The organism is Bacillus sp. AFS029637 (assembly GCF_002584985.1).
Taxonomy (GTDB): Bacteria; Bacillota; Bacilli; order Bacillales; family Bacillaceae_G; genus Bacillus_A.
In genome coordinates this window covers 57672-115342 of sequence record NZ_NUPZ01000001.1, presented here as the reverse complement: position 1 = coordinate 115342, position 57671 = coordinate 57672, and the positions used below count along the sequence as shown (strand labels likewise).

Annotated in this window: 52 protein-coding genes and 2 pseudogenes (1 of these 54 only partly in view); 36 read left to right on the top strand and 18 right to left on the bottom strand. The window is 35.1% G+C overall.

What is annotated here, in order from left to right; genetic code table 11:
- Positions 1-284 precede the first annotated feature (284 nt).
- Entirely contained in the window at positions 285-803 is a 519-nt protein-coding gene (locus tag COE49_RS00545; protein WP_098945645.1) for an RNase A-like domain-containing lipoprotein, read from the top strand.
- A gap of 15 nt (positions 804-818) precedes the next feature.
- On the top strand, positions 819-1091 hold the full coding sequence (locus tag COE49_RS00540) for a hypothetical protein (RefSeq protein ID WP_088232496.1): 273 nt from the start codon (positions 819-821) through the stop codon (positions 1089-1091).
- 54 nt (positions 1092-1145) lie between these two features.
- Here COE49_RS00540 and COE49_RS00535 read toward each other — a convergent pair whose 3' ends face one another.
- The 3 genes from COE49_RS00535 to COE49_RS00525 all read right to left on the bottom strand — a co-directional run bounded on the left by COE49_RS00535 (position 1146) and on the right by COE49_RS00525 (position 5024).
- Positions 1146-2408 carry a VanW family protein gene (locus COE49_RS00535; protein ID WP_088232497.1) on the bottom strand — a complete coding sequence of 421 codons (1263 nt, stop codon included), beginning with the start codon at positions 2406-2408 and terminating at the stop codon, positions 1146-1148.
- A gap of 234 nt (positions 2409-2642) precedes the next feature.
- The gene (locus COE49_RS00530) at positions 2643-3659 is read right to left on the bottom strand and encodes an LCP family protein (RefSeq protein WP_141552070.1); all 1017 of its coding nucleotides are present in this window, start codon (positions 3657-3659) and stop codon (positions 2643-2645) included.
- 186 nt (positions 3660-3845) lie between these two features.
- Entirely contained in the window at positions 3846-5024 is a 1179-nt protein-coding gene (locus COE49_RS00525) for a NupC/NupG family nucleoside CNT transporter (protein WP_088232499.1), read from the bottom strand.
- Between the two features lie 91 nt (positions 5025-5115).
- On the opposite strand from COE49_RS00525, the gene gloA2 reads away from it, so the two are divergent.
- The 3 genes from gloA2 to aspA all read left to right on the top strand — a co-directional run bounded on the left by gloA2 (position 5116) and on the right by aspA (position 8514).
- The gene (gloA2, locus tag COE49_RS00520) at positions 5116-5502 is read left to right on the top strand and encodes an SMU1112c/YaeR family gloxylase I-like metalloprotein (protein WP_088232500.1); all 387 of its coding nucleotides are present in this window, start codon (positions 5116-5118) and stop codon (positions 5500-5502) included.
- A gap of 108 nt (positions 5503-5610) precedes the next feature.
- Positions 5611-6909 carry a hemolysin family protein gene (locus COE49_RS00515; RefSeq protein ID WP_088232501.1) on the top strand — a complete coding sequence of 433 codons (1299 nt, stop codon included), beginning with the start codon at positions 5611-5613 and terminating at the stop codon, positions 6907-6909.
- A 171-nt stretch (positions 6910-7080) separates the two neighbouring features.
- Positions 7081-8514: an aspartate ammonia-lyase gene (gene aspA, locus COE49_RS00510; protein WP_088232502.1), complete on the top strand. Its 1434-nt coding sequence runs from the start codon at positions 7081-7083 to the stop codon at positions 8512-8514.
- A gap of 39 nt (positions 8515-8553) precedes the next feature.
- Here the strand turns inward: aspA and COE49_RS00505 are convergent, their stop codons facing one another.
- The gene (locus tag COE49_RS00505) at positions 8554-10173 is read right to left on the bottom strand and encodes an L-lactate permease (RefSeq protein WP_088232503.1); all 1620 of its coding nucleotides are present in this window, start codon (positions 10171-10173) and stop codon (positions 8554-8556) included.
- Between the two features lie 782 nt (positions 10174-10955).
- Between COE49_RS00505 and COE49_RS00500 the strand changes: the two genes are divergently transcribed.
- A complete protein-coding gene (locus COE49_RS00500) occupies positions 10956-11243 on the top strand; it encodes an ArsR/SmtB family transcription factor (protein WP_000081427.1) in 288 nt (95 codons plus the stop codon).
- A 151-nt stretch (positions 11244-11394) separates the two neighbouring features.
- Positions 11395-11574 carry an acid-soluble spore protein H gene (locus tag COE49_RS00495; RefSeq protein WP_088232504.1) on the top strand — a complete coding sequence of 60 codons (180 nt, stop codon included), beginning with the start codon at positions 11395-11397 and terminating at the stop codon, positions 11572-11574.
- Between the two features lie 43 nt (positions 11575-11617).
- Here COE49_RS00495 and COE49_RS00490 read toward each other — a convergent pair whose 3' ends face one another.
- Both COE49_RS00490 and COE49_RS00485 read right to left on the bottom strand, forming a co-directional pair.
- Positions 11618-12967 carry a peptide MFS transporter gene (locus COE49_RS00490; RefSeq protein WP_088232505.1) on the bottom strand — a complete coding sequence of 450 codons (1350 nt, stop codon included), beginning with the start codon at positions 12965-12967 and terminating at the stop codon, positions 11618-11620.
- A gap of 380 nt (positions 12968-13347) precedes the next feature.
- On the bottom strand, positions 13348-14313 hold the full coding sequence (locus COE49_RS00485; RefSeq protein WP_088232506.1) for an ABC transporter substrate-binding protein: 966 nt from the start codon (positions 14311-14313) through the stop codon (positions 13348-13350).
- Positions 14314-14474: 161 nt separating this feature from the next.
- Here COE49_RS00485 and COE49_RS00480 point away from each other — a divergent pair, with 161 nt between their 5' ends.
- From COE49_RS00480 to COE49_RS00470, 3 genes are read left to right on the top strand one after another with little or no spacing between them, the layout of a single operon-like run.
- Positions 14475-15479, top strand: coding sequence for a FecCD family ABC transporter permease (locus COE49_RS00480; RefSeq protein ID WP_088232507.1), 1005 nt, complete (start codon positions 14475-14477; stop codon positions 15477-15479).
- The gene (locus COE49_RS00475) at positions 15476-16534 is read left to right on the top strand and encodes a FecCD family ABC transporter permease (protein WP_088232508.1); all 1059 of its coding nucleotides are present in this window, start codon (positions 15476-15478) and stop codon (positions 16532-16534) included. The genes COE49_RS00480 and COE49_RS00475 overlap by 4 nt, the downstream gene beginning before the upstream one ends.
- Positions 16535-16546: 12 nt before the next feature.
- Positions 16547-17368 carry an ABC transporter ATP-binding protein gene (locus tag COE49_RS00470; RefSeq protein WP_088232509.1) on the top strand — a complete coding sequence of 274 codons (822 nt, stop codon included), beginning with the start codon at positions 16547-16549 and terminating at the stop codon, positions 17366-17368.
- Positions 17369-17395: 27 nt separating this feature from the next.
- On the opposite strand, the gene COE49_RS00465 is transcribed toward COE49_RS00470, so the two are convergent.
- On the bottom strand, positions 17396-18127 hold the full coding sequence (locus COE49_RS00465; protein ID WP_098357369.1) for a class I SAM-dependent DNA methyltransferase: 732 nt from the start codon (positions 18125-18127) through the stop codon (positions 17396-17398).
- A 212-nt stretch (positions 18128-18339) separates the two neighbouring features.
- On the opposite strand from COE49_RS00465, the gene COE49_RS00460 reads away from it, so the two are divergent.
- Genes COE49_RS00460 through COE49_RS00450 form a run of 3 tightly spaced genes read left to right on the top strand, consistent with a single transcriptional unit; the run spans position 18340 to position 21023 of the window.
- On the top strand, positions 18340-19530 hold the full coding sequence (locus COE49_RS00460) for a glycine C-acetyltransferase (protein WP_088232511.1): 1191 nt from the start codon (positions 18340-18342) through the stop codon (positions 19528-19530).
- A gap of 44 nt (positions 19531-19574) precedes the next feature.
- Positions 19575-20540: an L-threonine 3-dehydrogenase gene (locus COE49_RS00455; protein WP_098253294.1), complete on the top strand. Its 966-nt coding sequence runs from the start codon at positions 19575-19577 to the stop codon at positions 20538-20540.
- A 60-nt stretch (positions 20541-20600) separates the two neighbouring features.
- On the top strand, positions 20601-21023 hold the full coding sequence (locus tag COE49_RS00450; protein ID WP_088232513.1) for an NUDIX hydrolase: 423 nt from the start codon (positions 20601-20603) through the stop codon (positions 21021-21023).
- A gap of 39 nt (positions 21024-21062) precedes the next feature.
- Here the strand turns inward: COE49_RS00450 and COE49_RS00445 are convergent, their stop codons facing one another.
- The 3 genes from COE49_RS00445 to COE49_RS00435 all read right to left on the bottom strand — a co-directional run bounded on the left by COE49_RS00445 (position 21063) and on the right by COE49_RS00435 (position 25499).
- Positions 21063-22946 (bottom strand): vWA domain-containing protein, encoded by a 1884-nt coding sequence (locus tag COE49_RS00445; protein WP_098841338.1) that lies wholly within the window; start codon positions 22944-22946, stop codon positions 21063-21065.
- Between the two features lie 3 nt (positions 22947-22949).
- Positions 22950-23843 carry an ATP-binding protein gene (locus COE49_RS00440; RefSeq protein ID WP_088232515.1) on the bottom strand — a complete coding sequence of 298 codons (894 nt, stop codon included), beginning with the start codon at positions 23841-23843 and terminating at the stop codon, positions 22950-22952.
- 126 nt (positions 23844-23969) lie between these two features.
- A complete protein-coding gene (locus COE49_RS00435; protein ID WP_088232516.1) occupies positions 23970-25499 on the bottom strand; it encodes a cardiolipin synthase in 1530 nt (509 codons plus the stop codon).
- 333 nt (positions 25500-25832) lie between these two features.
- Between COE49_RS00435 and COE49_RS00430 the strand changes: the two genes are divergently transcribed.
- Positions 25833-26156, top strand: coding sequence for a cobalt transporter (locus tag COE49_RS00430; protein ID WP_088232517.1), 324 nt, complete (start codon positions 25833-25835; stop codon positions 26154-26156).
- A gap of 481 nt (positions 26157-26637) precedes the next feature.
- Positions 26638-28341, top strand: a complete 1704-nt coding sequence (locus COE49_RS00425; RefSeq protein ID WP_088232518.1) for a putative bifunctional diguanylate cyclase/phosphodiesterase — start codon at positions 26638-26640, stop codon at positions 28339-28341.
- Positions 28342-28372: 31 nt separating this feature from the next.
- On the opposite strand, the gene COE49_RS00420 is transcribed toward COE49_RS00425, so the two are convergent.
- Positions 28373-29770: an amino acid permease gene (locus COE49_RS00420; RefSeq protein ID WP_088232519.1), complete on the bottom strand. Its 1398-nt coding sequence runs from the start codon at positions 29768-29770 to the stop codon at positions 28373-28375.
- A 451-nt stretch (positions 29771-30221) separates the two neighbouring features.
- On the opposite strand from COE49_RS00420, the gene treR reads away from it, so the two are divergent.
- From treR to treC, 3 genes are all read left to right on the top strand, one after another.
- Positions 30222-30932, top strand: a complete 711-nt coding sequence (gene treR, locus COE49_RS00415) for a trehalose operon repressor (RefSeq protein ID WP_088232520.1) — start codon at positions 30222-30224, stop codon at positions 30930-30932.
- A gap of 243 nt (positions 30933-31175) precedes the next feature.
- A complete protein-coding gene (gene treP, locus COE49_RS00410; RefSeq protein ID WP_098945644.1) occupies positions 31176-32603 on the top strand; it encodes a PTS system trehalose-specific EIIBC component in 1428 nt (475 codons plus the stop codon).
- A 13-nt stretch (positions 32604-32616) separates the two neighbouring features.
- Positions 32617-34278: an alpha,alpha-phosphotrehalase gene (treC, locus tag COE49_RS00405; RefSeq protein WP_088232522.1), complete on the top strand. Its 1662-nt coding sequence runs from the start codon at positions 32617-32619 to the stop codon at positions 34276-34278.
- A gap of 31 nt (positions 34279-34309) precedes the next feature.
- Here the strand turns inward: treC and COE49_RS00400 are convergent, their stop codons facing one another.
- The 3 genes from COE49_RS00400 to gerKA are packed head-to-tail and all read right to left on the bottom strand — an operon-like array spanning position 34310 to position 38004.
- Positions 34310-35434: a Ger(x)C family spore germination protein gene (locus COE49_RS00400; RefSeq protein WP_088232523.1), complete on the bottom strand. Its 1125-nt coding sequence runs from the start codon at positions 35432-35434 to the stop codon at positions 34310-34312.
- The gene (locus COE49_RS00395) at positions 35415-36521 is read right to left on the bottom strand and encodes a GerAB/ArcD/ProY family transporter (protein WP_088232524.1); all 1107 of its coding nucleotides are present in this window, start codon (positions 36519-36521) and stop codon (positions 35415-35417) included. Before COE49_RS00395 ends, COE49_RS00400 begins: the two co-directional genes overlap by 20 nt.
- A complete protein-coding gene (gene gerKA, locus COE49_RS00390) occupies positions 36502-38004 on the bottom strand; it encodes a spore germination protein GerKA (protein ID WP_098253297.1) in 1503 nt (500 codons plus the stop codon). Before gerKA ends, COE49_RS00395 begins: the two co-directional genes overlap by 20 nt.
- Positions 38005-38144: 140 nt before the next feature.
- Here gerKA and COE49_RS00385 point away from each other — a divergent pair, with 140 nt between their 5' ends.
- The 11 genes and pseudogenes from COE49_RS00385 (at position 38145) to COE49_RS00330 (ending at position 48418) form a co-directional block, all read left to right on the top strand.
- Entirely contained in the window at positions 38145-39116 is a 972-nt protein-coding gene (locus COE49_RS00385; protein WP_088232526.1) for a phosphotransferase enzyme family protein, read from the top strand.
- 159 nt (positions 39117-39275) lie between these two features.
- Complete coding sequence (locus COE49_RS00380; RefSeq protein ID WP_088232527.1) at positions 39276-40736, top strand: alanine/glycine:cation symporter family protein; 1461 nt, start codon at positions 39276-39278, stop codon at positions 40734-40736.
- Between the two features lie 41 nt (positions 40737-40777).
- Positions 40778-41597: pseudogene (locus COE49_RS00370) on the top strand (amino acid ABC transporter ATP-binding protein).
- A gap of 12 nt (positions 41598-41609) precedes the next feature.
- On the top strand, positions 41610-42440 hold the full coding sequence (gene glnH / locus COE49_RS00365; protein ID WP_088232530.1) for a glutamine ABC transporter substrate-binding protein GlnH: 831 nt from the start codon (positions 41610-41612) through the stop codon (positions 42438-42440).
- Positions 42441-42523: 83 nt separating this feature from the next.
- Complete coding sequence (locus tag COE49_RS00360; RefSeq protein ID WP_098253299.1) at positions 42524-43180, top strand: amino acid ABC transporter permease; 657 nt, start codon at positions 42524-42526, stop codon at positions 43178-43180.
- Positions 43181-43825 carry an amino acid ABC transporter permease gene (locus COE49_RS00355; RefSeq protein ID WP_098253300.1) on the top strand — a complete coding sequence of 215 codons (645 nt, stop codon included), beginning with the start codon at positions 43181-43183 and terminating at the stop codon, positions 43823-43825.
- Between the two features lie 203 nt (positions 43826-44028).
- Positions 44029-45456, top strand: a complete 1428-nt coding sequence (locus tag COE49_RS00350; protein WP_088232533.1) for an amino acid permease — start codon at positions 44029-44031, stop codon at positions 45454-45456.
- Positions 45431-45808 carry an OsmC family protein gene (locus COE49_RS00345; RefSeq protein ID WP_088232534.1) on the top strand — a complete coding sequence of 126 codons (378 nt, stop codon included), beginning with the start codon at positions 45431-45433 and terminating at the stop codon, positions 45806-45808. The genes COE49_RS00350 and COE49_RS00345 overlap by 26 nt, the downstream gene beginning before the upstream one ends.
- Positions 45809-45870: 62 nt before the next feature.
- Positions 45871-46305, top strand: coding sequence for an HIT family protein (locus COE49_RS00340; RefSeq protein ID WP_088232535.1), 435 nt, complete (start codon positions 45871-45873; stop codon positions 46303-46305).
- A gap of 165 nt (positions 46306-46470) precedes the next feature.
- Positions 46471-47028, top strand: coding sequence for an RNA polymerase sigma factor (locus COE49_RS00335; RefSeq protein WP_088232536.1), 558 nt, complete (start codon positions 46471-46473; stop codon positions 47026-47028).
- On the top strand, positions 46994-48418 hold the full coding sequence (locus tag COE49_RS00330) for an anti-sigma factor (RefSeq protein ID WP_088232537.1): 1425 nt from the start codon (positions 46994-46996) through the stop codon (positions 48416-48418). Before COE49_RS00335 ends, COE49_RS00330 begins: the two co-directional genes overlap by 35 nt.
- Positions 48419-48459: 41 nt before the next feature.
- Here the strand turns inward: COE49_RS00330 and COE49_RS00325 are convergent, their stop codons facing one another.
- The gene (locus tag COE49_RS00325) at positions 48460-49413 is read right to left on the bottom strand and encodes a helix-turn-helix transcriptional regulator (RefSeq protein ID WP_098945643.1); all 954 of its coding nucleotides are present in this window, start codon (positions 49411-49413) and stop codon (positions 48460-48462) included.
- Positions 49414-49522: 109 nt separating this feature from the next.
- On the opposite strand from COE49_RS00325, the gene COE49_RS00320 reads away from it, so the two are divergent.
- Positions 49523-50044 (top strand): dihydrofolate reductase family protein, encoded by a 522-nt coding sequence (locus tag COE49_RS00320; protein ID WP_088232539.1) that lies wholly within the window; start codon positions 49523-49525, stop codon positions 50042-50044.
- A 32-nt stretch (positions 50045-50076) separates the two neighbouring features.
- Here COE49_RS00320 and COE49_RS00315 read toward each other — a convergent pair whose 3' ends face one another.
- Both COE49_RS00315 and COE49_RS00310 read right to left on the bottom strand, forming a co-directional pair.
- Positions 50077-51447, bottom strand: coding sequence for a sensor histidine kinase (locus COE49_RS00315; protein WP_098945642.1), 1371 nt, complete (start codon positions 51445-51447; stop codon positions 50077-50079).
- Positions 51444-52136 carry a response regulator transcription factor gene (locus COE49_RS00310; protein WP_088232541.1) on the bottom strand — a complete coding sequence of 231 codons (693 nt, stop codon included), beginning with the start codon at positions 52134-52136 and terminating at the stop codon, positions 51444-51446. Before COE49_RS00310 ends, COE49_RS00315 begins: the two co-directional genes overlap by 4 nt.
- 170 nt (positions 52137-52306) lie before the next feature.
- On the opposite strand from COE49_RS00310, the gene COE49_RS00305 reads away from it, so the two are divergent.
- From COE49_RS00305 to COE49_RS00290, 4 genes are all read left to right on the top strand, one after another.
- A complete protein-coding gene (locus COE49_RS00305) occupies positions 52307-53557 on the top strand; it encodes an ArsR family transcriptional regulator (RefSeq protein WP_098945641.1) in 1251 nt (416 codons plus the stop codon).
- A gap of 156 nt (positions 53558-53713) precedes the next feature.
- On the top strand, positions 53714-55165 hold the full coding sequence (locus tag COE49_RS00300) for a SulP family inorganic anion transporter (RefSeq protein ID WP_098945640.1): 1452 nt from the start codon (positions 53714-53716) through the stop codon (positions 55163-55165).
- A gap of 113 nt (positions 55166-55278) precedes the next feature.
- Complete coding sequence (locus COE49_RS00295) at positions 55279-55701, top strand: universal stress protein (RefSeq protein ID WP_088232544.1); 423 nt, start codon at positions 55279-55281, stop codon at positions 55699-55701.
- A 217-nt stretch (positions 55702-55918) separates the two neighbouring features.
- Complete coding sequence (locus tag COE49_RS00290; RefSeq protein WP_088232594.1) at positions 55919-56035, top strand: DUF4027 family protein; 117 nt, start codon at positions 55919-55921, stop codon at positions 56033-56035.
- A 148-nt stretch (positions 56036-56183) separates the two neighbouring features.
- Here the strand turns inward: COE49_RS00290 and glpT are convergent.
- Positions 56184-56354, bottom strand: a pseudogene (glpT, locus tag COE49_RS00285) (glycerol-3-phosphate transporter); the annotation flags it as partial.
- A 272-nt stretch (positions 56355-56626) separates the two neighbouring features.
- On the opposite strand from glpT, the gene COE49_RS00280 reads away from it, so the two are divergent.
- The gene (locus tag COE49_RS00280) at positions 56627-57085 is read left to right on the top strand and encodes a MarR family winged helix-turn-helix transcriptional regulator (RefSeq protein WP_088232546.1); all 459 of its coding nucleotides are present in this window, start codon (positions 56627-56629) and stop codon (positions 57083-57085) included.
- A gap of 19 nt (positions 57086-57104) precedes the next feature.
- A protein-coding gene (locus COE49_RS00275; RefSeq protein WP_098253304.1) for an MDR family MFS transporter crosses the window boundary here: on the top strand, positions 57105-57671 show its 5' end (the start). The gene runs 1047 nt beyond the window's last position; the window shows 567 of its 1614 coding nt (coding positions 1-567); the start codon lies at positions 57105-57107; its stop codon lies off the right edge, out of view.

The window sequence follows — 57671 nt, the reverse complement described above, 5'->3', positions numbered from 1 at the left end:
GGGTATTAGGTATATAAAATTAGGGGTATATTTAATTTCCGTGAAAAACACCTGATAAACCTTTATTTAAGGCATTTGTTAATTGTTTTGATTGGCATTTAAGTTCGGGAAATAATTTAGAAAACATAGGGGTATATTTTGTCAGGGGTCGAAAATAGTGGTTTGATGAAACTAGGGTGAGAATAGGGCAAAATAGATGAGGAATTTAAAAAATGTGTATGTTTTTTCGGTGTGAAATTGACTTTTAGTGAAGTTACGATAATAATCATGAAAGAGGTGATACGATGAAACGAATAAGTAGTCTTTTCTTGAGTAGTTTATTGGCACTAATGCTGACCTTAAGTGGATGTGCAGGAAAAGAACAAAAAACAGAGAAACAAACAGGAAATCAAGCTACATCAGTAGAAAAAATTAGTGATAATATTTTAGATGAAATGGAAGGGCCACCTAAAAATGGCCATACGATTGAAAGACATGTAGGTAAATCAGAAGAAGATTTGAAGAATCGCTTGAAGACAGATAAAGTATCAGCAGCAAGTACATACTATGACAAGGAAACAGCGACGAAAGCTGTAAAAGATAGTTTGAAGCAACATGATAAGGAAATTCAAGAGTGGTTGAAAAATTCTAAAGAGGCTCGTCTCGTATTAAATACAACTCATTCATTCCCAGTTGGAAAAACGGTAATCAAGAAAAATATGAATGTAAAAGACAAGTTAGTAAAAACAGTTACTGTTTTAGCGAGAGATAATTCAGGGGAATTAGGATATAAGATTATTACTTCTTATCCAACTGACAAATAAGAAGGGGGAGTACATATGTATACGACATTACAATACTTTCTTAAATCGTACTGTACGTTAAGTATTCATGAGGATGAAATAGCGAGCGTGATGGAAGAATTTATAGAGCAAGAAGATGAAGAGATTGTTTTGAAATTGCGCGATGAATTAGTAACTATGAAAAAAAAGAACGCGTGGGAAGAAGCGTGCGTATTAGCTGCGAAGCAAGGAAATCGTATGTGGTCTTTAGAAGAAACGAAAGATCATCTGGAAACCTTTATACTATTATTGCAAAAGAAAAAGGCGTGATCTACTCACGCCTTTTTCTTTATGCTTTTTGAAACTTGTCCGTTGGATAGTATATCAGTGTTTTGGGGCACTTTTATATACGCTTTTTGAAATTTGTCCATTGGATATTACTTCACCGTTTTGTGTTACTTTTTTATACGTAACCGCTGTGATTTTATCACCAGTATTACTAATTACTTGAGAAGAAACTTCAACATTTTTACCAGTAGGTGTACCGAAAATGCGTGTAGTAATACTGCCTCCATTTGAAAATGCTTGAATATAAATATGATTGCCTGTATTGTTTTTAAATTTTAAATCCGGACCATAATCTGCCACTGCTGCATCTTGCCCAAGTGGTAAATAATTTACGGGCATAGAATGATTGCTTCGAGAAACAATTCCTAAATCTGCCCTTAAAGCTGCGCTATATAAAGTGCTACTGACTTGGCAAACGCCTCCGCCTGCACTTTGTATAACTTTACCTTGTGAATATACTGCTGCGGATTTATAACCATGTGCAGCATCAGTGACGCCAACACGGCCATTAAAACTAAATGTTTCATCAGGCGCTACAATAACCCCGCTTAAAGTATTAGCTGACTTATTTACGTTAAAGGACTGATTGCCATTACGGCCAGCCATTGGAGTCGAGTATTCAGCGATCACTTCTTTAATCCCCATTTTCTGTATATCTTCTGTAGAGCGCTCAGGTTTTATGAGTGTAACTGGTAAAGTAACGTCTGATGTGCCAGCAGTAATAGCCTTTTTCGTTAAATCAGTTAGTTTTTCTTTATCAATTTTTTCTCCATTTTGACTTTGGCTAATATTTACGGTAGAACCTTCAACATTTAATTCTGCATTAACAGGATTTTTTAATGTTTCATTATATTTGTCCTTTATAAAACTTTCGTAAGTTGTTGTATTTAATTTCGATGTTAGTTTATAATCGCGTTTTAATTCGCCATCCTCAGCTTCTTTACGCATTTTATAACGATTAATCATATTGCCTTCTTGTTCTTTAAAAATAGTGTCGACAATTTCCTTTTCGTTATATTCCACACCTAAATCTTTCCATACATATGTTTGTTTAGCATCTTGGGATACATAGTTAAGAGATTTTTGATCTAATTCATTCACCTTTTGACTGATAATGGCTTGAATATCTGTTTTATTTTTTCCATCAAGAGAAATGCCTTCAAATGTAGTGTTTGGTAATGCGGTAGTATTTAATTGATTATTTAATGTGGATACATATTGATATCCACCAATACCACCTACACAAAGTAATATGCCACCAGCAATAGCGGAACCGATTAGTATTTTACTACTCTTCATTTGTTTCCCCCCAGAAAAATTTGTATAAATATATGTATTACATTTTTTGTATAAAAATGATGAAAATAACAGTATTTATGTCCTAGTATACTATTATTTTCACTATGTGTGTAATGTTTTTATAAAAAACGTTACATTGCTGTAACATTTGTCTTTTTTTGTCACAATATGTGTGAAAAATATGTTGAAAATTATAATAAAAAGGCTGTCTAGAAAGATCTAGCAGCCTTTTTATTATAATTTTTTATGCTCATTTTTATTCGTAACACCGAGATGTTCTTGAAGGGTTGTCGATATATCATTGACGCTTTTTTCGTCTGGAACGTAATAATAAATACCATCTATATATTTGTCAGTACCTTCTACTTGCAGTTTGTCCATGTTTAAATCTGAACCCATTGAATTTTTTGCAATTGCCATCATATCATCAAAAGTTAAATTTGTTTTTAAGTCGTTGTCGACAGCATCTAGTAGGCCACTGATTTTATTAATGGAATTAAGAGATAGTGCTTTTTCAGCGATAGCTTCTAAAACAAGTTGTTGTCGTTGACCTCGCATATAATCACTGTCGATATGGCGAGTTCTCGCTAGTGCAAGGGCTTCTTCCCCATTTAAATGTTGACGTCCTTTTTCAAGATGAATTGCATCTGCTTCGTCTTTACTATTTTGTTCTGTGAATTCAACTGGAACGTCGACAGTAATACCGCCAAGGGAATCAACAATTTTAATAAATGATTTAAAGTTGAATTTTACATAATAGTCAACTGGAACATCTAAAAAGTTCTCTACTGTATCAATCGTGCTATCTACACCACCGAATACGTGTGCATGTGTAATTTTATCGTATTTATCACGTGATTTAATGTAGACACGTGAGTCACGTGGAATGCTGACAAGCTTAACGGATTTATCATTTTTATTAATTGTTGCTAGTAATAGCGCATCCGTACGAGTTGCTGTTCCGTAATTCTTGTCCCTAATATCACTTTCGTCAACACCCATAATAAGTACGGAAATGTTATCAGTCATAGGTTTAACAGCTTTTTCACGTTTGCTGGACTTATCTCCTCGTCCTAGTTCAGCATAAGCGTTGCTTAAAACAGATTTTGCTTTACTGTATATATGGAAGGAGTAGCCTCCTGCTCCAAGTGTTACAATTAGTAATGGAATAAGAAGGAGCCAAAGTAGGCGTTTTTTCTTTGAGCGTCCTTTTTTGGCTCGTGTATCTTTGTTCATGTCGGATTTCATCATTTTTTCTCCTTTAAAACTATCAAAGTGTATACATCTAGAAGCGTGTTCAAACACATAAAAAATATTGTACGCTAAATAAAAGAGATTGTACATGTATAAAAAATAGACGTCTTGATTATGTATAAGACATCTATTCGTTATTGTATACAAAAGATAGGGATAAGAAAATGATAAAATTTTACCTAATTACAACATAATGCTTACGATAATCGCAGATAAAATACTAACGAGAGTAGCTCCGTATAGTAATTTTAAACCAAATCGTGCAACGACGTTTCCTTGCTCTTCGTTTAAGCCTTTTACCGCACCTGAAATAATCCCAATGGAAGAGAAATTGGCAAAAGAAACGAGGAAGACGGAGATTATACCAACTGTACGGGGAGAAAGGCTATTGGAAATTTTACTAAGGTCGATCATGGCTACAAACTCATTTGTTACAAGTTTCGTGGCCATAATGCTACCGGCTGTGACAATTTCAGAACTTGGTACACCGATTAGGAATGCAACAGGAGCAAATACATAGCCGATTAATTGTTGGAAAGTAATGCCGAATATAATGAGGAATAGGTCATTAATACAACTCATTAATGCGACGAATCCGATGAGCATAGCACCGACGACAATAGCTACACGAAAACCATCAAGAATGTATTCTCCAAGCATTTCAAAAAAACTTTGCTTTTCTCCTTTTATTTCCAAAATATCCTCGTCATCTTTTACGTCGTACGGATTAATGATGAGTATGATAATAAAGCCACTAAATAAATTAAGAACGAGTGCGGTTACTACATATTTAGGTTCAATCATTGTCATATAGGCACCTACGATGGACATAGATACTGTTGACATAGCAGAGGCACAAAGTGTATAAAGACGGTGTTTTGGGATTTGAGCTAATTGCTTCTTTACCGTAATAAAAACTTCTGATTGGCCGACAATGGCAGAGGCAATCGCGTTATAAGATTCTAATTTCCCAAGGCCGTTTATTTTACTAAGGAAATAACCAATCCAACGAATAAAAAACGGTAGTATTTTAAAATGTTGTAATATACCAATTAAGACGGAAATAAAGACAATTGGTAATAATACAGTAAGGAAAAATGGCATTTCGCCTTTATTTGCAAGACCGCCAAATACAAAGTTTATACCATCAGCAGCATACGCGAGTAGCTTTGTAAATAGGCTGGAAATGATTGTGATAAGCACAAGTCCGATTTCTGTATTTAATAATAAATAAGTTAAAATTAATTGTATAATAAGCATGATAAAAATCGGCTTAAATTTAATATGTTTTTTATTATTGCTAGCAATGTAGGCAAGGAAAAAAACAACGATAAGTCCGACAAAAAAAGTGATGAATTTCATAGCAAGCCCCCTAAAAAAGATATTCTGCTATATATGTTTGTCATTTCAAGGGAGAATATGCATCTTTGGTAAAGAAAGGAATAGAGAGACCATGAATATATGTAGAGTACATCACGTTGCAATTATTTGTTCGAATTATGAGGTGTCAAAGGATTTTTACACTAGAATATTAGGATTTAAAACATTAAATGAAGTATATAGAAAGGAACGAGACTCTTATAAATTAGATTTATGCGTGGGAGAGGAGTATCAAATCGAATTATTTTCCTTTCCGAGTCCGCCTGAGCGGCCAAGTTTTCCAGAAGCAGCTGGACTTAGACATTTAGCATTCGCTGTTACAAATATAGAAGAAGCTGTAAAGCATTTAAAGCAATGCGGCGTAGAGACTGAAGCGATACGTATTGATGAAATCACGGATAAAAAATTCGTCTTTTTCCAAGATCCTGATGGCTTGCCTTTAGAATTGTATGAGAGCTGAAAATTGGTGAATTTTATATAGGGTTGCTTTCAAGTAAATGAAGAAACTAAAGTGAAACTTCTTTTTAAAAGGAGGTGTAACTTTAGCTAAGAAAGCTAAAGAACATATGTGGATATTTTAAAATTATTGATGGTAGCCATTCTTATTGGATTAACAGCCTTTTTTGTGGCTGTTGAATTTGCAATTATTAAAGTACGTAGTAGTCGCATTGATCAACTCGTCAGTGAAAAAAAACGAGGAGCATTGGCAGCGAAAAAAGTAACTTCAAATTTAGATGAGTATTTATCAGCATGTCAGTTAGGGATTACGATTACTGCTTTAGGGCTCGGGTGGTTAGGGGAGCCAACCATTAAACATTTACTTGAGCCGTTATTTTTAAAATTACATTTATCTCCTGCAGTTTCCAGTACAGTCTCATTTATTATTGCCTTTGCAGTAATTACATTTTTACATGTTGTCATTGGTGAACTTGCTCCGAAGACGTTCGCTATACAAAAGGCAGAGCAAGTTAGCTTATTATTATCAAAGCCGCTTATTTATTTTTACCGGGTTATGTATCCTTTTATTTGGGCTTTAAATGGTTCAGCAAGGCTTGTAACAGGTTTATTTGGTTTGCCTCCTGCTTCTGAACATGAAGTAGCTCATTCAGAGGAAGAACTCAGATTAATTTTATCTGAAAGCTATGAGAGTGGTGAGATTAATCAACGAGAATTTAAATACGTAAATAACATTTTTGAATTTGATAATAGGGTTGCAAAAGAAATTATGGTACCTCGTACGGAGGTTGTAGGCTTATATGAAGATGAACCATTTGAAACACATATTAAAGTAATCGCACAAGAAAAGTACACGAGATATCCTGTATTTGGCGAAGATAAAGATGAAATTGTTGGAATGGTTAATGTAAAGGATTTATTTATTCGTTATATGGATGGAAATCAAGATGAGGAATGCTCGATTACACCATATACCCGTCCAGTTATTGAAGTGTTAGAAAATATCCCTATTCATGATTTATTATTACAAATGCAAAGAAGACACATTCCATTAGCTGTATTATATGATGAATATGGTGGTACAGCAGGGATTGTTACGCTAGAAGATATTTTAGAAGAAATTGTTGGAGAAATCCGAGATGAATATGATGAAGATGAACACCCACCGATAGAACATATAAGTGAAGGTTGTAAAATCGTAGAGGGGAAAGTGCTTATTAGTGAAGTGAATGATTTATTTGGCATACACTTAATCGCTGATGATGTAGATACAATTGGTGGCTGGATTATGGTACAAAAACAAATCGTTGCTGAAGGGGATGTTATTGAGAAACACGGTTTTTATTTTAAAGTCCTTGAAAAGGATATGCATCAAATTAAGCGAGTGGAAATAAAGAAAGTAGAAGAATGATTTTCTATAAACTTTAATAAAAAGGATATATAGAAAAATAAATGTTTGCGCTTTCAAAAAAGGTGCTATATAGTGAAGGTGGATACTGAAAAATTCTTCTGGATGATACTCGTTATTTAGAGGGCGAATTTTTTAGATAAGGATTTAGAATGAAAAGTATAGGTGATGAAAATGATAGCAACGAAGGATATACGTATAGAAAAAGACTTTTTAGGTGAAAAGGAAGTACCGAGTGCAGCTTATTATGGTGTACAAACATTACGCGCCGTAGAAAACTTTCCAATTACAGGATATCGCATTCATCCGTCACTCATTACAGCAATGGCAATTGTGAAAAAAGCGGCGGCACTTGCGAATATGGATACTGGTTACTTATCTAAAGATATTGGACACGAAATTGCAGAAGCAGCACAAGAAATTGTTGATGGAAAGTTCCACGATCAATTTATTGTAGACCCAATTCAGGGCGGTGCTGGAACTTCTATTAATATGAATACGAATGAAGTAATTGCTAATAGAGCACTAGAACGTATAGGATACGAAAAAGGTGAGTATGCGAAAATTAGCCCAAACACTCACGTGAACATGGCTCAATCAACAAATGATGCGTTTCCAACGGGGATTCATATTGCAACTCTTATGATGTTAGAAGAACTTCTTATTACAATGGAAGGACTTCATACTGCTTTTCGTGATAAGGCAAAAGAGTTTGATCATGTTATTAAAATGGGGCGTACGCATTTACAAGATGCAGTTCCGATTCGCCTTGGACAAGAATTTGAAGCATATAGCCGCGTGCTTGAGCGTGATATAAAAAGAATTAAGCAGTCTCGTCAACATTTATATGAAGTGAATATGGGTGCGACAGCTGTTGGTACGGGACTAAATGCAAACCCTATGTATATTGAAAAAGTGGTTAAACACTTGCGAACATTTAGCGGATTCCCACTTGTTGGTGCAGAGCATTTAGTTGATGCAACGCAAAACACAGATGCATACACAGAAGTGTCTGCAGCATTAAAAGTATGTATGATGAACATGTCTAAAATTGCAAATGATCTTCGTATTATGGCGTCTGGACCACGTGTTGGATTAGCGGAGATTCAATTGCCAGCTCGTCAGCCAGGTTCATCTATTATGCCAGGTAAAGTAAATCCAGTAATGGCAGAAGTAATTAATCAAGTTGCTTTCCAAGTAATCGGAAACGATCATACAATTTGCTTAGCTTCAGAAGCAGGGCAATTAGAGTTAAACGTAATGGAGCCTGTACTCGTATTTAATTTAATTCAATCTATCAGTATTATGAATAACGGATTCCGTGTATTCCGTGAATATTGTATTAAAGGAATTACAGCGAATGAAGAATTGCTGAAGCAATATGTTGAGAAAAGTGTTGGAATTATTACAGCGGTTAACCCTCATATCGGTTATGAAGCAGCATCTCGTATTGCGCGTGAAGCGATTGAAACAGGAAAATCTGTTAGAGAGCTATGTTTAGAACATGGTGTCCTGACAGAAGAAGAATTGGATATTATTTTAGATCCATTCGAAATGACGCATCCCGAAATTGCGGGAGCTTCGTTATTAAAGAATAAAAAAATGTAATGTGAAAAACACCGATCCATTTGGATCGGTGTTTTATTTTTAAAAGATATTAAATACAGCGTTTAATTGAAGTAAGCTAATAACTGCTAAGAAGATTAAGCTATATTTCATTGCTGTTTTAAATAAAGCAGATTCTTTACCAACTAGTCCAACTGCTGCACAAGCAACTGCTACAGATTGTGGTGAAACCATTTTTGCCATTGTACCACCTACTACGTTTAAGGCAACGAGTGTAGAAGGAACGATGTTTAACTGGTCTGCTGTTACTGCTTGAAGTGGTGCGAATAATGAACCACTTGATACTACTGAACCTGTAATGAATACGCCGATCCATCCTAAGATTGGAGAAAGAACTGGGAATGCATTACCAGTAGAAGAGAATGCAAGTCCAAGTGTAGATGACATACCAGAGTAGTTCTCTACGTAAGCTAAAGCGATAACGCTACAAATTGTATATACTGGAGCTTTTAATTCTTTCATTGTTTCAATCATTAATTCTTTAACCATTTTACCTTTTACGCGGTAAACGATAAGTGAAACGATAATTGCTAGTACGATCGCAGTAGTTGTAGAAGAGAATACATCGAATTTGAAAATCGCTGCGAACGGTGTATCTGCTTTTGTAATTGGTGTAGTTTTCATAACCACATTATGAAGACCAGGGAACTGAATGTTAAATACTAAGTTTGCTAATGCGCCATCCGGAGCAAATAAAGCTTTAATTGGTTTTAAATTAAAGACTGTTACGAATGCAGTTAAGAATACGAATGGAGACCAAGCATATAAAATTTGATTGAATGTATGAGATTCTGTTGCTTCTTGTTTTTCTTCTTTAGCAGAAGATTTTGGCTGCCAAACACGTAAGAATAATGCAAGAGAGACCATACTTACAACGGCTGCGAAAATATTAGTAAGTTCTGCTCCTAAGAAGTAAGTTACAAGGAACTGAGTAATTGCGAATGAAACACCACTTACAAGAATACCTTGCCAAGTTTCTTTAATACCTTTCATTCCATCGACCATTGAAACAAGTAAGAAAGGTAAAATAATGCTAATGAAAGGTAAAATCATAACAGTTTGACGACCAATAGTTAATGCATCAAGTTCAGTTAATTGTGCAGGTACTGTAACTGGGATACCCATAGCACCCATAGCACCACCAGCGATGTTAGCCACTAAACAAATACCTGCTGCTTTTAATGGATTAAAGCCCATACCTACAAGTAGTGCAGCTGTAATAGCAACTGGAACCCCTAGACCAGCTGCGCCTTCTAAGAAAGCACCGAAAGAATAAGCGATTAATAATACTTGTAGACGTTGATCATTTGTAATGCTTGAAATACTATCACGAATGATATTGAATTGCTCTGTTTTAACAGTTAATTTATAAAGGAAAATTGCTGCGATAACGATAGTACAAATTGGATAAAATCCAGATAAAACACCGAATCCGGCAGATGCTACAGCTACTGTTGCTGGCATTTTATAAACAAATATAGCAAGAATAATAGCGACAATCACACTGTAAAGACCAGCCATGTAACTTTTCATTTTGAGTCCCATTAAACAAATGATGAAGCAGAAAATTGGAAGTGCTGCGATTAGTGCAGATAACCAAATATTGTTTAATGGGTCATAAATTTGTGTCCAAGTACTCATAATAATGACAACTCCTATCTATTTGTATGTGAAGAAATTCACATTATTTGTGAAACTATTCACAATCAACTTACATGCTTAGTATATTCTCCTTCAACACTATTGTCAACGTAAAAAAGTATAATTATTCCATAATAGTATTAAAAGTAACATTTTGTTCATAAAGTAGACAAAAAGCGCACTCGAGTTTATTTGAGTGCGCTGTATAAATTATTTGTATATTCTTTTATCCAATAAACGCTTGATTGGTGAGGGCTAATAATCAGTGGAGGATGGGACAAACTTTATAATTGGATAGGCGGCACTGATCTGTTTGATCTAGTAAAACAGGAAAGGTGTATATATTTAATAGGAAGTTTTGAATAACAGTCAAATGATAACATGATAAAAANNTTTTTATCATGTTATCATTTTTTACTGAAAATTCCTTTTTGCGTAACAAAAAGGTTAAGTATGGTTCAATCACTTTACGAAAAGTTATCAATTATAGATGGTATTTTACAATATCGTTACTATACGTTTCGATGAGGTGAAAATATAACAAAAAGCTTGATAAAACAACATTTGTAAGCAATGTATTCCTAATCCTTTGTTTTGCTTTTTCGTTATATCATATAGTATAATATTCAAAATCAGCAGGGGTTTTTCCTGAACTCTTTGTTGATGAAAGTGGAAAAATTTTTCAGCGTTCTAGGTTGATAAAGTTATGTCGTAACAGGAAATATAAGAACAGATATATAAATAAATAAAAAGAAAATAAAAACGAAAACGAGGGGAACTTTATGAGCCAAAATCAATTCGAATGTCATATTTCAGAAGAAGATGTACAAATGTTAAGAGCGTTAGCGCATCCATTGCGTCTACGCCTAGTAATGGAATTAATGCAACGTGGAACGTGTAATGTAACGCAATTACAGGAAGTATTAGAAATTCCACAATCAACGGTTTCACAACATTTAACGAAATTAAAGCAAAATAAAGTAGTACGCTTTGAAAGACGAGGATTAGAAGTGTATTATCAAATTCATAATGATAAAGTAAGTGAAGTAGTGAAAACATTATTTTCTTAAAATTTGAATATTATGGGAAGAGACGTGTGAAATATACGTCTTTTTTATTTGGAAGAAAAGATTATTTATCAACATGTTGCTTTACCGAATATATTCTAAAGGGAAAAGAAAAAATAGAAAGGAATGCAGTAAGTAAAGGAGGAATAATAGTATGGATATAAAACGCGTGCAACAAATCTTATCTTCTTCAAGTAGAGTTGATGTTACATATGAGGGTGTACCAGTATGGATTGAGAGCTGTGATGAGCAGAGAGGGATTGCTCAAGTGTATGATGTATCTAATCCTGGAGAAAGCGTTCACGTGGACGTGACGGCTTTAGAGGAGAAGTAATAGAAAAGACGCTTCTAAATTTTAGAAGCGTCTTTTTTGTGTGTTATTCCATCATATGTGCAATTTTCTTAGAGAACATAAGAAGTACTAATCCAAGTACGATTACGATAATACCGATGCTTGCGAATACTTCTAAGTATCCTAAAGATTGAGTGAAAGCAGCTAATTGTCCTGCTAACAAGTTAGCGCATCCAGTACCAGCTAACCATACACCCATTAATAATGATGCTAATTTAACAGGAGCGATTGCACTTACCATAGATAATCCGATTGGTGATAAGAATAACTCACCGATTGTGTGGAACATGTAAGTGAATACAATGAATAATAAGTTTGCTTTTATTGTAATGTTACTTTCATCACTACCAGTTTTTAAAACAGCTAAAGTTAGAACTAAGTATCCGATCCCTAGTAAAATCATACCTAATGCCATTTTTGTTGGGATTTTTAAATCACCATTTTTTGTTTTTGAAAGTTTAATCCATAATGCAGAAACAGGTAATGCCAATATGATAATGAACAATGGGTTTACAGATTGGAACCAAGGTGTTGGAATTGTAAATCCACCAATTGTACGATCCACGAACTTATCTGTGTAAAGTGTTAAAGAACTACCTGCTTGCTCGAATCCTGCCCAGAAGAATACAACGAAACAAGTTAAAATTAAAATTGCAACTGTACGTTTTTTCTCTTGTGATGTTAAAGGTTTTTTCTCAATTACTTTTGCATTGTTTTCTTTAGATTGTTTTCCAACAACAGTTGTTCCGATAGATCCTAAGTAACGAGGAGCTAATAAATTAAATGCAATCTGACCGATAATCATACCGATACATGCTGTTAAGAATCCGTATTTATAATCTGCGAAATAACCGCAAATGAATGGAGCAACAAAAGCTCCTAAGTTAATTCCCATGTAGAAGATAGTAAAGGCACTATCACGACGAGAATCGTTTTCGCTATATAGTTGACCTAATAAAGTCGAAATATTTGGTTTGAAGAATCCGTTACCAATAACTAATAATCCTAATCCTAAAAATAGTCCAGTTTTCGTGTTCATTGAAAATAGTACAAAGTTACCAAGTGCCATAATGATACCACCGATGGTAATGGCATGTCGCTTCGTAATGAAATGGTCAGTTAACCAACCACCGATAATCGGTGTGAAATATACGAACATTGTGAAAAGACCGTATATTTGTACTGCAACTGCTTTATCAAATCCTAAACCGCCGCTTACTAAGCTCGTTGTTAAATAAAGAACTAATAAGCCACGCATTCCGTAATAACTAAATCTTTCCCATGCCTCTGTAAAGAACAACAAGTATAACCCTGGTGGATGTTTTTTTGGTGATTGTTGTTCTCCAGCTTTTTCTAATTTTAAAGCTGCATCCATTTTTGTTTCCCCCTAATCCTGTATAACGGATATTTATGTAATTATTTTAATTCACAAAATATTTAGAAGTCAATAGAATTATATGGAAATAGAAAGAAAATTTCTAAAAAAATTCTATTTTTCTTCAACCGTTATTGTATTTTTCCCTGAAAACGATATAATAAGCGTTTTCAAATGTAATAATTGAATTCTAAAAGAAAATAAAATAGTGATTAATCAGAAAATTTAGATTAGAGAATCTATTCTGGTATAAAGAAAATATATTTTATTTACTTTTATAATATAACATATTGGGAATAAAAATACAAAATGAAATAATGTGACAGTTCACTGAAATAAAAATAACCAACTCCATAGAAAAGGGAGTTGGTTATTTTTTATTATTTAATAAAGCGTTTTTCAATGTCGTCTAGCATTAAGTTCGCAGCTAGTACACCACCAGCTGTATTCCAAATTACATCATCAACTTTATACACTTTATTGTTTTTAGAAGCATTTAAATTTTTGAATAGAGGATCGTTTATATAATCTTTCTCTAATTCAGAACCTTTTTTCTCATTACCTTTATCGTATGTGAAGTAGAAAATGATATCTCCATCCATTGCAGGGATACGCTCTTTAGACACATTACGTTCTGCAAAGTCATTTTTATTTTGATCACCAGGACGTTTGAAACCAAGCTCTTTTAGAATAACGCCAGAGAATGTATCGCCATGATAAATACGAACATCACCAGGCATGAAGCGGACCATAGAGATTTCCTGATTTACTTGATCTCCAAGTTTGCCTTGTAAGTCTTTTATACGTTTGTCGTAATTAGCTAAAACCTTTTGCCCTTCTTTTTCTTTATTTACAGTTTTTGCATAAAGTTTGAAATTATCTTTCCATTCTCCGCGTAGTGTTTCTGAAAAAACAGTAGGAGCAATACCTTTTAATTGCTCATATACTTTTTCGTGGCGAAGTTTGTTACCAATGATTAAGTCTGGTTTTAGAGAAGCGATTGTTTCCACATTTACTTGAAGTTCCGTACCGACAGTTTTTACATTTTTCAGTTTATCTTTTGTATGTGGATACCATGGGTTCCCAGTAGGTGCTTCAGCAGCACCTACTGGTGTTACACCAAGGGCAAGTAAAGCTTCTGTTCCTTCATTTGTTAAGACAACGATGCGTTTTGGGTTAGCAGGGACTTCTGTTTTACCCATCGCATGCTCTACAGTGATCATTTCCTTTTTAGTATCTTTCGTTGCTTCTTCTTTGCTATCTGTATTTCCACAAGCACTCAAAAGAAGTGAAAATGCTAGTAAAAATACAAATAATGTAAACGATTTCTTTCTCATGAAATTCATTATGTACCCCCTACATATTGAGAATTTTTTTAATAGCAAGCATGATATTAATACTTCATGGTCCAATTGTCAATGAAAATAATTCTCATTATCGTTGACAATGAGAATTAAGTTGAAATACACTAACAACGTATCATTATACATTGAAGGGGAAACGCTGCATGTTATTAAAAACAAATCAAGCAAAATGGATTGGGTTACTTGTTGGAATCATTGTAGTCGTTATTTGTATTTGGGGAAGTATTATTTTTGGATATACAAATACGAGCTGGAAATTAGCGCTAGATGCATTTTTCCATTTTAATGGTTCAAATGAGCATATTATTATTCAAAATGTACGTCTACCAAGGGCACTAATTGCGGCCAGTGTTGGTGCTAGTTTAGCCATCGCGGGTTGTTTGATGCAAACTTTAACTAAGAACCCACTTGCTTCTCCAGATTTTATTGGATTAAATTCAGGTGCTGCTTTCTTTATAGTTGTAGCAATTGTACTTTTTTCTGTTACGTCTTTATCAGCTTTCACTTGGATTGCCTTTTTAGGAGCGGCAGTTGCAGCAGTACTTGTATTTGCTTCTAGTTCTTTAGGGAAAGAAGGGACAACCCCTCTTAAGTTAACATTAGCAGGTGTCGCGATAAGTGCTTTATTCTCATCATTAACACAAGGGTTACTTGTTTTAAATGAAAAGGCGATGGAAGAGGTATTATTTTGGCTTGCTGGATCTGTACAAGGAAGAAAGTTAGAAATATTACAATCTGTATTCCCGTACCTATTAGTAGGTTGGATTGCATCTCTTATGATGGCGGGGAAAGTAAATACATTAATGATGGGGGAAGACGTTGCAAAAGGACTTGGGCAACGAACAATTTTAATGAAATCACTCGTACTCCTTATTATTGTACTGTTGTCGGGTGGTTCAGTTGCGGTCGCTGGTCCAATTGGATTTATTGGTATTATTACTCCGTATTTTGCAAGAGCTCTTGTTGGAGTAGATCATAGGTGGAGAGTACCGTATAGCGGCTTGTTAGGTGCAATCCTATTACTCTTAGCTGATATAGCAGCAAGATATGTCATTATGCCACAAGAAGTACCAGTAGGGGTTATGACAGCATTTATTGGGGCCCCATTCTTTATTTATATTGCACGTAAGAGAGGGCTTAGCAAATGAAGAAGTATATTCCGTTTCGTATAGGAAAAGATAGGTTCTCATTTTTAATGTATAAACGAGCTATCCTAGTCTTATTCAGTTTATTAGCTATTTTAATAGGATTATTTTTTGCCAGTGCAGGAATGGGCGATATGAAAATTCCTCCTTATGATGTATGGCAAGCGATTACTGGAAATGGCGATGCGATGTCAAATATGGTTGTAAATAAGTTTCGTATGCCACGTATTTTAATTGCCATTCTTGTAGGAATCGCGCTTGCTGTAGCTGGGTGTATTTTACAAGGGCTCGTTCGAAATCCACTTGCTTCTCCGGATATCATTGGAATAACAGGTGGTGCAAGCGTAGCAGTAGTACTCTTTTTAGCGATATTTAGTGATAAAAATAATGCGCTAACAGTAAGCATTCATTATATGCCGCTCGCAGCTTTTGTTGGTGCGACGATTGTTGCGTTTTTTGTATATTTATTTGCATGGAGAAATGACGGGTTATCACCAAGTAGTCTTGTTTTAATTGGTGTTGGATTTTGGGCATTAACAAAAGCGGCAACGACTTTATTTATGTTGTTAGCCCCAATTTATCAAGCGAGTCAAGCGAATGTATGGATTACAGGCACGGTTTATGGTTCTTCATGGGAAAATGTTATGGTACTTGCGCCTTGGGTTCTCATTTTAACGATCGTATCATTTATCGCTGCTAGACATTTAAATGCACAAGAGCTAGGAGATGATATAGCAGTAGGGCTTGGTGTTCCTTTAACGAAGTCGCGTATATTCATGTTACTACTTAGTACAGCTTTAATTGGTGGAGCAGTCGCTTTCGCAGGAGGAATTGGATTTGTCGGTTTAATGGCACCTCATATTTCAAGAAGATTAGTTGGCTCTTTCTATGGTGCATTGCTCCCAGTTGCGGCAATTATCGGTGCAATTCTAGTACTTGCTGCAGATTTAATTGGGCGTACAGTTTTCGCGCCACTTGAAATTCCAGCAGGGGTATTTACATCAGCGATTGGTGCACCTTATTTTATTTATTTACTTTATAAAAGTCGGAATTCATAAAGGGAGATGAATATGCAAAAAGCATTGGAGACGAAACGTTTGACGCTGTCTTATGGTGAAACAATTATTATTGATGAGTTGAATTTAGAAATTCCAAAAGGTGAAATTACAATCTTTATCGGTTCTAACGGTTGCGGAAAATCAACTTTATTACGTTCACTAGCTAGATTGTTAAAGCCAACAACTGGGGACATTTTGTTAGATAATCAAGCAATTCAAAGTATGCAAACGAAGCAAATTGCTCGTCAAATGGCGATATTACCACAAGGGCCTCAAGCACCAGAAGGTCTTACAGTATTGCAACTTGTAAAACAAGGGCGTTATCCATATCAAACTTGGCTGAAGCAATGGTCGGAAAAAGACGAGGAAATGGTACAGAAGGCACTTGCAGCAACGGGTATGACAGAATTTGCTGAGCGCGATGTGCATGCTCTTTCAGGTGGACAACGTCAACGTGCTTGGATCGCAATGACGCTTGCACAAGATACAGATATTATTTTACTGGATGAGCCGACTACATATTTAGATATGACTCACCAAATTGAAGTGCTAGATTTATTATTCGAATTAAATGAAACAGAACAACGAACAATTGTTATGGTATTACACGATTTAAATTTAGCATGTCGCTATGCAGATAATATTGTAGCAATTCAAGATAAACAAATATATGCACAAGGTAAGCCTGAAGAAGTGGTAGACGAAAAACTAGTACGTGATGTATTCCGAATGGAGTGTCAAATCAGTACAGATCCGTTATTTGGAACACCACTTTGTATCCCGCACGGAAGAGGAAGACGATTGGTTAAAAAAGTTGCTCAAGCAATGAGATAAAAAAGGAGATGATGACTCATCTCCTTTTTATTTTTTACAAGAAAATAAGAGGAAGAGAGGAATTCGTAAACGCCGTTCATACTCTTCTTCATTTTGGAAATAGGCTTTATTTGGTGTAGCTTCTTTTAGGTTTGTAATGGTAAAACCAGCTTGTTGTAATAATGTAAAATATTCTTCTGTTGTACGATGATATTTAATAACTTCTTGATCAATCCATGGCTCAACACGTTTTCCTATTTTGAAGTAATCATCAACGAGCCAACTTGTTCTCTTGCCGCTTGTTTGTAAGCTTTCAAATGAAGAGGTAATAACGGGATGTTGAACACTAAAGGTAAAAACACCGTTTGGTTTTAAAGTTTTGTATACATTTTGAAAAATAGTATCAAGATGTTCAATATAATGTAAGGCGAGTCTAGATGTAACTAAATCGAAGGTAGAAGGAGGGTATGTATAATCTTTGAGGTTTATAAAATGAACAGATCCATTTTTATTTTCTAGTTGTTTTTTAGCTTTTTCATACATAAGCTGAGAGCCTTCAATGCCAGTGTAAGAGTGGCAGCCATTTGCTAATAATTCCTCGCCAAACTTAGCGTCACCACAACCTAAATCGAGAATTTGTTTTCCTTTTACATCACCAATGATCTGGAAGAATGCTGGCTTTTCGATTGACTCATTTGGGCTATTTTCTCGATATCTTCGTTTCATATATTGTTCAAAAAATGCTTCGTTATTATATACGTCAGATTCTATAAATGCCATTTCTGAGCCCTCCTAAATATTTTTTTTATTCTATCAAATATGAAAAGTAAAAGATAGATTTCTTGTAATGAATCATTTATAATTTAAAGTTGTAAGCGGTTACTTTAAACTATTTTTCTATAATAAATTCTGAAAACGTGTTAAGCTAGTAGAGGAATTATTAGAACTATTAAGACAATAATTCGCTTACATGAACGATGGGAGGCTTCACGATGTCTAGTAAAACACTTGCGAAATTTTTAGAAGAGAATTTAGAGGATTTAAAATCAAAGGGGCTTTATAACGTAATTGATCCGCTTGAGAGTTCAAATGGACCGATTATTACAATTGCCGGAAAAGAATATATTAACTTATCTTCAAACAACTATCTTGGATTAGCGACAGATAGCCGTTTGCAAGAAGCAGCAATTGGTGCCATTCATAAGTACGGCGTTGGAGCAGGAGCTGTTCGTACAATTAACGGTACTTTAGATTTGCATATTAAATTGGAAGAAACAATTGCAAAGTTTAAACATACAGAAGCAGCGATTGCTTATCAATCAGGGTTCAACTGTAATATGGCAGCGATTTCAGCTGTTATGGATAAAAATGATGCGATTCTTTCAGATGAATTAAATCATGCATCTATTATTGATGGTAGTCGTCTATCAAAAGCAAAAATTATTGTATATAAGCATTCTGATATGGAAGATTTACGCCAAAAAGCCATTGCGGCGAAAGAATCAGGTCTTTACAATAAATTAATGGTAATTACAGATGGTGTCTTTTCAATGGATGGAGATGTTGCAAAACTACCAGAAATTGTTGAGATTGCAGAAGAATTAGATTTAATGACATACGTAGATGATGCACATGGTTCAGGTGTACTTGGCAAAGGTGCAGGAACTGTAAAGCACTTCGGTCTGTCTGATAAAGTTGATTTCCAAATTGGTACATTATCAAAAGCAATTGGGGTAATTGGTGGATATGTAGCTGGGAAACAAAACTTAATTGATTGGTTAAAAGTTCGTTCACGCCCATTCTTATTCTCTACAGCGTTAACACCAGCTGATGCAGCAGCTTGCATGAGATCAATTGAAATCTTAATGGAAAGCACAGAACTGCATGATCGTCTATGGGAAAATGGTCGCTATTTAAAACAAGGGCTAAAAGAACTTGGCTTTAACATTGGAGAAAGCGAAACACCAATTACACCTTGTATTATTGGTGATGAAGTATTAACACAAGAATTTAGTAAACGTCTAAATGAAGAAGGCGTATACGCAAAATCTATTGTATTCCCAACTGTGGCAAAAGGAACGGGCCGCGTTCGTAATATGCCTACAGCAGCTCATACGAAAGAAATGTTAGATGAAGCAATTCGTAAGTATGAAAAAGTAGGGAAAGAAATGGGTATCATTTAAATAACGACATCTTTTGAATAGCTTGCAAATGAGGAGTGGGAAAAATGAAAAAAATTCTAGTAACCGGTTCTTTAGGGCAAATTGGTTCTGAACTTGTAATGAAACTTCGTGATGTATACGGTGCATCGAACGTTATTGCAACAGATATTCGTGAAACAGATAGCGAAGTAGTAACGTCTGGCCCATTTGAAACGTTAGATGTAACAGATGGACAAAAGTTACATGATATTGCAAAGCGTAATGAAGTAGATACAATTATTCATTTAGCAGCGTTACTTTCAGCAACGGCAGAAAAAAATCCATTATTTGCTTGGAATTTAAATATGGGCGGACTGGTAAATGCTCTAGAAGCAGCTCGTGAATTAAACTGTAAGTTCTTCACGCCAAGTTCTATCGGTGCATTCGGGCCATCAACGCCGAAAGATAATACGCCACAAGACACAATCCAACGTCCTACTACGATGTATGGGGTAAACAAAGTAGCAGGAGAATTACTATGTGATTACTACCATCAAAAGTTTGGTGTTGATACGCGCGGTGTACGTTTCCCAGGTTTAATTTCTTACGTAGCTCCTCCAGGAGGCGGAACAACTGACTATGCAGTTGAAATTTATTATGAGGCGATTAAAAAAGGCACATACACCTCATACATTGCAGAGGGAACATACATGGATATGATGTATATGCCTGATGCTTTACAAGCAATCATTTCATTAATGGAAGCTGATCCAACTAAATTAGTGCATAGAAATGCGTTTAACATTACAGCAATGAGCTTCGAGCCAGAGCAAATCGCAGCGTCAATTCGTAAACACATTCCGACGTTTACAATGGATTACGCAGTAGACTCTGCTCGTCAAACAATCGCTGATAGCTGGCCAAACTCTATTGACGCAACTGCGGCAATGCAAGAGTGGGGCTTTAAAGCAGAATACGATTTAGACAAAATGACAACGGACATGTTGGCTAAGTTAAAAAAAAAGCACATAGCTGAGTTAGTAATGAATTAATAGGAAGAGCCAATTCTTAGGAATTGGCTCTTCATTATTTTAGGAAGGAAGAAAAGCAACATGCAAAGAGTTGATGTCGTATATGCACTCATACATGATGAAGAAAAAGATAAAATATTAATGGTACATAATGTAGAACAAAACGTTTGGTCATTGCCAGGCGGGGCTGTGGAAAAAGGTGAAATATTAGAGGAAGCACTAATAAGAGAAGTGAAAGAAGAGACAGGTTTAACTGCTACGTTAGGTGGACTTGTTGCGATCAATGAAAAATTCTTTAAAGAGTCAGGGAATCATGCGCTATTTTTTACATTCCGAGCAAATGTAGTAAAAGGTGAACTTATGGCAGAAGATGAAGAGGAAATTTCTGCAATAGAGTGGGTGGATCGAACAATCGCAAATGAGCGATTCCCATACTATGACGGGGGATTTGAATCATTATTAGAAATAGCCATTCCATACAAGTTTCAACCAGAAACAAAGTGATTGAAAGAAAAAAACAGGAGCGACAACGCTCCTGTTTTTCTATTCAATCGTCTTCAGTAATAACTTTTTCAATAGCGGTTTAATCTTCAATCGTAAATCTTCAGCGTGATTTGCAACTAAGAAGTGATGGTTATAAATGTTCTTCATTAATTGATAAGTTGCTTCTTTCGCTTCGCCTTCTTCGATGAAGATTCCGATTACTTCCATACCACTTTTACGAGCAAGTTTGACAGCTTCATGCGTATCTAAAATACCGTCTTGTTGGTAGTCTAGTGCAGAAGGCTCACCGTCTGTGAAGACAAGTAAGAATTTATGCTTTTCTGGTCTTTTTGCAAGCTTTTCAGAAACGATACGAATAATATATCCATCGCGATTATCTTCTTCTTCACGAAGCTGCATAATTTCGGGACCAACGTTTGGTAACGTTGAGTTTTTATACGTTACAACTTCATGGATAACGTTCGGCTTATCTTCAGGTTTAGCACTAGAAGCATCTTCCCAAAATCCGCTAATAGCGTGCGGGATTTTTAAAGATTTCAACGCTTCATGGAATAGGACCACACTCTTTTTCGTTTCTTCCATTTTGTTATACATAGAACCAGAGCAGTCCACTAGTAGTTTGAATGCAACGTCGAGCTCTTGTGATTCTTGCCCTTTTTTATAAAACATGCGAGGCTGCTTTTCAGTATAAATACGAAGGAATTTCTTACGAAGTCTTCCGTAATATTTATCACTGTTTGCGTTTGTTTTATTTTCAATCGTTTTTTCGATAATTTTCTTTAATTCTTTTACATCTTTATTAACGACTGATTTGATAGCTTGGTAATCTTTTTTCTCGTCAGGATTTGGTTTACGTGCTTCTTTAAATGTATGAGAAGCGCCAGTGTTATACTTACCGTATGCACCGTCGTTTTGGCTAGAAGCGTGTGAAGCTCGTGCTTCTTCTGTGTTAGCACCATCAAAGTTAGATTGTGTACTTTTTTGAGAAGTACCTTGTACGGAACCTAGTGCCTGATCGCCATCTTCCGATTCACGAGCAGTATCACCCATCATATTTGTCTTTGTTCCGCTTTCTAATTCAAAGCGTAAGAAATTCTCGTTTTCATTGTTTTTATTTTCACGGTGCCATGTTGAGAAGCTTTCATCCATTTTGTTTTTATTTTCATCGTCATCTATGAGCTGCGTATCATCATTTGCTAAATCTTCGACGCGACAGTTTTTTTCGTCTGCAATGACAGATAAATAAAGCGGTGCATGCCCGAAATAGTTGTTAAGCATATCACTTTCAAGAAGCTCCTCTAAGCGATAGCGAATTTTCTCAACGATATACATAATATCTTCCGTATTACGAGCTTGGAATGTTTCATGCAGAATAGCTTCAATTTGCTCGAAATATTCATTATTAAACATTTCATATTTGTCGCTCGTTAATGAAAGGTAACAGAGACAAAATAGACGATCGCCATGATAGTTACGAACACGGTTTATTTCATTTTGTGAGCCGAAGTAATTGCGATACATTTCTTTTCGGCGTCTAAAAATATGCTTTGTGCCAGGGCGTAAGCTTTTTACGATTTCCTCAACGCGTAAATCTTCTAATAGAACAAATAATTGGGTTAAAAACTTTTTTAGGGGCGATTCTTGCAATTCAATCGCATAAGAACGAATTAAAGTCATGTCCGAGTAATGTTTATTGCCAAGTGCTTTTAAGAACACTTCGCTTTTTAATCCGATTACTGTATCTTCTTCTTTTCGATCATCCCAAAAGTGACTAATGACAACTTTCTTTTCAAGCTCGTCGTAGTATGCTTTATAGCCATATTCAAGGTAGGCATCGTCTTCCTTTAGAAGGGCATACATTAAGTTTTCCATTTGTAGAAACAGCGACGCATCAATTTTTTTGTCACTAAAAATTTGTCTCATGAATTATCCCTCAAAGAAATAACTTTCTGCTAATTCACGGACAGTCATTTGTTCTGTTTCATCATTTAATTTTGCAATAATGCTTCGTTCAATTGCACGCATAACAGGAATATATACACCTAAATCACATGCGTCGATAATGCCACGAATACTGGCAGCTTCTTCACTTACACGTCCATCGTGAGCTAAAGGCATAAGGTCGCTTGCAAATGCAACGAATTTTTCAATTGTTGCAGTATCTTTTAATTTTGATTCTGCTAATAATAGTTCTTTTAATGTATCACCTTGGATGTAAGGAACTTCAATAATAACGAAACGATTTTTTAATGCTTCGTTTAGTTCGCTTGTCCCAACGTAACCTTCATTAATCGCAGCGATTACACGATATTCGTCATCGCCGTATACAACTTCTTGTGTAAACGGGTTTGTAATCATTTTACGGTAATCTAATGCACCGTGAAGAAGTGGTAACGTTTCAGGTTTTGCCATATTGATTTCATCAATATATAGGAAATGACCGTTCTTCATTGCTTTCATAAGAGGACCGTTAACGAATGTTACTTCAGATGCACCATCTTTCGTTTGCAATGTGTTGTATCCTAAAATACCTTCTACATCTAAGTCGACAGAGCAGTTAATGCTATGCATTGGTTTTTGGAATAAAGAAGAAAGAGTTTCTGCTAGTACTGTTTTACCACTACCAGTCGGCCCTTTTAATAGAATGTTTTTGCCAAGAAGAAGTGCTGTAATAGCATCTTCGATAATGCTGTTATCAGACGCTTTATATATTTTTGTACCGATTAAATGTGCATTTTCACCAGCTTCTTGCTTATTCTTTTCATGAATTGTAGAAAGCTGCTGTTTTAAATCAGCATGTATATGAAATTTTTCTAACATGTATTTCCCACCTAACATTATTTTCATAAAGCAATACATCTTATGATAACTTGTTTTAATATGGTATGCAAAGAAAAGGAGAAGGACAAATATAAAAGAAAAAGCAATCAATAATACATTGATTGCTTATAGTAATGGAGAAATGAGCCTCATAAAAGACTCCAATATTCGTTTTTTTATACTTCTTTTTTGGAACGAGTTCCATTTAATTTCAGTAGAATGCTTAAAGTCTTCTTCAAAATCTCGCTTAATATCATGCACAGTTTCTGATTCATAAAGTACACTTATAATTTCATAATTCAATTCAAAACTGCGTACATCCATATTTGCGGTACCGATTGTTGCAATTTTATCATCAACGAGTACAATTTTGGCGTGCATAAAACCATCTTTATAACTGTAAATGGAAGCACCGGCTTTTAGAAGTGGAGTGAAATAGGATTGAGATGCTTGATCGCTAATAATACTGTCACTTTTACCTGGATATAAAATGCGTACATCTATTCCAGAAATCGCACTTAAGCGTAATAATGTTAACGTTTCTTGATCTGGAATAAAGTATGGTGTAGCGATCCAAATTGATTTTTTTGCAGAGCCCATAACTGCTAATAATGTATTGCGAATGCTTTTATCATCAGAGCTTGGTCCACTCGCTACAATTTGCACAGCACCTTCTGCACTTGAAATTTCTTTCCCTGGGAAGTACTGTCTATTCATAAATTGCTCCCAAGAATAAGTATTCAACCCGCTAGAGGCATAGAGCCAGTCTTCTAAAAAGATTGCTTGTAATTTATACAATGCTTTTCCTTCTATTTTTAAATGACTATCACGCCAAACTGGGAATTTTTTTGAACGGCCAAGATATTCATCGCCGACGTTGAGCCCGCCGGTAAAACCAATTTCTCCATCTACAATGACGATTTTACGATGGTTACGATAATTGACTGTTTCAAGTAACCAAGCTGAAAAAATAGGGTCAAATTCTACAATTTCAATACCAGCTTCTTTCATAGGCTGTAAAAATCGCCTTCTTAACGTATTACTTCCGAGTCCATCAAAAAGGAAGCGTACAATAACACCAGCTTTTGCTTTTTTTATTAACGCATCTCGTACTTTTGTACCAATTTCATCAGATTTATAAATATAGTATTGAATATGTATGTGATGTTTTGCCTGCTCGATAGCTTGCAAAATTTCTGAGAATGTTTGATCCCCGTTTGTTAAAAGTTTTGTCGTTGTTCTATCTGCGGCAGGACCGCCTCCAAATTTTTGCACGACTTCTGTTAAATGTACGGAACGTTCATGTAACGGAACGGTGAGTGATAATTCTAATCTTCTTCCTTCTAATATTTCACGGAATAATTTTCTTTGTTCTTCTGAACGATGGAGATGTTTTTTTCTTCTCCAACGGCTACGACCGAAAATAGAGTATAAAAGTACCCCGATAATAGGTAGAAGCGCCAATACTAAAAACCAAGCTAATGTGCTTTGGGGAGACCTATTTTCGATAAAAATAACGAATGAAATCCCTACGATTGTTATAGACCATAGCGCACCCACGAATGTATATAGCGAGATAGCTGATATATCTAAAAGTAAAAGAACGATAGATACAATTGTAAATACTAATAATAATTGAACGATAGGTTTCTTCATTTTTATATAATTCCTCTAATCTTTCTTGAATATAGACTTTTTAAATAGGAGATATAATGTGACATTTTTATTATAAAGTGTTTTTTGTTTTTTACAAAATATAGGTATTTCCCTATACTTTCCGCATTTGTCCTACATACAGTATATTATTACGTCTTGATATAGAAAAGGGGGATGAATAAAATGTATGGTCGTCCAATTGGAGGATTTGGTCATGGGGGATATAGTTATCCATATTACCAGGATTATTCTTATTATACAGGTTATCAACAAGATCCATATTATTCATACAACACTTATTAAGGCGAGGAACTTGAAAAGGAGAGAGGAAAAATGAACTATATAGAACATAACGGTTTGTATTATCGTAATCATCATGGAGGGTACCATAATCACGGCGGACATAATCATCATGGTGGACACAATCATTATGATCATCATCATCATCACGGTGGTGGATGGGGCTGGGGAGGTGGCTCTTGGGGTGGCGGATTTTCCCCTGGAAGTTTTGCAGGAGGCATGTTAGGCGGGCTTACAGCAGGTGCATTAACAGGTGCAACAAGTGGAGGCTATTATCCAGCACCGTACCCGGTAACATATCCAGCACCATATCCAGTTCCATACCCAAGTTATCAGCAAATACCATACCAGTATTAGACTAAAAAAAGAGGTGATCCTCTTTTTTTAGTTTAATACTGTAATTATTTATAAAATACTTCCAAAATAAAGGTGAAAATATGTTAATATTTTGTTATTGTAATTCAAAAACATATATACCAATTTAGATTTTTATATTATTATTCGCGAATAATTGTATAGTATGTTTTAACTTCTATTCTGATATGTAAGGAATGGAAGTTAAATATAAGAGGAATTAGTTGAATAGAGCTAGTTAAAGGAACGTAAGAGAATGAATGCAGTATAATAAGGAAAGACAATCAGAGAGATGAGAAGCTACTACTTATAATTGAAACGGTATTATATTGCTTTTTACTACAAATAATATTATGTTATTTTAATCGGCCTATTTAAAACTATTGTTTATGTAAAGGTCTATTATGAGGAAATGAAATATCTCTATTTCTATGAAGAGAAACGAGTTGTGTTTTAGTCAGATAGGAAGCAAGGAGAGATGCGCATGCTAGAACAAAGAGGTCATGCATTATATGACTCTTCATTGCGAGATTTAAAGATGGCATTAGATGAGTCTTCAATTGTTGCAATTACAGATCGAAAAGGTCTTATTACATATGTAAATGATAAGTTTTGTGAAATCTCTAAATATACAAGAGAAGAGCTAATGGGAAAAGATCATCGTATTTTAAATTCAGGATATCATCCGAAAGCATTTTTTCAAATACTATGGAAGCGTATTTTGAATGGAAAAGTTTGGACAGGAGAAATTCGAAATAAAGCAAAAGATGGTACATATTATTGGGTTAAAACAACAATTGTTCCATTTTTAAATGAAAAAGGAGAGCCATATCAGTTTATTGCGATCCGAAATGATATTAGTAGTAGAAAAGAAGCAGAACAAAGATTACGGTTAAGCGAAAGTCGATATAGAGAACTTGCATACCATGATGCGTTAACGAGTTTACCAAATCGTTTACAGTTAATTACGACTGTAAATAAGATGATTGTAGAGAAAATAGAATTTGGTATGATTTACTTTGATTTAGATCGTTTTAAATTAGTAAATGATACGTTAGGTCATATGATAGGAGATTTACTTTTAAGTGAAGTCGCTTCACGATTGCATTATGTGTTAGGAGAGAAAGATGTTCTGGCTAGGCTTGGTGGAGATGAATTTGTACTGTTAACAAAAAAACATACACAAGATGAGATGAGGCAGCTAGCGACATCTGTATTGTCATGTTTTCAGGCACCATTTATGCTGGAAGGTCATGAAGTATACATTTCAGCTAGTCTAGGGCTTTGTTCATATCCACAAGATGGACAAGATGTGGAAACACTATTGAAAAATTCGGATTTAGCTATGTACAGTGCGAAAGAACAAGGCAGGAACGCGGCGTGTTTCTTTACAGATGAGTTACGTGCCAAAATAAATCGTAGAATGAAGATTGAGTTCGCCTTGCAAAAGGCAATTCGTGATGAAGAATTAGATGTGGCATTACAACCTATCATTGATTTGAAAACGAAGAAATATACTGGTGTTGAGGCATTAGTACGCTGTACGACAGCAGAAGGTCCTATTTCACCAAGTGAATTTATCCCTGTAGCTGAAGAGTGTGGACTTATTATAAAACTAGGGGACTGGGTATTAGAAAAATCATGCCGATTGTTTAAAACATTACCAGAGTATGAAGAAGGATTAAAATTATCAGTGAATTTATCGATACAACAATTAATGCAAAAGCGTTTTATTTTGTCTGTACGTAGTATTTTAAGGAGAACAGGTTTTCCTCCGAATCGTTTAATTTTAGAAATAACGGAAAGTATTGCTGTTCGCCATTTCGATTATATTATCGCTACATTACAAGAAATCAGAAGTATGGGCGTTTTAATTGCTTTAGATGATTTTGGAACGGGCTATTCTTCTTTATATTATTTAAAACAACTACCACTTGATATCGTAAAAATTGATCGTAATTTTATTCGTGAATTCCATTATGAACACGCGCAACCAGAGCGAACAATTGTAAAATCTGTTATTGAAATTGCCCATAGTTTAAATTTAGCAGTAGTTGCTGAAGGGGTAGAAAACGTAGAACAAGAAAGTTTACTACAATCCATGGGTTGTGATTACGTACAAGGATTTTATTATGCGAAACCTTTATCTGTAGGAGAGTTAAAAGGAAAGTTAATTACAGATTTCTAATAAAAAAGAGAAGCCAGAAGCTTCTCTTTTTTTAATTTGTTTTTTGTGAGTCTCTCATTAGTATTGGGTAAAGAATCAGACCTAATATAAACAATCCAATTCCTAAGAAGAATGTTTTTAAATCAGCTGTTCCCGTTTTGATAACCCAAATGGAGTATACCAATGCCAATATAGTAATGATTCCATCTTTTACTCGAGAGCCTGGCATTACATCATACGTTTCTCCTGTAATAACTAATTTTAATTGGTACAAGGTAGAAACAAGGTATGGAATTAAATATGCTAATGTTGCTACGATGATAGCGAAATTATATGCTTCTGAAACAGAACCAGAAATCGTTGAAAATAAGAAAATTTGTGTCATTACATTTGTAATGAGTAATGATTTTGAAGGACTTCCTTTTTTATTTGTTTTGCCGAAAAACTTAGGGAAAAGTCCATTTTTTGCTGCCTGGTAAGGTACTTCTGAACTCACAACAATCCAACCAACAGTAGATCCAAACAAAGATACAAGTGCAAGTAAAGCCATGATGTAGGCACCTTTATTGCCAATTGCTAAATTTAATGCGTCTACTAATGGTTTTTGAGATTCCTTTAAAGCATCTTGCGGAAGAGCTCCCATTGTAAGTAAAGTAATTGACATGTAAATAAGAAGAGCGATAATTAAGCCGAAAATCGTAGCCTTCTTTACATCGCGCTGAGATTTTGCACGGTTTGAAAGCATTACAGCAGACTCAATACCGATAAATGCCCAAAGTGTTGCGATAGCAGCTGAATTAATTTGCCCACCTAACGAAATAGATTGTCCAGCTTCATTCATAAATGTTTGACCGTCTCCAAAATTAGAGGCATTGAAAATGAATAATGTAATCACAATAAACATTGTAAATCCAATAATTTTTGCGATAGTAGCAAGAAGGTTCATGTTACCAGCCTGGTCAATATTTTGAGAAAGAATATATTGAATTCCCCATAACATAAGGCTACATACGAGGAAAGTTAAAGCTTTTCCGAGTTCTAGTGAAAATCCGTTCGTTGAAAAAAGGATTTGCTTACTTTGTAAAACTGGAAAGAATGTTGATAAATATCCAGCAAAGGAAATAATAACAGATGCTGTTGCAGCCCAGTTCGCAGCCCAATATCCCCATGCCATACTATATCCTGCAACTTTACCTGCTTTTTTTGAAGGGAACATTGCTTGAGCGTAACTTTGTGGTCCTGCTTTTAATTCTGGTTTACGGATTGCTAAATTTCCAAATACGAGTGCAATCATAAATACGCCAAGTCCTGTAATACTCCATGCAAGTGTAGAACCCATCGGACCTGATACTTGTGCTAAATTTGCTGGGAGCATAAACACGCCACCGCCAACCATATTTCCGATAACAAAAGCTGTTAAAATCCATAATCCCCATTTTTTCGTTTCCATTTTTGTTAACTCCTTTGTAGTAAGGTTTGCTTAAACATCATTTTTTACTAGCTTTTTGGGTAATAAAAAAAGAGCCATGTAGATAAAAAATACCTACATGGCTCTTTGCCAAAGCGTAGGTACAATGGGAATAACCCTTGTACCTACGCGTAATTTTTCCGCTAGGTTTCAAGGGTTACGTATGATGATGATGTTTTTGTGCAAATGTAACTACAATTGTTGTATAAGTAAGCATAGTTCTTTGCTCCCTTTCTCCTCTGATTTTGAAATTAGTATACTACATGCTTTTTTGAATGAAAAGAAAAATATAAAACTTTTTATAAAAATACGTTTTAGAGATTAAATATTTACCTTTATTTTTCCTATACTGGAAAATAAGTGAGAGATTGGCAGAAGAGTGTAGCGTGGTATAATACATATAGAATTAGAAGGTGACAAGGGGCTATTGTAGATGATGAGTAAGTATGAACAAATTTATACAGAAATCAGCAAGTCTATTGATAATAAGCAATTAAAAGAGGGATGCAAAATCCCATCAGAAACTGAATTAATGAAGCAGTATGAGGCAAGCCGAGGTACTGTAAGAAAAGCAGTTGATTTATTGCAAGAGCGTGGATATGTTCAAAAAATACATGGAAAAGGTGTTTTTGTTTTAAAGCGAAAAAATATTGAGTTTAACTTCGGTGGCATTGTAAGTTTTCAAGAAGAAAATGAGCGTTTAGGACGTCATTGTATTACAGAAGTTGTGGAAATGGAGAAAGAAGAAGCGACAAAAGAAGTTGCAAAACTGTTAAATGTGAAAGAAAAAACAGAAATCGATCATATTAAACGTGTACGAAATATTGATGGAGAAAAAGTAATTTTAGATATCAATCATTTTGTATCTGAATTTATCCCAGGGTTAACGAGAGAAATCGCAACTGCATCAATTTATAAATACATTGAGAAAGAACTAGGGTTACATATTAGCTATTCACAGAGGGTAATCGAAGTACAGCCGTGTACAGAGGATGACAGAAAGTATTTAGATTTAAATGGAACAGACTATGTTGTCGTTGTGAAAAACTTTACACACTTGTACGATGGTAGTCAGTTCGAATATACAGAATCACGCCACCGCTTAGATATTTTTCACTTTTCAGATGTGGCGCGGAGAAAGTAAAGAGATGAAACAAAATATTGTTTCATCTCTTTTTTTTATCCCGCTATTCCCACCTTAAAATTTGGCAGGAGAAAAGAAGTTAGGTGGATCAAGCTACCTGTAAACACCCGATTGGTGAGGGATGATTAAAGTTTCACTTTATAAAAAAACGCTAACTCGTATATACGAGTGTTGACTAACTTATATATACGAGTTAATATGTAAGTGTAAACGGTATCAAAAAAAGAAAAGAGGGACGGGAATATGGGGAAAGACTATCGTAAAACAGCAGAGGAAGTGTTGCAGTATATTGGTGGAAAAGACAATATTGAACAAGCTGCGCACTGTGTAACGAGGCTCCGTATCGCTTTAAAGGATGAAAGTAAAATAGATAATGATAAATTACAGTCTGTTTCCTTAGTAAAGGGAGCGTTTCATAACGCTGGGGTATTTCAAATTGTAATCGGTCCAGGGGATGTAGATCGTGTTTACGCTGAATTGATAACGCTTGCAGGTATGAAGGAAGCGACAGTAGCTGACGTAAAAGATTCTGGAAATCAAAAGTTAAACCCAGCTCAAAAGTTTGTAAAAGTGTTTTCAGATGTATTTATGCCGATATTACCAGCAATCGTAACAGCTGGTTTACTAATGGGAATTAACAATCTATTAGGGGCGAAGGACTTATTCTTTGAAGGTAAAAATTTATTAGATGTATATCCAAACTTAAGTGGGCTTTGGGATTTAATTAATATGATGGCGAATACAGCATTCGTATTCTTACCAGCGCTTGTCGGTTGGTCAGCAACGAAGCGTTTTGGTGGTAGTCCAATACTAGGGATTGTTATGGGCTTAATGCTTGTACATCCGGCTTTATTAAACGCGTGGGATTATGGAAAAGCAGCAACTGGTTTAGAGGGACAGAAGATTGAGTACTTCGATATTTTAGGATTATTTCAAATTGAAAAGGTAGGGTATCAAGGGCAAATCTTGCCGGTCTTAGTAACAGCATTTGTATTAAGTAAAGTAGAAATCTTTTTAAAGAAACATGTACCAAATGCAATTCAATTATTAGTTGTACCAATTACAACGATTGTTGTAACAGGTGTGTTAGCATTAGGAATTATTGGTCCAGTTACACGTCATATTGGAGATTTATTAACAGCTGGATTAGTAGGTGTATATGAAACAGTACCAGTAGTTGGAGCAGTATTGTTTGGAGCATTATATGCACCGCTTGTAATTACAGGTATGCATCATATGTTTATTGCAATCGACTTGCAATTAATCGCACAACATGGTGGTACATTTATTTGGCCAATGATCGCTCTTTCTAACATTGCGCAAGGTAGTGCGGCACTAGCGATGTTCTGGATTTCTAAAAATCAAAATGATAAAAGTATGGCATCGACATCAGCAATCTCAGCGTACTTCGGTATTACAGAGCCAGCGATGTTTGGTGTGAACTTACGAAAAAAATTCCCGTTCTATGCAGCGATTATAGGATCGGCTGTGGCAGCGATATTTATTACGTTAAATGGTGTATTAGCACCTGCTATCGGAATTGGAGGATTACCAGCATTTATTTCTATCATTCCGAAATCGATTCCAATGTTTATTGTAGGAATGATAATCGCGGTTGTAATCCCATTTACGTTAACATGGTTATTTGCAAAAAGAGTAAAACAGAAGTAGGAGGAAGTTAAGTATGAAAGATTGGCATAAAAGTGTGGTCTATCAAATTTATCCGAAGAGCTTTAATAGCTATTACAATAAAGAAACTGGTGATATAAAAGGAGTTACAGAGAAGCTAGATTATTTAAAAGAACTTGGAGTGGATTATATTTGGTTAACACCGATATACGAATCACCACAAAATGATAATGGATATGATGTAAGTGATTACTACAGTATTGATCCATCTTACGGAACGATGGAAGAGTTTGAAGAGCTTTTAGAAGAAGCGAAAGCACGTAACATTGAAATCATGCTCGATATCGTTGTAAACCACAGTTCGACGGAGCATAAGTGGTTTAAGGAAGCGAAGGAAGATAAAAATAATCCATATCGTAATTATTATATTTGGCGTGATGAAAAAAATAATTGGCAGTCTAAGTTTGGCGGATCTGCTTGGAAATACGATGAGAAGACAGAGCAATACTTTTTACATCTATTTGATGAAACACAAGCTGATTTAAATTGGGAAAATGAAAAGCTTCGTGAAGAAGTATATGATATGATGCGCTTTTGGCTGGATAAAGGGGTAACAGGATTCCGCCTTGATGTTATTAATTTAATTTCAAAAAATCAACGTTTCTTGAATGATGAAGGAAGTTCTGCGACAAGTGATGGTCGTAAGTATTATACAGATGGTCCGCGTGTCCATGAATATTTACAAGAGATGAACCGAAATGTGTTTGAAGGGAAAGAGGTAATTACAGTTGGAGAAATGTCATCTACGACAATTGATAATTGTATTAAATATTCAAACCCTGAGCGCAATGAACTAAGTATGACGTTTAGTTTCCATCATTTAAAAGTAGATTATCCGGATGGTGATAAGTGGACGAAGGCTGAATTTGATTTCATTAAATTAAAAGAAATTATGTCTAATTGGCAAATTGAAATGCAAAAGGGCGGGGGATGGAATGCGTTATTTTGGTGTAATCATGATCAGCCTCGCATCGTGTCACGCTTTGGTGATGATGGAAAGTACCGAAACGAATCTGCAAAAATGTTAGCAACGGCTATGCATATGCTGCAAGGAACGCCTTACATTTATCAAGGCGAAGAAATCGGTATGACGAATCCTAATTTCGAATCTATCGAGCAATATCGTGATGTAGAATCGTTAAATATATATGATATAAAGCTAGAAGAAGGGCTATCAAAAGAAGAGATTACGAGTATTTTAAAACAAAAATCTCGTGACAATTCCCGTACTCCGATGCAGTGGAATGACGAGGTGAATAGTGGATTTACAACAAGTACACCTTGGATTTCTGTAGCTGAAAACTTTAAAGAGATAAATGTAGAGAAGGCATTAGAAGATAAAGAGTCTGTATTTTATTATTATAAAAAACTAATTGAACTAAGAAAAATATATGATGTTATTACAGAAGGAGAATATGCTATTTTAGATGAGAATCATCCTAAGATTTGGGCGTATACACGTACTGTAAATGATGAAGCATTACTTGTTGTAAATAACTTCTATGGAGAAGAAATCACGTATTCCGTACCAGTTCATGTTCAATTAGATGGTATGAAACAAGAAGTAGTAGTATCAAATTATAAAGATTCCAGTAAGGATATTACAAAGCTTACGTTAAGACCGTATGAATCAATTGTATATCGATATACGAAATAAAAGGGTTGTATGCCAAGTTGCATACAACCTTTTATTTTAAGACACCACTATACAAAATGTTTACCTCTACTTCAGGTTTGAATTTTACTTTTGCGTAATCTTTATTCCAATTTTTTTTCTTCCATAAGTCAGGATGATAAGCGATGAGATGTCTGCCGATTCCGAAAGCATCACAATTTGCTGTTTGGAGTTTGTTGGTTATTTTTTTCGCTTCTTTCGTGAGCCGTTTAGACAAGGTTTTATTTAATTTTTTTCTTTCTCCTATTTTGTAAAGGTTATCTCTTGGAGCTTCAAGAGCTATTACTTGTAGTTTCAATTTTAGATGAGCGAAAACAGTACCTTTTTTATCAGTTGTTATTTTTAATTCTCTTTTTAGTTTTTGATGGCTAATTTCAAACGTTAAATAATCGGATGTGTTAGACGAATCACTTCCAGTAAGTTTTTGTGTAATATGTGCGCTGTCCCCCATATTTCCTGTTAACAATACGAAGAGTACGGATTGCTGAGCAGGTAAAAGGCCTGTTAATTTATCGTTATTAAATAAGGCGATTCCATTTATTACTACTTCTTTTCCTTTTAGTTTTATTGAAGGAAGGGTGAAGTCTTTACCAGGGTCTAACATTTTTGTTACCACTGTTTCTAGAGTTTCCTTTGGGAAAACGCTCATATCTTCTAAGCTTTTGATTTTTTTCTTTAAAAAATCTCCAATTAATAAGTTTCCTACCTTTTTTTTCTCAAGTATTGTAGAGGTTTCACCGTCAACTGCAATAAGTTTTACTAGTGCGGTTGGATTTGTTGGATCACGAAAAGCAACGTCTAGATAAGGCAGTATCCCCTTTTTTTGTATTTTCGTTCCTAATAGCTTTACACCATATTTAAAGTATCGAATGTTACCAGTTACATTTTTTTTCAATGAGTCACTTGTGTCAAGTATGTTATAGCCAGTTGCAGAGTGTATTTCGTTCTCAAATGAAGACTGCTCGCCGCTAGAACTTTTTACGAGTTCAATCGTTTGCTGAAGTTTATTTTCTTCCGTTATATCGTATCCAAGGCTATAGGCTAATCGGGCCTCTCTTAATGGTTCTTGATCCCAACAGCCAGAAAGGAATGAACTAGCACATAGTATAAAAAGCAATTTAACTCTTTTTTGGAACATACTGTTCTCCTTTCTTATTTCTTATTACTGAATAGAGTAGAAATAAAAGAGGGAGGACCACAATGAAAATATAGGTGAATTTATCAGTGAAATTTGCAATTACTTTTAATTGCTCAGGTGTATCTATAAATAAAGCGACACTAAAAGAAATAAGGCCAACAATTGGAACAGCTTTTTTATGATCAGCAAGATTGAATATATGTCCAATTCCGATTGACGCAGCGCAGTAATAACTAGCAATAGAAGCTACAACAGTTATCATCCAAATTGGAATGAAAATTAGGTCCGTTCGGTCTATAATCCCAATATGAAGAGAGCGTAATAAGTAGGCAACTGGTTCTGGAATAAGCTCGATTTGTTTTGGACTAAATACGATAAAGCAAATCCAAACAGTAAAAGTATAAAAAAGAGTTACAAATCCATTAGCGATAGAAATTGCCTTTAGTTTTGCCACAGAACTCCCATTTACTTTTGGGAAAGCGATAAGAATAATTTCAAAACCATACATGGCTGTAATTGTTTCTTTTGATGCTTGAATAATATTCCACCATCCGGCTTCTGTAAGTGGAAAAATATAAGAAAAATCAGCGCGTGTAAGTCCTAGTGCAATTAAAAGCGCCATTGGGAAAATGAGAATAGAAGCCATGACATAAAATCGCACAATAACTTTAAATGTGTTATAGGCTATGTGACAACAGGCTATTGTAAATAGTATGAGAATGGCATACCAAGGAGTTGCCTGCAAAATCCATACTTTAATGACATTACAAGCATTTAACATAACCGTCATACCGATAAGGGTAGCATAAAAAACATAAGCAAAACCTAATAGTTTTCCTAACTTATTACCAAATAGCATACAAATACTTTCATACATATCAGCATCAGGAAATCGTTTTAAGAAAAGCCACATAAGTAAAATAATCAGTTGAATAACAAATCCAGCGATGAGGGTGGAAATCCATCCACCACCTTTTGCAATAGGGTGAAGACGGTTTGGTAGAGCAAGTATACCAACACCAATTTGGCATTGAATAACGAAAAAGGTAAATTGAACTAGCGAAATTTTATTTTGTTTGTTTGTCACCGTTCTCATCCTCTCTCGTTACATGTTGGCGCTGCATTTTTTTCGGTTTTGGATCATGAGGTCGTTCCCAAAACGACCAAATTGGAAGTCTTACAAAAGAATCTTTCATATCTTTTATTCGCATTGGAGCAATGGGAGAAAGATATGGTGTATGAAACGAGTGAAGCTGACATAAGTGAACGAAAGTTATAATTAGACCGAAGGATATTCCTACATAGCCGAATATAGCAGCAAGAATCATTAACGGAAAACGAAGAATTCGCACTGCTGAACTCATATCATTTGATGGAACAAGAAAAGAAGCAATAGCAGTTAAGGCTACAACGATGGTCATCGTATAAGAAACGAGTCCTGCTTTTACAATCGCATCACCAATTACTAAACCACCTACAATACCGATTGTTTGTCCAACTCGGCTTGGCAGACGAATACCAGCTTCCCGCAATAATTCGAAAATCAACTCCATTAAGAGAGCTTCAAAAATCGGAGGGAGTGGTACTTTTTCTAATGAAGCTTTAATTGTATAAACGAGTTCGAGTGGCAACACATCAGGATGAAAAGCAACTGTTGCGATATATATAGCTGGTAAGAGAAAGGCAATTAAAAAGCTCACTAAGCGAATCATTCGGATGAAAGAACCGACAATCCAGCGGTTATTATAATCATCTGGTGATTGATAGAAAGCAAATAACGTAACAGGAACGATAAGAGCTGTTGGATCTCCGTCAGATAAAATAGCAATTCGCCCCTCCATTAAATTAGCGGCAGTTCTATCTGGACGCTCTGTATTTAATTGCTGCGGAAAGGGTGAGAAAGACGTATCTTCTATAAACTCTTGTATGTAGCCTGGTGGCATTAATGCATCCGTTTTAATCGTTTGTAATCTTCTTTTTACTTCTGTAACGAGATCATCATTCGCTATATTTTGAATATAAGCGATAGCCACTTTCGTGTGCATTTCTTCACCGAGTGTAAAATACTTAACAACTAAATTCGGACTTTTAATGAGTTTACGAATAGAAGCTAAATTCGTTGCTAAATCCTCTACAAAACCAGTATGCGGTCCACGTACAATGCCTTCATTATCAGGTTCTGTTATATCTCTTTTTAAAGATAGAGCCGTTTCGAAAATACAAAAGAATTCGACTTGTTCATGAAAATATAATGATTTACCTTGTAATAAAAGCTGCACACCATAATTTAAATTTGTTTCTTTTTTCATATTTAATGTGGAAAAAACTTTATCCAAAGACAGCTCTGATCTAGTTAATAGGGGCTCAAGAGCGAGCTGATGAATTAAATTTGGGTCTGCTAAAGATTCGATATATAAGATTGTTCCTTTTCCATTTTGAAAAGGAACATCTAATTTTTTTATATCATCTGAATGGGAAAGTTTGTTTTCAATGTAATTAATGTTCTCCGGAAGTGATGGAAACATATGCTTTTGACTCTTACTCTCTTGTTGTTTTTTATAATCTGTCATAATTTCCACCTCTTTTAGAATAAAGTCACTTCTGTTAATTTTTGTTTTTTGTGAGAAATTTATGCTTAGATTATTTAATATTAAAGCAGTACTTTTTTTTGTTACTATTGAATTAGATAAGGGATATAGGAGGGATATATATGGAAATAACTGTAGAACGAGTTTTTTCACAAGAAATTTTAGCAAGAGCAACAAAGGCATTTCATGTAACAGTGGAAGACAAGCCACTTGGTGATTTTGAGAATTATATTTTTAAGGCGAAGGATAAAAATAATGAAGATTACGTATTACGTTTAACACATTCTTCTCATCGATCTAAAAAAGAGGTAGAGGCTGAACTAGATTTTTTACGGTATGTTGCGGAGAATGGTGCAAAGGTAGCAGGACCTCTCTATTCAGCATCTCAAAATCTTGTAGAAGAACTTATAGCAGAGGATGGGACTTTCTTTTTCGCATCTTTATTTACATATGCAAAAGGTGAGCAAGTAAAAGGAGAGGAATCGCCGTATTGGGGATATTCTTACTTTAAAGCATGGGGAAAAGCAATTGGACAACTGCATCGTCTTACAATGAATTACCCTAAAACAGCTTACCGTGATACGTGGGAAAAGGATGAAAGTAGCATTGTTAATGAATTAGAAGATGAGAAAGTGAAAGAGACTGCTACGGTGTTAATGGATGAAATAAAGCTGTTGCCAATCAAAAAGGAAACGTTCGGTCTTATGCACGGTGATATTCATCCAGGTAATTTTCATTATGATGGAAAAGAGCTAACAATCTTTGATTTTGATGATGCATCTTATAATTACTTCATTCATGATTTGGCAATGGTTCTTTATTACTCGGTTCTTTTTACACCGTGGACAGCGGAGGAGAAAACGGAATTTGCGCGTAAACAGTTACAAGTGTTAAGAACGGGATACGAATATGAGCATAGGCTGGCGGATAGTTGGTATGAATCGTTGCCGTTATTTTTACGTTTACGTGATATAGGTTTATACGGGACGCTCCAGAAGAAGTTTAAAGGGAAAGATATGCCAGATAATTTCCGGAAATTATCAGAAGAGCTATATGGAAGAATTATAAAAAATGAAGCGATTGTGAATATATAATACATTTTTTTCAAAACAAAGTATATAAAACAAATATATACTTTGTTTTTTTATGCAAAAATATGTTTGTTTTATTAAAATAATATTGTTATAGATTCGTTATGCACTTATAATTTTATATATATTCTGAATATTCTTTATAAAGAAGGAGGGGGAATGGTGGAAGCTTTCGTAAATTGGTTAAATAATATTGTTTGGAGTCCCGCACTTGTTTATTTATGTTTAGGAGTAGGTTTATACTTTTCTATTCGGACGAGGTTTTTACAAGTAAGGCATGTAGGAGAAATGGTGAAGCTTACATTTCAGGGAGAAAAATCAGAGGCTGGTGTTTCTTCATTCCAGGCGTTAGCCCTTTCGTTATCAGGACGTGTTGGGACAGGGAATATTGCTGGGGTAGCAACAGCGGTTGCATTCGGTGGGCCAGGAGCTGTATTTTGGATGTGGGCAGTAGCCTTTTTAGGAGCAGGTTCTGCTTATGTAGAGTCGACATTAGCACAAATATATAAGACGAAACATCAAGGGCAGTTCCGAGGTGGTCCTGCTTATTACATTGAAAAAGGTTTAGGGGTTAAATGGTATGCTTTAGTATTCGTTGCAGCAACAATTCTTGCAACAGGACTTTTATTACCGGGTGTTCAAGCGAATAGTATTGCTGTAAGTTTAGAAACAGCTTTTGGAATTAACACTACAGTATCAGGAGCGTTATTAGTAGTTGTATTAGCTCTTATCATTTTCGGTGGAGTAAAGAGAATTGTTAACGTAGCGCAAGTTGTCGTACCGTTTATGGCAGTTGGTTATATTTTAGTAGCTTGCGTTATTGTCGCTATGAATATTGAAAAATTACCAGAAGCATTTATGTTAATTATAAGAAGTGCTTTTGCATTAGAAGCAGCTTTTGGTGGTATTATCGGTTTAGCAATTTCTTGGGGAGTAAAACGTGGTATTTATTCTAATGAAGCAGGGCAAGGAACTGGACCACACGCAGCAGCAGCGGCTGAAGTATCACATCCAGCTAAACAAGGTTTAGTGCAAGCATTTTCCGTTTACATTGATACATTATTTGTTTGTTCAGCAACAGCATTTATGATGATTATTACAGGCATGTATAACGTATTTGATGCAAGCGGAAAAAACTTTATCGTTAATAAACTAAACGGTGCGCAGCCAGGACCTGGATATACACAGGCAGCGGTAGAATCTGTATTCCCTGGTTTTGGAAACGGTTTCGTCGCAATCTCGCTATTATTCTTCGCGTTTACAACGATAATGGCGTATTACTACATTGCAGAAACGAATATCGCGTACTTAAATCGTGATAAAGATCGTCCTTGGCTGTCCATGATACTAAAGTTTGTATTTTTAGGAGCAGTATTCTATGGGTGTATAAAAACAGCAGCAACAGCTTGGGCTTTAGGCGATATCGGTGTAGGTATTATGGCTTGGGTTAATATTATAGCGATTTTATTATTACAAAAGCCAGCATTAGTTGCATTAAAGGATTATGAAAAACAGAAAAAAGAAGGCAAAGATCCAGTATTCGATCCAGGGCCATTAGGAATTAAAAATGCTGATTTTTGGGAGCATGAATACGGAAAAGATAAGAAAGAAGAAGTATCTTAATAGAAATGAAAAAGCAAAGGGAAAATCCCTTTGCTTTTTTTATGGACAAAATGAAGCTGAAAGTTATTTTTTTGCCTATTTTTGAATATAAAAAGAATGTACATGCTTTGTTTAGGGAAAGGGGGGAGTATGTTGATAGAGTTTCGTAACGTAAATAAATATTACGGTAACTTTCAAGTTTTGAAAAATATTAATGTGCAAGTGAAAAAGGGTGAAGTGGTGGTAGTAGTTGGTCCTTCAGGATCAGGAAAAAGCACACTACTTCGGTGTATAAACCAATTGGAGACCATTACAGATGGAGAATTAATTGTACAAAATACAGAAGTGCACAATAAAAAAATAAATATGAATGAATTACGCCGAAATATTGGGATGGTTTTTCAGCATTTTTATTTATACCCACATAAAACAGTTCTTCAAAATATTACACTAGCACCGATTAAAGTAAATAAAGTTTCAAAAGAAGAAGCAGAGAAAACAGCGATGTTTTATCTAGAGAAAGTAGGAATTCCGGAGAAGGCTGGTGTATACCCGCATCAATTATCAGGAGGTCAACAGCAAAGGGTAGCGATTGCTAGGGGACTTACGATGCAGCCAAAAATTATGCTATTTGATGAGCCTACGTCTGCCCTTGATCCAGAGATGATTGGGGAAGTACTTGATGTTATGAAAATGCTGGCTAAAGAAGGGATGACGATGGTTGTCGTCACACATGAAATGGGATTTGCACGTGAGGTCGCGGATCGAATTTTATTTATGGATGACGGCCAAATTATCGAGGATACAACACCGGCACAATTTTTTGCAAATCCTGAACAAGAAAGAGCTCGTTTATTTTTAAGCCGAGTGTTAAATCATTAAAGGAGGAATTTCATGCTTAAAATGAAAAAGTTGTTTACCTTAATCGTATTTTCATGTTTATTCGTGCTTATCATTGCTGGATGTGGAAGTAAAAAAGATGAGGCGAAAGAAACGAATACGAAGCAAGGTGGAGTCGTTGAGCAAATTAAGAAGCGTGGGAAATTAGTAGTTGGGGTGAAGAATGATACGAATTTATTTGGGCTGAAAAATCCTTCAACAGGGCAGGTAGAAGGGTTCGATGTTGATATCGCGAAGGCGCTTGCGAAAAAAATTCTTGGTGATGAAAAGAAGCTAGAGCTGAAAGAAGTAACGTCTAAAACACGTATTCCAATGTTAAAAAATGGTGATATTGATGCAATTATCGCGACAATGACAATTACAGAAGAACGTAAAAAAGAGGTTGATTTTTCAGATGTATATTTTAAAGCAGGGCAATCGTTACTTGTGAAAAAAGGAAGCGATATTAAAAGTATTGATGATGTGAAAAAAGGTGTGAAGGTATTAGCTGTAAAAGGTTCAACGTCTACAAATAATATACGTCAAAAATCACCAGAATCAACTGTATTAGAATTTGAAAATTACAGTGAAGCATTTACAGCGTTAAAAGCAGGTAAAGGTGATGTTTTAACGACAGATAATGCAATTCTTTATGGAATGGCAAAACAAGATTCTAATTATGAAGTTGTAGGGAAAATTTTTACGGATGAACCGTACGGCATTGCCGTGCAAAAAGGTGCGGATGATTTAACGAAAGAGATTAATAGTTTATTAAAAGATATGAAAGCTAATGGAGAATACGATAAATTATATGAAAAATGGATCGGTCAAAAACAAGAAAAATAAAGTGAAACTAATTGGAATAAATAATAAGGATGAGAGGATGAGAGATACTCATCCTCTTCTTGTAAAGAAAGAGGGGAGAATATGTGCCTGATTTTTCTATATTAACGAATAACATTGATATGTATTTAGAAGGATTTAAGTATACAGTGATGTCTAGTGTAATTGCATTAATAGGAAGTTTTATTTTAGGAGTAATTTTGGCGGTAATGCGTATTGCACCTATTCGTATTTTAAATTGGATGGGATCTGTTTTTGTAGAGTTTGTAAGAAATATTCCGCTCGTATTAATTGCATTTATATTTTATTTCGCGTTACCTGTAATAGGAATTACGTTAAATGGTTTTGTAGCGGGGACAGTTACGCTTACGATATATACGGCAGCATTTATTGCAGAAGTAATTCGCGCTGGTATTTTATCAGTTGCGAAAGGTCAAATGGAAGCGGCGCGCTCTTCAGGATTAACGTATGTGCAGGGAATGTATTATATTGTCTTACCCCAAGCGGTGAAAATCGTAATCCCTCCTCTAGGAAATCAATTTCTCAATTTAGTTAAAAATTCTTCTATACTCGGAATTATTGCTGGGACAGATTTAATGTATCAAGGAGACTTAATTTCAACGAAGACGTTTGTTACGTTTGATGTATATATATTTGTTGGGATGTTTTATTTAATATTAACAATTCCGCTCAGTATGCTAGTGCGTTATTTAGAAAAACGCTTGGCAAAGGAGGCGGTGTAAATGGATTTTAAGGGAGCAATAACAGGTGATCATATTCTATTTTTATTAAAAGGATTGCTTATAACATTAGAGGTAGCGCTCGTAGCAATTGTACTTAGCTTTATTATTGGTAGTGTAATAGGGATTATGCGGTATACAAAAATACCCGTCGTCTCACAAATACTAGGTTGCATCGTTGAAGTAATTCGGAATTTACCGTTACTTTTAATTATATTTTTTACGTATTTTGCACTGCCTGAAGCGGGCTTGAAATTAGAAATTATAACAGCCACAATTGTCGCTTTAACAATATTTGAAGCTGCAATGATATCTGAAATTGTTCGAAGTGGTCTATTATCTATCGAAAAAGGGCAAATCGAAGCAGCGAGGTCTTCCGGATTAACGTATGTTCAAGCGCTGTGGCATATTATTTTGCCACAAGCATTAAGAAGAATGGTCCCGCCGCTTGTTAGTCAGTTTATTTCATTACTGAAAGATACATCGCTCGCAGTTGTTATATCATTACCAGAACTTATGCATAACGCTCAAATTATTAGCGGACAGAATGTAAATTATATGATTCCGACTTTTATAGTAGTAGCTTGTATGTACTTTATCGTAAATTACAGTTTATCAATTTTATCGAGAAGATTAGAACTCCGTTAACCCTTACAATATATGTGAGGGTTTTTCCTTGTTTATCCTTATTTTCCTCTAAATAGAATCTTAATCTTACAATGATTCGATTTTTTGTATTGTTTTATCAGAAAAGTTTTAATTTTATATAGAAATTGTAATCGCTTTCGTGTATATTTTTATTATCAGAAAATTTTAAAAAGAGACAGGGGTATTTGCAGGGGAGGATTAAGATGCAGCAAACAACGAATGAGAAATTACATCGTACGATGAAGAGTAGACATTTATTTATGATCGCACTTGGTGGTGTAATCGGGACGGGCTTTTTTCTAGGGTCAGGTTATACTATTAATCAGGCTGGACCAGGGGGAGCAATTCTCTCTTATTTAGTGGGCGGATTTATTATGTATTTAACAATGCTTTGTCTTGGAGAGCTAACGGTAGCGATGCCAGTTTCAGGTTCTTTCCAAAAGTATGCAACGAAGTTTATTGGACCGGGAACAGGGTTTATGATCGGCTGGCTATACTGGATTGGATGGGCAGTAACAGTAGGATTAGAATTAACGTCGATTGGTTTAATGATGAAAAGATGGTTTCCGAATGTTGATGTTTGGGTATGGTGTCTTGTATTCGGGGTTATTTTATATGCTTCCAATGCGATATCAGCAAAAAGTTATGCTGAATTAGAGTTTTGGTTCTCTAGTATTAAGGTAGTTACAATTCTTGCATTTATCGTTCTTGGTGGTAGTGCATTATTAGGATTTATACCATATGACGGAAAAGAAGCAGCACCTCTTTTCTCTAACTTTGTAAGTGATGGCGGGCTATTCCCGAATGGACTGGCAGCGGTATTACTTACGATGATTACAGTTAACTTCTCGTTCCAAGGAACAGAGTTAATCGGGATTGCAGCAGGAGAGAGTCAGGAGCCTGAAAAAACAATTCCACGTGCGATTCGTAATACAGTATGGCGTATTATGATATTCTTCATCTTAACAATGACAATTTTAGTAGGATTAATTTCTTGGAAAGAAGCTGGAGTAATTGAAAGTCCATTCGTAGTTGTATTTGATAAAATCGGTATTCCATATGCAGCTGATATTATGAACTTCGTTATTATTACTGCTTTATTATCTGTAGCGAACTCAGGATTATATGCAGCAACGCGTATACTATGGTCACTTGCAAATGAAGGAATGGCACCAACTTCTTTCAAGAAAGTAAATAAACGAGGTATTCCAATTACAGCACTAGTCGTAACGATTGCTGTTGCAGCATTATCCTTATTAACAAGCTTCCTTGCAGAAGATACAGTATATATGTACTTATTATCTATAGCTGGTTTATCGGCTGTTTCAAGTTGGATCATTATTGCTTTATCACAACTACGCTTTAGAAGTCAGTATATCAAAGGCGGAGGGAAATTAGAGGATTTAAAGTATAAAACGCCTTTATATCCGATTGTTCCAATTTTAGCTTTAATTACAAATAGCATCGTTGTTATTAGCTTAGCATTTATTCCAGAACAAAGAATGGCGTTATATTGTGGTATTCCATTTATCATTTTCTGCTACATATATTATTATATAAGTAAGAAACGGAAGAAGCCGATGAAAGTGGAGATGGAAAATACACATGAAACTAACAATCAAACACGATGATATAGAGGCAGATTTATCATATGGTCCATTAGCGATTGGAAAAGAAAACGGGTATTCACCGTTACAATTACTCGTTTCTTCCATCGCGGGATGCAGTGCAATTGTCTTTCGCACAATTTTAGAAAAGAAACGCATTGCATACGATACGTTTACAATTGAGACTGAAATTGGTAGAAGTGAAGCTTTATCAAAGCCAGTTGAAAGTATTCATTTGCATTATAAAATTAAAGCGGAAAACATTACAGAAGAGCAGTTGGACAAGGCGCTGCAACTTGCGGTGAAAAATTGCACGATTGTTCAATCTGTAAAAGATAGTATAAAGGTTACGGAAACAATTGAACTAATAAAGTGAAATAGAAAAACGTGAGAATACGGCTCTCACGTTTTTCTGTTTTTAACAGAGGGGGAAGTATCATGAAATGTTTAGGTTGTAAATTAGCAAACGAAGAAGAAATGATATATAAAGTATATGAAGATGACTATGTGACTTGCTTTTTAGATCATGAACCTTTCTATCCAGGACATACTTTAATTGTGCCAAAGCAACATGTTTTAGAGGTAGATGAATTAGATGATATTGTAGCAAAATCGATTATGGATGCGTCTAAGATTATTGCAAAAGCAATTAAGGTACTATATAAACTAGATGGAATTACAATTTGTCAAAATGGTGGAATCTTTAACGAACTAACGCACTATCATATGCATGTCGTACCAAGGTATAAAGAGCGCTCATTTGCCGAGTTTTATGCAGTACAACCGGGAGACAAGAAAAATCATAACTTAGAAGAGACAAAGAATTTGTTAAAAGAAGCGATAGAGCAAATACTGCATATTGAAAAGGTGTAAGAGGATTTTTCTTAGAGATACAATCAGGAAAATTCTAATAAACAAAAGCCCAATTTNNAAATTGGGCTTTTGTTTATTCTATTATTCGATTTTATATATTAAAGAATGCTGTAGTGTCACAAATTATATCGTCCATTCGTTATATAGAGTGAGAGGAGGAATTATATGAAAGTTACAAACAACGATTATGAAAAGATGGAAGAGCTATATGAGTTGTATGAACAAAAAGTTTATTATGTAGCGTATTCTATTTTAAATAATATTCAACAGGCTGAAGATGCGGTTCAAGAGACATTTATTACTCTTTATAAGAACTTGGAAAAACTTCATAGTTTGAATACTGAAGAGCTTAAACGCTACATTTTGAGGGTCGCAAAAAACAAGGCAATTGATAGTTACCGGAAAAATAAACGACATGAAACATTTTTAGAAGAATATGAAAGAGAATCAACAGAAGCAGTAGATGAAAATATTGAAGAGTGGGAAAAACGTACAATGTCTGAGGTTCAAATTGATACATTGCTAAAAGAGTTAAATGAATCTAATAGACAGGTATTTAAGTACAAAGTCTTCTATAACTTAACGTATCAAGAAATTTCAAGTGTCATGGGGATAACGGAGGTTAATGTCCGTAAGCAGTTTGAGCGTGCTCGAAAACGAGTTCAAAATATGATAGGAGGTATACAACATGACGAATTCAAAGAACTCCAAAGAAATGTATGACCTTGCTGAAAAAATTGCTTTAGATGATTTTGATAAACTCGAAGAACAACATGAATTTTCACATACATATACGCGCAAAAAGAAATTGTTTATGGAAGAAATGAAGCTGAAGGGCGAGCGACCACAGAAAAAGCGTAAAAGACATCGTATGTTAATCGCTGCTGCCTGTTTATTGATTGGTATGCCGACAACCGTTTTTGGTGCAGTGAAAGTTTATAATATGATTGTTCAAAAACAAAATTACGAAGTAAATGTTTCAGTAACAAATAAGGATTCGAAAAAGAGTGATCAGTGGTATAAGTTGAAGGTTGGTAAATTACCAGAAAATATGGAAGCGATTGATGACAGTGCTATGAAATATTCATTTAAAGATAACTACGCAAAGGGGGGATTTTCATTCGCTCTTTGGAGGATAGGAAAAAACTCGGATTTTCAAACTATGTATTCGAAAAGTTATGAGGAAAAGGAGATAAATGGTAAAAAAGCAGTGATTGTTCATAAAGACACTGGAAATAAAGATTTAATGTTTAATAGGGTGATTTTTCTCTATTTTGAGGAAGAGGGAATTATGTTACAAAGTTATATTGGAAACGATATAAACGAAGAACAAATGCTGGATGTGTTAGGAAACATTTCACTTGAGCCTACGTCAAAAGAAAAGGCATCACATATAACAGATTATGATAAAAAGTATTTTAGCGAAGAAAGTAAGCCTAAAACAACTAAGGTGATTCCTTTGAAAAAAGATAGCAAACAACTATTTCATATAGGGCAAAAGGTTCCAGTAACGATATCTATGGATAACAGCAAAATTGAATATGTGATAGAAAAAGTTGAAGTTTTTGATTCAATCAAAGATTTTAAGCATGAAAACTTTAATGAAACGGGATTAGGGAGACTAAGCGAGAATCAAGCTTTGGATCAAGTAGGACAATTGATACCATATAGACGAGATGAATATAAACTTGGAAATGGTAAAGATTCAATTGATCAATTAGTAGAGTCGAAATTAATTCATCCTAAATTTGTCTACCTGACAACAACAGTGAAAAATATAGGTAAACAGGCGACAAAAGAAATCTATATGCATCCATCCATGCAAGTACTCAAAAGTAAGGGTAATGTATGGAATTATGCTGGGAAAGATGGAATTGCAGAAAGAAATATTATGACGGGTGAAGTGGATTATTTAGAACCTCACGGAGACGGGAAAAGCTTTTACAATATTGGCAGTATCCGACCGGGAGAAACGGTAAAAGTTAACTTAGGTTATTTTGTAGATGAGGATAAACTAGATTCAATCTTTTTGGATGCTTTCAATTACAGAGGAACTGGCGAAACTGAAAATATGAATGCGAAACATCGTTGGTGGTTTGATATTCGTCAATAGTAAAAACAATAGGAACAACTGAACCAAAAAGCTGCTTATATTTAGCAGCTTTTTTCGTCTTCATACATATGTAAAATTTCTTTCGCGCGTATACGTAAACCATCTATCAATTCTTTCGGTTCTAACACTTTTGCATCTTTTCCAAGTCTATAAAATAAAGGGGTAATAAAATTGACTTCACCTTTATCAATTGTTGAATGTATATATCCTGTTCCATCTTCGTTTACTACAACAAACTCTTCAAGGTAAGGAACGCTTTTACATTGGCGTACACCTTCTGTTGTTAGTAAAACATGTAACTGAGTAGGACTGTGTACTACGTTATAGTTAGAGGTAAACCACTCTTCTAAATTCATGAATGTATCTTCATTTTCTTCTGTGGATAATATAGAGAGAATACGATCGACGCGATACAATAATACTTTTTTTCTACTAAAGTCATAGGATGGTAAGTACCATAGCCCGTCATGAGCATATACACCGATAGGATGAACATGTTTTGTTTTTATTCCTGATTTAGATTCGTATTGAAAGTGTAAATTTTTATTTTCAATGGCGGCAGTTAATACTTCTTTTAAAAGTGGTGTATCAATAGTTCTTTTCGGATTCCAAAAGGCAATATAAGAACGTATTTTATCAACTTTCGCTTTCGCATCATGTTGTAGAGAGCTATACAGTTTATGCGTAACAGAATTAATCTCTGCATTAAAAGGCAAGTCTCGGTAGTAGCTTAAAGATTGAAATGCAAAAAAGATAGAGACCGCTTCTTCTTCCGTAAATAAAATAGGGGGAATTACTCTATTCGTTAATACTTTATATCCTCCGTTACGACCTTGTTCAGCATAAATAGGTAACCCCATATCACTTAAATCTAAAATGTATCTATGAACCGTACGGACGGAAATATTAAATTCATCAGCTATTTCTTGAGCTGTAAATGTTTTTTTCGCAGAAGCAAATATAAGAATATCTAATAAGCGTTTAGCTTTTGACAAATGTATCACCTTTTTTCTTTTTTAAACATGACATAAATTGTCGTGTTTTATTGTTAGTATATTGTTTATATCATAATGTTATCAAGATGAGATGCAAGGAGGAATAGATATGTCACGTGAGATTGTTTTGTTTATAGCGGCGAGCTTAGACGGATATATTGCGAAAGAAAATGATGATTTAGAGTGGTTAATGGAAACGGAAGGTGAAGGAGATAACGGTTATACAGAAATGTATGAAACAATTGATACAATAATTATGGGAAAGAAAACGTACGATTATGTAGTAGAGCATACGGAAACCTTTCCGTACGTTAATGAAAAATGTTATGTTTTTTCTAATTCAGAAAAAGGTTCAAACGAACATGTAGAGTTTGTAAATGAAGATATAGTGGAGTTTGTAAAAAAGTTAAAAGAGCAGGAAGGATCTAAAATATGGATGGTCGGTGGAGGAAGCCTACTGAGAGAGTTCTTTAAGAATAATCTAATTGATGAATATGTTGTCACGATTACCCCTCACATATTAGGTTCTGGCGTTCCGTTATTTCAAGACAAGAATCCAGAAATTCATTTAACTTTAACGGATACGAAACGTTTTGGACAGTTTGTGAATCTATATTATAAAGTAAAATAATAAAAACACGACTATTGATGATAGTCGTGTTTTTATATAAATGGCAATGAAATAGTAAAGCAAGACCCATGATCAATTTCACTTGTGACAGAAATATTCCCGCCGTGTAGCTCTACAATTTCCTTCACGATAGATAGTCCTAAACCGGTTCCGCCTGTAGCACGTGTTCTTGCTTTATCAACACGATAAAAACGGTCAAAAATGTGAGGGAGTTCTTCAGGCGGAATACCTTCGCCTTCATCTTCAATTGTAATGGAAATACGTTTATGTTCTTCTGTCACAGAAATATTGATATGAGAATGTTCTTTTGAATGTCTATAGGCGTTATTTAAAATGTTCACTATCACTTGTTCGAATCGCTGTTCATCTAAGTTTACTAACAGTGTAGGAGGACAAGTGAAAGAAACTTTAATGTATCGTTCTTTATATATGGCGTTTACTTTTTCGGTTATGCGAGTGAAGAAGGTATGTAAATGTACTTCCTTTACTTGAATAGAAAAATTATGTTGTTCCATTTGAGCGAGTGAAAATAAATCTTGAACTAAGTTTGTAATGTAATCAGACTCATCTTTTATAATAGATAAATATCGCAAACGTTGCTCAGGAGATGTGGTTTCTTTTAAAGCAATGTCCGCATAACCCCTTACGTATGTTAACGGTGTTCGTAATTCGTGAGCAACACTTGCTAGAAATTCACTTCTTTCTGTTTTCATATAATGTAAATCATTTGCGAGCGTTTGGATAGATGATGCTAATTCCCCAATTTCGTCATTTCGAGTAGTCGTTAACGAAACTGATAAATCGCCCTTACTCATTTTTTCGGTCGCTTGTTTCATGTGTAACAATGGTTTTGTTAATAAACGGGATAATAGAAAAATGGTGATGACTGTTAGTAGAAATGTGATGATACCGGCAATAAGGAATTGTTTTGTTAGCCTATTAACCATCTCTTCAATGGATTTTGTTTCAAGAAACATGTACACATAGCCTTCATGTTTTCCACCTACTACAATGGGGCTAACTGTACAAATATAATTAGACGTTTTCCAATGATTTTCTATAATAGCTCCGTTATGGTCGGTTCGAGTTTGCATTCCACTAATATGATTTTTTATAGTCGTGTTTATTTCATTAGATTTTGCTAATACGTCTTTATTCGCATCTGTAATAACGACAGTTGTTTCAGCTTCGGATTCCATTAAAGCGACATGGGAGATTGTTTGCTTGTCATAATATTTTTCAAGAACATCTCGGTGACTATTTCCACGCTTTAATAAAGCAGTCATTTCTTCATTTACTCTATTGTTTACAAGGCTATAATAAAGCAAAACAAATAGAACACTTTCTATTAAAAGTGTAACAATTAAAAAATAAAATCCGAATTGAATAGAGATTCGTTTCATCGTTTCGCTCCTTGATCTTCGGTATCAATCCATCGATAACCAACTCCGTATACAGTTTTCAAATGATGATCGATAGGGAAGTTTACTTTTCGTAATTTATCACGCAAATTACGAATATGTGAATCGACTGTACGATCTTCTGTATTTGTATTGAATCCCCAAACTCGTTCAATGAGCTGATCACGGCTTAATACGTAGTTCACATGGCGTAAAAATAACCCGAGTAAAGAGAATTCGATTGGCGTGAGGAGAAGTTCTTCATTATGGACAGAGGCGGAATGCTTTGCTTCATCCCATAAAATACTATGATATTGTATTTGTTTATGTTCATTCGTCCGCCTTAAAACAGCTTCAATTCTCGCGAAAAGCTCTTCTTCATGGAAAGGTTTTGTTATGTAATCATCTGCCCCGAGTTTTAATCCTTGGACGACATCTACTGTTTGATCACGAGCAGTGACCATAATGATAGGAACGTTACTAAAGGAACGAATTCTTTTACATGTTTCCCATCCGTCCATCTTTGGCATCATAATATCGAGTAAAACAAATTTGAAATTTCGATTCTCTATATGTGAAATAGCTTCTTCCCCAGATACTGCACATATGCAGTTATATCCGATTGGAGTGAGATAAAGCGTTAATAATTCAAGCATTCTCGGTTCATCGTCTACGAGTAGTATGTCAATCATAGAGTACCTCCGCATTTGTATTACTTAAATTGTAAGTCAAAATCATGAAGAAATGGTGCAGATTATAATGCATCTGCATAATTTCTTCAGAATTGCTTGTTATTGTTTAGTTGAACTCCTACTTTAGGTAAGGATATTGGCTCAATAATAACGAATACGGAGGCGATATAATGAAAAAAACAACCTGCATTTTGGGCGTAACGATAATTACAGCATTTGGTCTTGCTGCATGTGGCCAAACGAATAATATGGATCATACAAACCATGAATCTACAAAAGAGAAGGAAACAGAGAAAACGGAAATGAAAATGAATCAGGAGGTAACTGCGCCGAAAGAAATGAATATAGGTGCATCGAATGATTTATTAACGACAAGTTTAAAAAATGTGACGAGATTAAATACAACTGATTCATTGCAAATGGCAGTATTAACTTCACAAACGATATGGCCAGCAACTCATAAAGAGAATCAGCCAGGCGCGGTTATTTTAGTACCAGTAAACGAGTGGCAATTAGGGATTGCAAGTGCAGATCTTATTCATCATCCAAACAACGGACCGATTTTATTTATAGAAAAAGAAAAGGTACCTGAAATGACGTTAAAAGAAATAAAACGATTAAATCCTCTTGGAACGAAGGAGGGAACGCAAATTATGGTGATGGGAGATGTAGGGACAGCTGCTCTTGAACAATTAAAAGCCTATAAAGTAAAACAAATAAAAGAAACGGACCCAGCTACATTTGCAAAAGGTGTTGATAAAGAGTATGCCGATATAACAGGAAGTTATCCGAATAGCGTTATTATCGGTTCATCCGAAGAAGAAGGACGTTTATACACAACACCAGCTGTAAACTGGATTTCTCATATGCCAGAGCCGCTGCTGTATGTAGAGAAAAATAAAGTACCAGATTCTACGATAGAGGCATTAAAGATGAGAAAAGAGAAAGCCAATATATATGTATTAGGCCCAGAAAAAATTGTTTCAAAAGAAGTAGAAAAAGAGTTAAGCAAATATGGAAAAGTAACGCGTATTAGTGGCGAAACACCGACAGAAAATTCAATTGCGTTTGCAAAATTTAAAGATGAAAAAACGAAATTCGGCTGGGGATTTACAAAACCAGGTCATGGTTTGTCGTTTGTTTCGAGTACAACACCAGATTTAGCGGTTGCAGGAGCTCCGTTTTCACATATGGGTAAACATGCACCGGTTGTCTTACTGGAGGAAGGAAAAGCTTCGCAACCAGTGTATGACTTCCTTGCTACTATCCAACCGAAGTTTAAAGATGATCCAACACTTGGACCGTATAATCACGGCTTCTTATTAGGAAGTACGAGTGATATTTCATTTGAAACACAAGGTATACTAGATGAGAGGTTAGAGATTGTGCAAGAAAGTGGTCAAGGACACGGTGGACATTAATGAAATGAGAAAAGACGCTGCTAAAGTAGTGTCTTTTTCTTTAGGAAACTTTTACATAGCGCAAAATCCTTTACTCGTTATATAATAGCCTTCGTGCAGTCGGCTAGATTTTCTTATGGAGAAAATCAAATGATAAAAGAGTAGAGGAGTGGTAGTTTGTTTCAAACGATAAAAAATGATTGGTTCTCCAACGTGAAAGGGGACGTACTATCAGGGATTGTTGTTGCTTTAGCATTAATTCCTGAAGCAATCGCGTTCTCCGTTATTGCGGGCGTAGATCCGACCGTTGGATTATACGCAGCTTTTTGTATTGCGGTTACTATTTCATTTGTTGGCGGAAGGACTGGGATGATTTCAGCTGCAACAGGTGCAATGGCATTATTAATGGTAACGCTCGTTAAAGATCACGGTTTGCAATATTTATTTGCCGCGACTATATTAACCGGTATTGTCCAAATTATTTTTGGTGTGTTCAAACTGAGCTCATTTATGAAGTTTATTCCGAAATCAGTGATGAGTGGTTTTTTAAATTCACTTGGCATTTTAGTTTTTACAGCGCAATTGCCACATTTTAAAAATGCAACTTGGCAAATGTATGCACTTGTCGCATTAGGACTTGCAATTATATATGTATTTCCACGTATTACGACGGCTGTCCCGTCTACACTTATTTCAATTATTATTGTGACAAGCATTGCACTTATGAGCGGATTACAGTTAAAAACAGTAGGGGATATGGGAAACTTACCGAAAGAATTACCGTTTTTTAGTATTCCTGACGTGCCTTTTACACTTGAGACATTAGGGATTATTTTACCGTACGCAGTTATGCTTGCAATTATTGGATTATTAGAGTCATTATTAACGGCTTCGGTTTTAGATGATATGACACATACAGAAAGTAATAAGCACAAAGAGGCACGTGGACAAGGGATTGCAAACAGTGTGGCTGGTTTCTTCGGAGGAATGGCAGGATGTGCAATGATTGGGCAATCTGTTATTAACATTAAATCAGGTGGACGAGGTCGTTTATCAACATTTGTAGCGGGTGGTTTTTTAATCGTATTACTATTCGTTTTAGGAGATTATGTTGTTCATATTCCGATGGCAGCTTTAGTTGCTGTTATGATTATGGTTTCAATCGGAACATTTGATTGGAACTCTGTAGCAACGATTCATAAGGTGCCGAAAGGGAATGCTTTTGTTATGATCGTAACGGTTGTCGTTGTTCTAATCACACATAATTTAGCGTTAGGTGTAATTATCGGAACAGTAATTAGTGCGGTTTTATTTGCATTCAATATGGCAAAGATCCACGTGAAACATTTATATATTGAAAATAAGAAAATATATGAAATTCATGGTCAACTTTTCTTTGCGTCTACGGCCGATTTTATAAAGAATGTTTCTTACGATGAAAGTGTGAAAGAAATTGAGTTGAACTTTACTCACGCACATGTATGGGATGATTCAGCGGTAGCCGCAATTGATAAAGTTATTATGAAATATGAACAAAGTGGTGTGAAAGTAAGTATAACGGGATTAAATGAACGTAGCTCGAAACTCGTTACAAATTTAGCTGCTTATAATAAAAGAATTGCTGGATAAAGAACTACAATTTTTTAATTTTATATTCATGTGTAAGCCCTCTTTTTTGAAAGACAAAAAAGGGGGCTTTTGTATTATAATACGAGTAGGATAACGAAAAGGGGATTCAGCATATGTACAAACAAATTATATTAGCATGCGATGGTTCTGAACATGCAGTTCGAGCAGCAGAGCATGCAACATATATTGCGAAATTTAACGAAGAAACAAATATTGAAGTTGTGTACGTAGTAGATAATAGAACGGCAAAATCAGATATTATACAAGGACAAACAGATTTAGAAACAATATCAGCTAGTCGAAAAGATAAATTAAAAGAGATTGAGGGTTTATTAAAGAAAGAGAACATTTCCTACAAAATTACGATTCTACACGGTGATCCTGGAGATACGATCGTTCAGTATGTAAATACAGGGGATATAGATCTTGTTGTTGCTGGAAGTAGAGGATTAAATACATTGCAAGAAATGGTACTTGGTAGTGTTAGTCATAAAATAGCAAAGCGTGTGAAATGCCCGGTGATGATTGTAAAATAAATTGAGTGAAATATGTATTAGCGAAAGCAAGACCTGGATATAATTCGAGGTCTTTTTTGACGTATAAAGGGAGAGTGTATGGACATACTAAATATATAAGTTTTAAAAAATGTTAACTTACAAATTTGTAAGTTAGTTGTCAGAGAAATCGATGTTATGAAATTTTCCCCGTTGGTAAAATAAGAGTATCAAAGGGGAGATAGGGAGGATGGAAGAAATGAAATCATTTCAAAATTTATCATATAGTCAAGGGGTAAGCTTAATTTGTTTAGGGGGATTTGCTGCATCTGTTACGTTAGCAGTTTTAATAAAGACGTTTCAGCAAATGTTTTAATTTTATAGTAGGGAAGGATTTGGTTGTTATAAATAGTAAGAAAAGTGCTGTAAATAAAGAATAGCTCTNNAGAGCTATTCTTTATTTACATATTATATTTTGTTTAAGCTTGTTTCGCTTTTGTCGATCCTGTGTTTAAAGTAAGAGCAAGGAAGAACATTGCAAGTGAAAAGTTTTTTCGAACAAAGTAATAACCTGCATAGCCGATGAAGATACCTAAGAATACTTGTAAACGTAATTTACGGTATTCACTATCAACGCGATCAGCTGGTAAGCGTTCCGCGTGGGGCGCAGGTTTAAAGAATTGTGTGAAAAACATAAAATGAAAATCCTCCCCTAATTAATTCGAAGTGTCGTACGTCAGAGAGAATACAAAAAGGCCATGAAATATAAAAAAGTTCCCTTTTTTATGATTCATAGCCGTATACTCCGATTCTCCGTGACTGTCAATATTAACTTCGACGAAAATTATACAACTTTGTGTCAAGAATGTAAACGTTTTTATGAATAAAAAGTGTTGACGGATTTTGTTCGTGGTATTAATATTTAAATACATTAAATATTTTATTGCTTAAATAAGAGGTGGATAACATGCCAAATGATATGACGCATATCGATAAAATTCAAGCTCTCGCCTTTTCAATTGGAAAGAAGATGCAGACAGAGTTATTAGAACAAATGCAAGCAACAGGACTTACACCACCGCAGTTTTATATTTTAAAGATTTTAGATCATTATGGGGCTTCAAGAGCGACAACATTAGCAAAGAAGATGTATGTGAAGCCTAGCGCAATTACGGTGATGATTGATCGTCTAATCGATCAAGAACTTGTAGAGCGCTATCATGATAAAGATGATCGTCGCGTTGTCGTCATTGAGTTGACGAAAAAGGGGAAAGCTAGGGTGGAAGAGGCAATGACTGCTCGTAATGAGCATATTGCAAAATACTTCTCACACTTAGAATTACAAGAAAGAGAAGATTTGTTACGTCTCTTTGAGAAGTTAGAAACAATTATTTGCGGGACACAAGAGAAAAAAGAGAATAACTAAGAGGAATTGAGGAGATTACATGGAGCAACAAGACAATATAAATAGAAAGTTGTTGTTAATCGGTTTAGTAATCGCGATGCTATTTGCTGCGTTAGATGGAACAATCGTAGGTACAGCAATGCCACGTATCGTTGGTGAACTAGGTGGATTAAGCTTAATGACATGGTTAACAACTGCTTATATGTTAACATCAACGACAGTCGTACCAATCGCAGGTAAATTAGCGGATTTACTTGGTCGTCGTAACGTATATATAACAGGGCTAATTATCTTTATGGTGGGCTCAGCGTTATGTGGTATGGCAAATGGTATGACAGAATTAATTATTTTCCGTGGTATTCAAGGTCTTGGTGGCGGTATTATGATGCCAATGGCTATGATTATTATCGGTGATATGTTTACAGGAAAAGAACGCGCGAAATGGCAAGGTATTTTTGGTGCGTTATACGGTCTTGCTTCTGTAATTGGACCACAAGTTGGTGGTTGGATTGTAGATGCAGTGAATTGGAGATGGGTATTCTACATTAACTTACCAGTTGGTATTTTAGCGACGATCTTTATCGCAATGGGATTAAAATCACATAAA

Coding starts and splice junctions, on each gene's coding strand:
- COE49_RS00545 (WP_098945645.1), top strand. CDS start 285: ATGAAACGAATAAGTAGTCTTTTCTTGAGTAGTTTATTGGCACTAATG.
- COE49_RS00540 (WP_088232496.1), top strand. CDS start 819: ATGTATACGACATTACAATACTTTCTTAAATCGTACTGTACGTTAAGT.
- COE49_RS00535 (WP_088232497.1), bottom strand. CDS start 2,408: ATGAAGAGTAGTAAAATACTAATCGGTTCCGCTATTGCTGGTGGCATA.
- COE49_RS00530 (WP_141552070.1), bottom strand. CDS start 3,659: ATGATGAAATCCGACATGAACAAAGATACACGAGCCAAAAAAGGACGC.
- COE49_RS00525 (WP_088232499.1), bottom strand. CDS start 5,024: ATGAAATTCATCACTTTTTTTGTCGGACTTATCGTTGTTTTTTTCCTT.
- gloA2 (WP_088232500.1), top strand. CDS start 5,116: ATGAATATATGTAGAGTACATCACGTTGCAATTATTTGTTCGAATTAT.
- aspA (WP_088232502.1), top strand. CDS start 7,081: ATGATAGCAACGAAGGATATACGTATAGAAAAAGACTTTTTAGGTGAA.
- COE49_RS00505 (WP_088232503.1), bottom strand. CDS start 10,173: ATGAGTACTTGGACACAAATTTATGACCCATTAAACAATATTTGGTTA.
- COE49_RS00500 (WP_000081427.1), top strand. CDS start 10,956: ATGAGCCAAAATCAATTCGAATGTCATATTTCAGAAGAAGATGTACAA.
- COE49_RS00495 (WP_088232504.1), top strand. CDS start 11,395: ATGGATATAAAACGCGTGCAACAAATCTTATCTTCTTCAAGTAGAGTT.
- COE49_RS00490 (WP_088232505.1), bottom strand. CDS start 12,967: ATGGATGCAGCTTTAAAATTAGAAAAAGCTGGAGAACAACAATCACCA.
- COE49_RS00485 (WP_088232506.1), bottom strand. CDS start 14,313: ATGAATTTCATGAGAAAGAAATCGTTTACATTATTTGTATTTTTACTA.
- COE49_RS00480 (WP_088232507.1), top strand. CDS start 14,475: ATGTTATTAAAAACAAATCAAGCAAAATGGATTGGGTTACTTGTTGGA.
- COE49_RS00475 (WP_088232508.1), top strand. CDS start 15,476: ATGAAGAAGTATATTCCGTTTCGTATAGGAAAAGATAGGTTCTCATTT.
- COE49_RS00470 (WP_088232509.1), top strand. CDS start 16,547: ATGCAAAAAGCATTGGAGACGAAACGTTTGACGCTGTCTTATGGTGAA.
- COE49_RS00465 (WP_098357369.1), bottom strand. CDS start 18,127: ATGGCATTTATAGAATCTGACGTATATAATAACGAAGCATTTTTTGAA.
- COE49_RS00460 (WP_088232511.1), top strand. CDS start 18,340: ATGTCTAGTAAAACACTTGCGAAATTTTTAGAAGAGAATTTAGAGGAT.
- COE49_RS00455 (WP_098253294.1), top strand. CDS start 19,575: ATGAAAAAAATTCTAGTAACCGGTTCTTTAGGGCAAATTGGTTCTGAA.
- COE49_RS00450 (WP_088232513.1), top strand. CDS start 20,601: ATGCAAAGAGTTGATGTCGTATATGCACTCATACATGATGAAGAAAAA.
- COE49_RS00445 (WP_098841338.1), bottom strand. CDS start 22,946: ATGAGACAAATTTTTAGTGACAAAAAAATTGATGCGTCGCTGTTTCTA.
- COE49_RS00440 (WP_088232515.1), bottom strand. CDS start 23,843: ATGTTAGAAAAATTTCATATACATGCTGATTTAAAACAGCAGCTTTCT.
- COE49_RS00435 (WP_088232516.1), bottom strand. CDS start 25,499: ATGAAGAAACCTATCGTTCAATTATTATTAGTATTTACAATTGTATCT.
- COE49_RS00430 (WP_088232517.1), top strand. CDS start 25,833: ATGAACTATATAGAACATAACGGTTTGTATTATCGTAATCATCATGGA.
- COE49_RS00425 (WP_088232518.1), top strand. CDS start 26,638: ATGCTAGAACAAAGAGGTCATGCATTATATGACTCTTCATTGCGAGAT.
- COE49_RS00420 (WP_088232519.1), bottom strand. CDS start 29,770: ATGGAAACGAAAAAATGGGGATTATGGATTTTAACAGCTTTTGTTATC.
- treR (WP_088232520.1), top strand. CDS start 30,222: ATGATGAGTAAGTATGAACAAATTTATACAGAAATCAGCAAGTCTATT.
- treP (WP_098945644.1), top strand. CDS start 31,176: ATGGGGAAAGACTATCGTAAAACAGCAGAGGAAGTGTTGCAGTATATT.
- treC (WP_088232522.1), top strand. CDS start 32,617: ATGAAAGATTGGCATAAAAGTGTGGTCTATCAAATTTATCCGAAGAGC.
- COE49_RS00400 (WP_088232523.1), bottom strand. CDS start 35,434: ATGTTCCAAAAAAGAGTTAAATTGCTTTTTATACTATGTGCTAGTTCA.
- gerKA (WP_098253297.1), bottom strand. CDS start 38,004: ATGACAGATTATAAAAAACAACAAGAGAGTAAGAGTCAAAAGCATATG.
- COE49_RS00385 (WP_088232526.1), top strand. CDS start 38,145: ATGGAAATAACTGTAGAACGAGTTTTTTCACAAGAAATTTTAGCAAGA.
- glnH (WP_088232530.1), top strand. CDS start 41,610: ATGCTTAAAATGAAAAAGTTGTTTACCTTAATCGTATTTTCATGTTTA.
- COE49_RS00355 (WP_098253300.1), top strand. CDS start 43,181: ATGGATTTTAAGGGAGCAATAACAGGTGATCATATTCTATTTTTATTA.
- COE49_RS00350 (WP_088232533.1), top strand. CDS start 44,029: ATGCAGCAAACAACGAATGAGAAATTACATCGTACGATGAAGAGTAGA.
- COE49_RS00345 (WP_088232534.1), top strand. CDS start 45,431: ATGAAACTAACAATCAAACACGATGATATAGAGGCAGATTTATCATAT.
- COE49_RS00340 (WP_088232535.1), top strand. CDS start 45,871: ATGAAATGTTTAGGTTGTAAATTAGCAAACGAAGAAGAAATGATATAT.
- COE49_RS00335 (WP_088232536.1), top strand. CDS start 46,471: ATGAAAGTTACAAACAACGATTATGAAAAGATGGAAGAGCTATATGAG.
- COE49_RS00330 (WP_088232537.1), top strand. CDS start 46,994: ATGACGAATTCAAAGAACTCCAAAGAAATGTATGACCTTGCTGAAAAA.
- COE49_RS00320 (WP_088232539.1), top strand. CDS start 49,523: ATGTCACGTGAGATTGTTTTGTTTATAGCGGCGAGCTTAGACGGATAT.
- COE49_RS00315 (WP_098945642.1), bottom strand. CDS start 51,447: ATGAAACGAATCTCTATTCAATTCGGATTTTATTTTTTAATTGTTACA.
- COE49_RS00310 (WP_088232541.1), bottom strand. CDS start 52,136: ATGATTGACATACTACTCGTAGACGATGAACCGAGAATGCTTGAATTA.
- COE49_RS00305 (WP_098945641.1), top strand. CDS start 52,307: ATGAAAAAAACAACCTGCATTTTGGGCGTAACGATAATTACAGCATTT.
- COE49_RS00295 (WP_088232544.1), top strand. CDS start 55,279: ATGTACAAACAAATTATATTAGCATGCGATGGTTCTGAACATGCAGTT.
- COE49_RS00290 (WP_088232594.1), top strand. CDS start 55,919: ATGAAATCATTTCAAAATTTATCATATAGTCAAGGGGTAAGCTTAATT.
- COE49_RS00280 (WP_088232546.1), top strand. CDS start 56,627: ATGCCAAATGATATGACGCATATCGATAAAATTCAAGCTCTCGCCTTT.